This window comes from Polynucleobacter wuianus (assembly GCF_001659725.1).
Taxonomy (GTDB): domain Bacteria; phylum Pseudomonadota; class Gammaproteobacteria; order Burkholderiales; family Burkholderiaceae; genus Polynucleobacter; species Polynucleobacter wuianus.
In genome coordinates, this window is sequence record NZ_CP015922.1 from 508,358 (window position 1) to 565,678 (window position 57,321).

Sequence of the window (57,321 nt, forward strand, 5' to 3'; positions counted from 1 at the left end):
ATCTTCATTGGGCTCTGGTAAGGCATCCCATAGATCTCCATCAAAAAGCTCTACTTGAGAATTAAGGCCATGACGATCAATGTTACGTGCGGCAACGGAGAGGGCTGGCAGGCTAATGTCACAGGCGCTAACGTGAATGTCTGGACATGAGAGGGCTAACAAGATCGCTAGAGACCCATTGCCTGTACATAAATCTAGGACATTGCCATCGGCAGGTAACCAGGACTCTAAGGATCCATCCACGATGAGTTCGGCAATCCAAGAACGTGGAACGATGCTTTGCTCGCTACAAAAAAACGGTACGCCCATCAACCAAGCTTCACCCAAAATATAGGCCAGTGGTTTGCGGGTAGAAATTCTTTGATCTGCTACAGCGTATGCTTTCTGCTGCTGTTCACTTGAGAATTCTTGTTCTAGATGATCTAGCGCTTCAGATGGGCTCAGGTCGAGTTGCTTGCTCACAATCCATAGGGCTTCACTTTGGGCATCAATGGCGCCATGCCCATAATGTAAATTTGCTGCTTCTAGTTTTTGTGCAATTTGTTCAATGCACTGATTGACTGTCATCGCTTGCGAAGGCTCAGGGTCCATGATGGATAAATTGTGATTTAGAGGGGGAGGTAAATAGGCAGACGCTTAAGCAATGAGTTGCTCAAGGGTTTTGCGATAAATATTTTTGAGTGGCTCAACATCATCAACAATGACGCACTCATTGATTTTGTGGCTGGTTGCATTTAAAGGGCCAAATTCCACCACCTCTTTGCAGATTTTGGCAATAAAGCGTCCATCGCTAGTACCACCAGTAGTTGAAAGCTCTGTATCAACTTGAGTTTCGGCTTTAATCGCAGCGCGTAAAGCACCGGCTAAATCACCATCACCAGTAATAAAGGGGCTACCACCTAGCACCCAGTCAATCTCAAACTCTAGGCCAGCATTATTAAGAATAGTTTCAAGACGCTCACGCAATTGCTCTGGCATGCTTTCTGTGGAGAAACGGAAATTAAAGTCAATTACCAAATCGCCAGGGATAACATTATTCGCGCCGGTACCGGCATGAACATTTGAGATTTGAAAACTCGTTGGCTGAAAATATTGATTTCCTTTATCCCACTCGGTTTCGACCAAAGCAGTAATTGCAGGCGCAGAGAGATGAATTGGATTTTTGCCAAGGTGAGGGTAGGCAATATGCGCTTGAATACCTTTGATTTTCACTTTGCCAGATAAAGAACCGCGACGACCATTTTTAATCATGTCACCCAATTGATCGACGGAAGTAGGTTCACCAATCACGCAGTAATCCAAGCGTTGGCCCTGTTTTTGCAAGCGCTCGCACATGATGACGGTGCCATCATTAGCTGGACCTTCTTCATCGCTAGTAATCAAGAAGGCAATACTTCCTTGGTGATCTGGATGGGCTGTTACAAATTCTTCGGTAGCAACTACAAAGCCTGCTAAAGAAGTTTTCATATCAGCAGCGCCACGTCCGTAAAGCATACCGTCCCGAATCGTTGGCTTGAATGGATCGCTAGTCCATTTTTCAAGGGGGCCAGTTGGCACGACATCAGTATGACCAGCAAACATCAAGACTTTGCCTTGATCGCCAGCTTTACCTTTTTTAATCGCCCACAAGTTTGTTACTTGAAAATTGTCGGGACCACTTACAACACTTTCAGTATGAAAACCAATTGCTTGTAAGCGTTTAGCTATTAAATCTTGGCAGCCACCATCAGCCGGTGTTACGGAATAGCAAGCAATGAGAGCTTCGGTTAGCTCGAGGGTGGCGCTCATAGATTTTTAGTCGCGAAGAAGTTCGTTGATGGCAGTCTTAGCTCTAGTTTGAGCATCGACCTTTTTCACAATGATGGCGGCATACAAGCTGTATTTGCCACAAGCGGAAGGTAGGGAGCCAGGAACAACCACAGAGCCTGCTGGCACGCGACCGTAGTGAACTTCACCAGTTTCACGATCGTAGATCTTGGTGCTTTGACCAATATAGACGCCCATGGATAAAACGGCGTTTTCTTCGATAACTACACCTTCAACCACTTCAGAGCGGGCGCCGATAAAGCAGTTATCTTCAATAATGACTGGGCCGGCTTGAATTGGTTCTAAAACGCCACCAATACCAACCCCGCCAGAAAGGTGCACGTTTTTACCAATCTGAGCGCATGAACCAACAGTTGCCCAGGTATCAACCATAGTGCCTTCACCTACATAAGCGCCAATATTGACGTAAGAAGGCATCAAAACAGCGTTTTTACCGATAAAGGAGCCACGGCGGGCTACAGCAGGTGGAACAACACGGAAACCGCCAGCAGCAAAGTCAGCAGCGGTATAGCCTTCAAACTTGCTAGGAACCTTGTCATAGAACTGGGTATAGCCTCCAGCACTCATTGGAATATTGTCTTCAAGGCGGAAAGAGAGCAAGACGGCTTTCTTAACCCATTGATTTACTTCCCACTTGCCTACAGAGCGACGCTCCGCAACCCGAATGGTGCCGGCATTGAGGCCTTCCAAGACTGCATTTACGGCACTCCGGACGTCCCCAGGGGCGCTGTTTGGTGAGAGGTCTGCGCGGTTTTCCCAGGCTTGTTCAATGATGCTTTGTGGTGATTGGCTCATGCTTTTCAGTTAACTATCAGATTGTTAAGGGATTTTGTCCCTGAAGGTGAATTTATCATTATATCGATGGGGCAAAAACGCGTCCAAGTAGCCCTAAGCTTGCTATCATCTTCCCACTTTAGATGTAAATATTTACCCTTTTATTTGAACCTCTTTTTTCCCTGCAAAGTACGCCGTGCAACTGAAATCCATCAAACTTTCCGGCTTCAAGTCTTTCGTTGACCCAACCCATTTTGAAATGCCTGGCCAATTAATTGGTGTTGTAGGCCCTAACGGTTGCGGAAAATCGAACATTATTGATGCCGTACGCTGGGTTTTGGGTGAATCTCGCGCTAGTGAATTGCGTGGCGAGTCTATGCAAGACGTTATTTTTAATGGATCAGGTCTACGTAAACCGTCTGGTCGTGCCAGTGTTGAACTCATTTTTGATAATGCTGAAGGACGTGCTCAAGGTCAATGGAGCGCTTTTACAGAATTAGGCATTAAACGTGTTTTGACGCGTGACGGTAATTCTAGTTATTACGTCAACAATCAAGTAGTGCGTCGTAAAGATATTCAGGATATTTTCTTGGGCACCGGTATGGGCCCAAGAGGTTACGCGATCATTGGTCAAGGAACCATCAATCGTATCTTAGAAGCAAAACCAGAAGAATTGCGTGTGTTCTTAGAGGAAGCCGCTGGTGTTTCTAAATACAAAGAGCGCCGTAAAGAAACTGCCTCTCGTCTAGAAGACACTGTAGAAAATTTAACGCGCGTTGAAGATATCTTGCGTGAGCTTGATCAACAACTCACTCGTTTAGAAAAACAAGCAACTGTTGCTGAGCGTCATGCAGAGCTTTCTACGCAAATGAAATCACAACAACAGTTGTTGTGGTTTGTGCGTCAGACGGAGGCTGGTAAAGAGCAAGAGCGCCATGCTAATGGTATTCGTGATACCCAAGTGAATCTTGAAGAGCAGACAGCTAAGCTACGCCATGCCGAGGCTGAGCTCGAAACGATGCGTACTCAGCAGTACGCATTACAAGATAAAGTTTCTGAAGCTCAAGGCGAGTTGTATCAAACAAATTCTGACGTCAGTCAGGTCGAATCACAGATTCATTATGTGCAAGAAGCACGTCAGCGTTTACAGCAGCAAACCCAAGATTTGCAAGCGCAGTTACAGCGCTGGACCGTGCAGGAAACGGATGCTGCTCAAGCGCAACGTACTGCAGAGCACGAATTAAATGAGGCTTCTGAAAAAGAGCAAACTTTATTGGCCGAATTAAATGGCTTGCAAGAGCAAATGCCAAGTCGCGAAGAGGGCTATCAAACTGCATCTCGTGATTTGAATAATGCACGCGATGCTTTAGCTACTATTGAACAGCGTCTTGCCAGCTTGGGTGAGCGCATTCGTGCAATTTCAGCGCAATCAGATGAGCTCAAAGGTCGTGAAGCGCGTTTAACTGGTGAGCTCGATGGTATGCGCAGACCGGATGCAGAAGCTTTGCAAATGGCAATTGATCGTCATGCCATGGCGCAGCGTAAAGTTGATGAATCAAAGCAGCGTGCTGGTGAAACGCAACAACGTGTACCCGCTGCTGATGAAGCCCGCAATGCTGCTCAACAAAAGATTCAGACGGCCAATCAGGATTTGGCGCAAACCGAGGCTAAATTAACGGCTTTAACTGCTTTGCAGGCGAGCGTGCAAGCTCAGGGCAAGATTGGTCCATGGCTTGAAAGCAAAGGGCTTAAAGAAAGTAAGCGCCTTTGGCAAGAGCTCAAGGTGGAGAGTGGCTGGGAAGCTGCTTTGGAATCTGTATTGCGTGAGCGCCTAGCTGCGGTCACAGCAAAGAGTGTGCAAGAAACTTTGGCATTAGCCAATGATGCGCCTCCAAGTCGTTTGGCGATTTTGTTAACCGAAGAGATTAGCCCTGCACATACATCTGCTCCAGCAGATTTCACGCCATTATTAAGTCGGGTGCAAAGCGCTGGTGCGCCAAGACTGACTTCCGTGTTGCAAGAGTGGCTAGACAATATCTATATTGCCTCAAGTCTTGAAGACGCTTTACATCGTCGCGAGAAGTTGCCAGCTGGTGGGGCATTTGTTACGCAGCAAGGCCACTTAGTAAGTCGTGTGGGCGTTCAGTTATATGCAGCAGACTCTGAGCAAGCAGGTATGTTGGCGCGCGCTCAAGAGATGGAGAGTCTTGAAAAGCAATTGCGTGCGCAAAAACTGATGCAAAGCGAATTGCAGGGTGAACTAGATCAGTGCGTTGCTAACTATCAAGCAGCGCATCAAGCTGCAGAGCAGGCACGAATTGCAGCTGAGCAAGCCGTTCAAGAGGCGCATGGTTTTGAAGTAGAAAGAATGCAGTTAACCCAAGCTGAAGAGCAATATAGTCAACGTGCCGCACAAATCCAGGGTGAGTTGAGTGAATTGCGTCAGCAGGGCGAGCAATTAAGTCAAACTCAAGAACAATCAGCTACAGAGTTGACTGAGTCTGAAAAAGCTAAGCAAGGCCTTCAAGAGGCGCTGGCAACTGCTCAAGAAAAACTCGAGATTTCTACGCAAGAGCGTGATCGTTTACGCGAGTCATTGCGTACCGCAGAAATGGCTGCACAAGAAGCTGCATTTGCAACCCGTTCATTGCAACAGCGTATTGCTGATTTACAACGCGATCAAAGTACTGCGCGTACTCAGATCATGGAGATTCAGGATAAGCATGATCTTGCCACGCAGGAGCTTGAATCCTTAAGCGATGAAGAGGCGCAAGACAAGTTGCAAGGTTTGTTACTTGCACGTAGCGCACGTGAAGCTACTTTAGCAAATGCCCGTACTGAACAAGATGCTTTATTACATCAATTGCGTGAGGCGGATGAAGCTCGCATGCAAGTTGAGCGTAGCTTGCAGCCAATGCGCGACAAGGTGGTTGATTTGCAATTGCGCGAACAAGCAGCCCGTTTGAATTTTGAACAATTCGCTACCTTGTTGTCTGATGCAGAGGCTGACTTGACCGCTCTAGAGGCAAGCTTTAGCCCTGATTTAAAAGTAGGCGCACTTCAAACCGAAGTAAATCGCTTAAATACTGAGATTCAATCGCTTGGCCCTGTAAATATGGCGGCCCTTGATGAGTTATCCAGTTCGCGTGAACGCAAGCAGTTCTTGGATGCCCAATCAGCTGATTTGAATGAGGCAATGCAAACCTTGACAGATGCGATTGCGAAAATTGATGCAGAGACTCGCGATTTATTGCAAGGCACATTTGATCAGGTAAATGGCCACTTCGGAAAATTGTTCCCAGAATTGTTTGGTGGTGGTCATGCTGAGTTGGTGATGACTGGTGAAGAGATTTTGGATGCAGGCGTTCAGGTAATGGCTCAGCCTCCAGGCAAGAAAAATAGTAGCATCTATCTACTCTCCGGCGGTGAGAAAGCTTTAACGGCAATTGCCCTTGTGTTCTCGCTCTTCCTCCTCAATCCGGCGCCGTTCTGCTTGCTCGATGAGGTGGACGCTCCGTTAGATGATGCAAATACCTTGCGCTATGCTCAGCTAGTCGCCAAAATGTCAGATAAGACACAGTTTTTGTTCATCTCACATAACAAGATCACTATGGAAATTGCCCATCAACTGATTGGTGTCACGATGCAAGAGCAGGGCGTATCGCGCATTGTTGCGGTGGATATCTCTTCTGCAGTTTCGATGGTGGAGGCTGCTTAAGTGTACGTAGAACAAATCATGACGATGTTGGGTTTGTCTGATTTGCAGTTTGCTTTGGCCGCCATCGGGCTACTGATTTTGATATCAGTAGCTATTTTCAATTTCAAATATTCCCGCGCACGTCGTAAGGCAAGAGAGCAATCCGTATACTCTCTTGATGAGCGTTTTGCTCGCGAGCCTAGCTTTGGTCAGGGATTTGCAGATACAGATTCTGGGGAGCGGTCTGAACCGAGTTTTGCTAGCCCTTTAGCCACAACGATTACCCCTCCTGAGAAATTTGCAATTGATCCAAGAATTGATTGCGTCATTACATTACGTTTTGATGAGGCTATTAGTGGCGCTGAAATTCTGGAGGAAATTAATGCCTGGGCAGATACACAGGCGCAATCTAATGCTCGTTGGATGTGCGAGGGCCTGAATGCCAATATTGATGTAGCCGAAGACTGGGAAGAATTGCATCCCGATTCTAGCTATTCTGATCTCCAGTTAGCCATTCAGTTGGCTAGTCGCAAAGGCCCTATTGGCGTGATCGAGCTCTCTGATTTTTGCTCTCGTGCCCAAGCCTTAGCTGATACGCTGGGTTCTCAAATCGATATGCCAAGTGTTAATACGATGTTGGAAAGTGCTAAAGAGCTGGATGCTATGGCTGCTGAGAGTGATATTCAGCTCAGTATCAATGTGCTTTTTGATGAAGCTTGCCCTTGGGGTAATTTTGATGCGCTGATGCGTCAACGGGGTTTCAAATTATCACGCAATGGTAGGCAGTATGAGTTTTACAGCAATGGCACCATGATCTTCAATACCGTAGAGATGGATCCTAATGCACCAGTGGCACAGTTGACCTTGCTATTGGAGGTGCCCCTAGTTACAGATGAAGAGCGCGCATTTGAAAGAATGTTGGGCGAAGGTGTTGAGATTGCACAAGCGGCTCATGGTCGTTTGGTTGATGACAACGGAATCAACCTCAGCGAAGCTGCAGTTATCAGCATTCGTCAACATCTTGACGGCCTCTACGCCAATCTTGAGAAATCCGGCATTCCTGCTGGATCTTCTACAGCAAGTAGACTCTTTAGCTAGGAAATCACCTTGTCGTCCAATAGTCCGACAAATTTAGCGGAGCGCTACGCATTCCTGCAGGTAGAACTTGCTCGCCTAGAGCATGCCTACTATGTGCTCGACAACCCTTTGCTACCGGATATTGAATATGACCGTCTCTATCGTGAGTTATTGGATATTGAAGCAGTCCATCCAGAGTGGGTTACACCTGAGTCTCTATCTCAGCGTGTAGGCGGCACCGCTTTAAAGGAGTTTGATTCGGTCACCCATGAAGTGCCTATGCTTTCGCTCAATAATGCATTTGAAGAATCTGAACTCATTGCCTTTGATCGTCGTTGTCGTGAAGGCTTGCATGCAGACCAAGTTGATTATGCAGGTGAATTGAAGTTTGATGGTTTAGCAATCTCACTTCGTTATGAAAATGGCTCCTTAGTAAGGGCTGCTACTCGTGGTGATGGAGCCAGCGGTGAAGATGTCACCGCAAATATTAAAACCATTCGCGCCATTCCACTAAAATTGACAGGAAAAAATATCCCCAAAGTATTAGAGGTTCGTGGCGAGGTCTTCATGTATCTTAAGGACTTCGAAAAAATGAATCGCCAGGCAGCCGAGCTTGGTGAAAAAGAATTTGCTAACCCGCGTAATGCTGCAGCAGGCAGTCTACGTCAATTAGACTCTAAGATCACTGCAAAAAGACCCTTGTCTTTCTTTGCATATGGCTTGGGTGCTCTAGAGCCACAGTCATGGCTACCCAAAACCCATGAAGAGTTGCTCAACACCTACGCAGAGTTAGGTCTGCCGGTTTGTTCGGAGCGCAGAGTGCTTCAATCTGTAAAAGAGATATTGGCTTTCTACGAAGAGGTTGGTACTAAGCGTGATTCATTGCCCTATGACATTGATGGTGTTGTCTATAAAGTGAACTCCTTTGCAGAGCAAGCAAAGCTTGGTTTTGTATCTAGGGCACCACGCTTTGCACTGGCTCATAAGTATCCAGCTCAAGAAGCGCTCACGACAGTTTTGGGTATTGATGTGCAGGTTGGGCGCACGGGTGCTATTACGCCTGTAGCTAGACTAGCTCCAGTTGAGGTCGGGGGTGTGACGGTCACTAATGCCACGCTTCATAACGAAGACGAAGTTAAGCGCAAGGATGTTCGTATTGGCGATACTGTGTCGGTTCGCAGAGCCGGGGATGTGATTCCTGAAGTGGTCTCAGTGATCAAAGATTGCAGGCCCACTGATGCCAAAGAGTTTCAAATGCCTACACGCTGCCCGGTATGTGATTCACATATTGAGCGTTTGGCCGATGAAGCAGTGGCACGTTGTAGCGGTGGGTTATTTTGTGGTGCACAGCGCAAACAGGCACTTATTCACTTTGCTCATAGGAGAGCATTAGATATTGAAGGCTTGGGCGAGAAGATTGTGGATCAATTGGTGGATCAAAATCTCGTTAGAACGCCAGCCGATCTTTATCGCTTGGGTTTTACTGCTCTAGCAAACCTAGAGCGTATGGGTGAGAAGTCTGCAGACAATCTCGTTCAGGCCATCAACCAATCCAGAAACACTACGCTAGCTCGATTTATCTTTGCCTTGGGTATTCGTCATGTGGGTGAGACAACTGCAAAAGATTTAGCCAATCACTATCGATCCATGCACGCCTTGATGGATGCTGACATGGAAGATCTTCTAAGTGTTAAAGATGTTGGGCCAGTAGTTGCCGACTCCATTACCAGTTTTATGCAAGAAGCTCACAATCGTGAAGTGATCGAGCAACTCCTAGCTTCCGGAATGCAACTCTCCGTGGAGGAGAAAGTCATTAGTGCGGCCTTGGCTGGTAAGACCTTTGTATTGACGGGAACATTTCCTACGATGACAAGGGATGAGGCTAAAGATCTTCTTGAGAAGGCAGGGGCAAAAGTTGCAGGATCTGTTTCCAAGAAAACAGACTACGTAGTTGCAGGTACCGATGCTGGCAGCAAGCTCACTAAAGCCGAAGAGTTGGGTGTACCAGTTATTGATGAATCGGCGATGCTGGCTTTATTAAGGTAGTCCATTTCCTACTGCAATATCAGGTAGTCATTTATCTCCACCTTGGATAAGCTCAAGGGTTTGAAAGGGGGAAAATGAGCAAAAAATTTGCAGAAAAGAGTCAGCGTGATCTTGCCGATATAGATGGTGAAGTTCTTCAAGGCCATACTTCTGAGGAATTCAAAATTGCGATTATTGGCTGTGGTGCTGCTGGGGTGGCAACCCTATTAGCTTTTCTCGAGTATCTGCCTACAAAATTTAATCAAAAAATAACAATTACTATTTTTGAAAAAGGCCCTGCTTTTGGTCCTGGGTTTGCTTATCAGTGTGACAACAATGAGTTGTTAATGAATATGGTGAGCTCAACTACGTCAATATTTCCAAATCAAAAGGGTGATTTTTGGAATTGGATGCTGGAAAAAGGCTGCCACATTGGGGGCCAACAGATTCTATCTAAGTCGGGTGTAGCACCCGATAGGTATATATCCCGTCAATTTTTTGGCGCATATCTAAAAAGTCAATTTGAGCATGGAATCTCAAGTCTTGAAAAATTAGGAGTAGAGATTGAGTTAATCAATTTAGAGGTTACTAATGCTTGTGTCCTTGGAGACAACTCTTTCAATGTTACTTTTGGTAAGGGGTTCTTACGTCATTTTAATTGTGTAATTTTGTGTGTCGGAAATACTGCACCAAAAGATATTTTCAATTTAGGCGAAAAAAGCCAATACATAAATAATCCATATCCTGTAAATAGATACCTTCAACTAATTAAGAGCAATGATTGCGTTGGCATTATCGGTGGCCAACTTACTGCAGCAGATATTGCAGTTGTCTTAGCCAATCAAGGTCATAAAGGTCCAATCAATTTTTTTACTAGAGACTTATATTTTCCGTTAACAAGATGTCCAATAGGGAAATACGATCTTCAATATCTGACCCATATCAATCTTGAGATATTAAAAAGCAAAAACAGGAATGGGATTTCTCTGCGTCAAATAATGCGGTTGGCAAGGAAAGAGTTCTTAGCAGCTGGAATTACATGGAATAAATTTTTTAAGCCCTCAACCAAGCAATATAGCTCATGGGTTCGGTCTTTATTAGAGGATGATGAAGATTTTTCATGTTGGCAAAATTTGGCAATAGCAACAGACGATGTTATTGGAGACTATTGGAATGCCTTATCGGACATAGAGAAGCATCTATTTATGAATAAGTTTCATCGTTTGTGGTCAGCAAAGAGAGTTCCGCTACCAGTTCATACTGTATTTAAGCTTTATTCCTTATTTAGCTTGGGTATTCTTAGGCATTATCCGCATTTAAAGGGGATTGATGCATCTGTTAAAAATCAATTTAGCGTAACCTTGGGTAATTCGAAACACCCAACCTTAACCAATAAGGTGTACTGCGATTGGATAATCAATGCATCTGGACCTTCTCGAGAAATCAGCAGGGTCGATTCGGTATTAATAAAAAATTTACTCGAATCTGGGTTGATTCTTAGAAATCCACATGGTGGAATTATGTTGGACTATGAAAGCTCTCGTATAAAAAACAATATCAATAGAGAGCTTAATAATTTTTACGCAATTGGCCACCTTACCTCTGGAACTTATTACTTCGTTAGTTCTTTGGATATGGTATCGCTAAGGGCAAGAGGTGTTGTGAGGCATTTGACGGAGTCTCTCAGCTATGACTCTAACCCCCAAAGATGTATTTCTGATTTTTTATATAGGGGCGAATATGCATCCTAAGAATAAGTTATTAATCCCCATGTTAATAATGCTGGTTATTTTGCCAATGATTGCAACGGATATTTATCTTCCGGTACTTCCCGCCATGGGGGAGCATCTTGGGGCTGCTGGATCAAGTCTGGCTGATAGCCTAGCTTCTTATATGCTCGGCTACTCCCTAAGTTTGTTCTTAGCGGGGGTGCTTGCGGATATCTATGGACGTCGAATCATCTCTATTATCGGGATATCAATTTTTTCTATTGCAAGTGTTGGATGCTTTTTTGCTTCCTCAATCGAGCAGTTGGTGGTATGGCGTTTCTTTCAGGCATTTGGGGGTGGAAGCGGAACACTCATTGCAAGAATTATCGTAAGGGATGTATACGATGAGCAGTCCCAAGTTAAGGTTTTAAGTTATTTGGCTACTGGATTAGTGATTTCGCCTATTTTCGGGCCAATCATTGGCGCCTTTATTTCAAATTACTATGGCTGGCGATCAATTTTTTTCATATTAACCTTCATATCCCTTTTCATATTAATTACCCTATGTCAATTCATGGGGGAGACTCTTGCAAGCAATAGGCGGAAAAAGGGCCTTCAGCTTGACTGGGTGCTTTCGCGATGGCTTGCTTTATGGGGACATCGTGAATTTGCATTTAATACTCTAGTAATTAGTTTTGCTTGGGCTATTTATTTCTCTTTCATTTCTAGCTCTCCGTTATTGATTCAGAATCTCCATAAGGTAGACCCAATTGAGTATGGGTATCTATTTGCAATAACAATTAGTGGGTTTATTTTTGGAACAATATTTATTCGACGCAAAATTGCGACCTGTAATTTAAAATCCCTAATTGCCATCTCTGGTGCTATTGCTCTGATATCTACTTCGATTCTTTATATTTTGGTATTGGCAGAAGTGGGAGCTCTGCCGGTGAAATTGTTCTTTGTATTTTGTACATTGTTTGGCATTGGTATCATTTTCCCCGCAACACAGGCTGGAGTTACTAGACCTTTTCAGGATGACATTGGTTTAATTTCTGGGATTTTCTACTCTACTGAGATGTTCTTTGGTGCCGTTTGTGGGTATATGCTTTCGATGATTGGGGTTGCTGGATGGGAGATTACATCATTAATCATGTTAATCGCAGCAGCTTGTATTGTTTCTCTCTCAGGTCTTGATAGGCTTTATGGCGCCAACCGTACAAATGGTATCCTAAAAATCCGTCTGAAATAGATCCATATATATGCTGACTTTAGGTTTGAATGTGGAAAATATTCTTCGAGCTGAAAACCCGTTTTCAAGAATGAATCCTGAGGGTCATATCACCGCTAGCGGTTTAGTTATCCAGCATAACAAGGTGTTATTAATATTTCATCCGTACATCAAGCAATGGTTTCAGCCTGGCGGTCATATTGATGAAGGTGAGTCTCCATGTGAGGCAGCTATTCGCGAAGTCTATGAAGAGACAGGCTTGGTTTGTGCTTTGGATTCCGATGATCTGGGGCTAATCGATATTGATGTGCATGAAATCCCCGCTAATCCTCAAAAAGGTGAAGGATCTCATTTGCATATCGATCTGCTATATAGGCTTAAGTTATTGCGAAAGGAGGATCCCTCTGAAGAGATTGCTTTTGGTTGGTTTTCTTTTGATCAAATTGAGAGTGCTCGCATACAGCGGGCACTGACTCGGTTAAATCAAGCCCCTAGAGCCTCGAGCAACTCAGTCTCTAGCTGAATCTGTAGCTTTGGGTTTTTACCCAAGTTAGCAGCATCCAATAGCAGTATGTCCTCTACTCGCTCACCCAGAGTATTAATTCTTGCAGTGTGAATCGACACTTGATGCTTGGCTAGCACTCTTGAGATTGTGTAGAGTAGTCCCGTGCGATCACTCGCTGAAAGTGCGAGTGTGTAATATCTTCCGCGCTCATCTGGAACCATATGAACACGTGGTTGAATCGGGAAAGTGCGTGATTGTCTAGAGAGGCGACCCATGCTTGGGTTTGGAAGGGGATCTGCATTGGTTAAGGCTTGAGTCAATTCAAACTCTACGAGTTGAATGATGTCGCGATAACTACCACCTTCATCTACTAAATTACTTCCAGAAATCTGAAATGTATCTAGAGCATAACCATGGCGCGTAGTATGAATACGGGCATCCCAAATCGAGAAGCCATGTTTTTCGAAGTAGGCACAAATTCTAGCAAAAAGATCTTCTTGATCTTTAACATAGACTGCAATTTGCAAACCTTCGCCAATCGGGGATAGCCTTGCTCTCACAATGGGCTGATCAGTATTCACCTTGTTATAGAGATGACGTGTTAACCATGCGATGTCAGATGAATCTTGTCTGAGAAAGAATGCAACATCTAACTGTTTCCACAAATCTTCATAAGACTCGTCATTAATACCGTACAGGCGTAATTTAGCTCTGGATTCTTCTTGGTGTTGGGCTAATTCTGATGAGGCGTCCGTTTTAGCTCCACCCAGAACTCTTAGAGTTGCACGATATAGATCTTCGAGTAACTTGCCTTTCCAGGCATTCCAGACTTTAGGGCTGGTACCGCGGACATCAGCAACGGTAAGCAAGTACAAGGCAGTAAGGTGCCGCTCATCGCCCATCTTTTTGGCAAAAGCACGAACCACATCTGGGTCAGTGATGTCTTGCTTTTGGGCAACCTGACTCATATTGAGATGTTCAGCAACTAACCATTCCAATAGCTCAGTATCTTTTTTATCTAGACCATGCTCTTTGGCAAACTTACGCATATCTGCTTTACCAAGCTGAGAGTGGTCGCCGCCACGTCCTTTGGCAATGTCATGAAAAAGTGCGGCAATCACTAGTAACCATGGCTTTTCAAAATGGGCAATCAAGCTACTGCAGAAAGGAAATTCATGGGTATGCTCAACCACCATAAAGCGGCGTACATTACGTAGCACCATCAAGATGTGCTGATCAACCGTATAGACATGAAACAGGTCGTGCTGCATCTGGCCGACAATTTTTCTGAATGCTGGCAAGTATCGACCAAGTACACTGCTACGGTTCATGAGCTGGAACGCGCGGCTTACACCTTCAGGTTGCTTGAGAATTTCAATAAAAAGTGCGCGATTAATGGGGTTAGCGCGCCACTTGGCATCCATCTTCTGGCGTGCGTTATAGAGCGCCCTGAAAATAGTTGCCGATAGACTCTTCACGTTAGCTGTTTGAGCAAATACCAGGAAAGTGCGCAAAATTTGCTCGGGATGCTTTTGAAAGAGTTGTGGATCAGTAATATCCAGTACGCCCTGTCTTTCAATAAAGTATTCGTTTCCATCACCTGGAATAGGGTGAGTAGTTTTTGACTCTTGAGGAAATAGCAGTGCTTCAATATTTTGTAGCAGCACATCATTCAATTGAGTCACTGCTTTCGCTGCCCAATAGTAGCGACGCATAATTGCTTCACTCGCTTGGCGTGAAGAATCCGTTTCAATGCCCATCGCTTTAGCAAGTGGCGCCTGCAGGTCAAAAGCAATGACATCTTGGCGACGACCAGCTAATAAATGCAAATTAGCACGCAGCGTTTCCAGGAAGCGCTGGTTCCGATTGAGTTCAGTAAGCTCTCGTTGCGTTACAAGACCAGCCTCATTTAAATCCTTAAAGGTATCGCCAAGTAATGCCGCCTTACTGACCCAGGAGATTACCTGTAGATCACGCAATCCACCAGGACTCTCTTTACAATTAGGCTCAAGAGAGTATGGAGTATCTTGGTATTTGTAATGGCGCTGAATTTGTTCAGCCTGCTTAGCCTGAAAGAAGCTTTTAGGATCCATTGCGGATTCAAAGGCGGAGGCAAATTCTCTAAAGAGTTGTTTTTTTCCGCAGATCAAGCGCGCTTCAAGCAGAGAGGTACGCACTGTGATGTCCTGTTCGGATTCCGATATGCATTCCGAAACAGTCCTAACTGAAGATCCAATCTCAAGGCCAGTATCCCAGCAGCTGGCAACAAATTGCTCAACTTTTTTGGATAAGGATTGAACCAACTTTTCATCCGCTGGCAAAAGAACCAAAATATCGATATCAGAGTACGGAAATAAAGTGCCCCTGCCATAACCCCCTACAGCAACTAGAGTAGCTTCATTATTGAGGCCGCAGTCAATCCAAAGTTGGGCAAGTAGTTGATCGGTCAGCTTGCTCAGTTGCTTCGTCAGTTTGCCTACAGCTTGAGTTTTTTTAAACTCAGCGTAAGCAAGTACACGAGCTGCGCGAAGACCAGCTGCGTCAATAATTTTGTTCGCTGTTTGTGACTGACCCATGCGATTAAACGTTTGCTGCTGCGGGCCGAAAGTTGAGGTCTTTAACGCAGTTTGGTGGCGGATTGCTTCCTTCAGACCAGGTAAGCACCTCAACACCAGTTTGGGTGACTAGCAGGGTGTGTTCCCATTGTGCAGAGAGACTGCGGTCTTTTGTTTTGACTGTCCATTGATCGGGCATGGTGCGGATATCTCTTTTACCAGCATTGATCATCGGCTCAATAGTGAATGTCATGCCTGCTTGCAATTTTTCACCAGTGCCAGGGCGACCGTAGTGAAGGATTTGTGGGTCTTGATGAAACACTTTTCCAATGCCATGACCGCAGTATTCCCGAACAACTGAGTAACCTGCTTTTTCTGCATGCGTTTGAATCACGTGACCTATGTCGCCAAGCGATGCACCAGGTTTCACCTGCGCAATACCAAGCCACATACATTCAAAGGTAATTTGCGTGAGGCGTTTGGCCATTACTGAAACTTCGCCCACCATAAACATGCGACTGGTATCGCCGTAATAACCGTCGGGAGTGATAACGGTAATGTCGAGATTGACAACATCTCCACTCTTGAGAACTTTTTCTCCGGGAATGCCATGGCAAATCACATCATTCACTGAGGTGCAGATTGATGCAGGAAAAGGTGGATAACCAGGTGGTTGATAGTTCAGTGGCGCCGGAATGGTTTTTTGAACCTCACGCATGTATTCGTGGCAAATACGATCCAGTTCGCCCGTAGTAATGCCAGCCTTCACATGAGGGGCCACATGATCCAAAACTTCGCTAGCCAAGCGGCCAGCCTCACGCATCCCTCGGATGTCTTTTTCTGCGGTAAATACACTATTCATGCCTGGATTATCAACGACTTGGAGGGTTTTGGTTGATCTGATTTGCTTAAAAAATAGGCAATTACCTCAATTTTGAGTACCCTAAGTTAGATTTCAGAGTATTGCAATCCTCATTAGACCAAAGGTGTGCCAGCTAGAGCCTTGATATCTAAGCTATAATTAACTCTCGGGTCTATTTTGGACTTGAAATCGCGAGTTGAGCCTTCCAGGGTGGCGTTTTTTAGCGCAGCTAGGGCTCAACTTTAGAACCAACCCTTAGGAGAAGTTATGTCAGTAACTATGCGTCAAATGCTGGAAGCCGGTTGCCATTTTGGTCACCAAACGCGCTTCTGGTCCCCAAAGATGGCCCCATTTATTTTTGGTCATCGTAATAAGATCCACATCATCAACTTGGAAAAAACATTGCCAATGTTTCAGGACGCCCTGAAATTTGCAAAACAAGTTGCTGCTAATCGTGGCACGATTTTGTTTGTTGGTACCAAGCGTCAATCACGCGAGATCATTGCTGAAGAAGCAACTCGTGCTGGTATGCCTTACATCGACAGCCGTTGGTTGGGTGGCACACTCACCAACTTCAAAACCGTTAAAGGTTCATTGAAGCGCTTGAAAGACATGGAAGTTGCTAAAGAAGCTGGCGACTGGGAAAAGCTTTCTAAGAAAGAAGCTTTGACTAACGATCGTGATCTCGATAAGTTGCAAAAAGCGCTTGGCGGTATCAAAGACTTGAACGGTGTTCCTGATGCGATTTTCGTAGTGGACGTCGGTTATCACAAGATTGCTATTACTGAAGCCAACAAGCTTGGTATTCCAGTGATTGCGGTTGTTGATACCAACCATTCACCAGAAGGTGTTGATTACATCATTCCTGGTAATGATGACTCAAGCAAAGCTGTAACCCTCTATGCACGTGGCATTGCAGATGTAATCCTCGAGGGTAAGGCTAACTCTGTTCAAGAAATCTTGACAGCAGTTAAAGAGTGTGAAGAAGAGTTTGTTGAAGAAGGGAAGGCTGAATAATGGCCGCTATTACCGCTGCAATGGTTGGCGATTTACGCGCCAAAACTGATGCTCCGATGATGGAGTGCAAAAAGGCTTTGACTGAGGCTGATGGTGATATGGCTCGTGCAGAAGAAATTTTGCGCGTTAAGCTTGGTAGCAAAGCTGGTAAAGCAGCTTCACGTGTAACTGCCGAAGGTATTGTTGCCGTTTCTATCAATGGCTCTACTGGTGCATTGCTTGAAGTGAACTGCGAAACTGACTTTGTTTCTAAGAACGATGATTTCTTGGCCTTTGCTAATGACTGCGTGAAATTGGTTGCTGAAAAGAGTCCAGCTGACGTTGCTGCATTGTTAGCGTTGCCATTGAATGGTCAAACCGTTGATGAAGTTCGTAGCGCATTGATCGGTAAGATCGGCGAGAACATCATGCCACGTCGCTTCAAGCGTTTTTCTGGTAACAACAAGTTGGTTTCTTACCTTCACGGTACCCGTATTGGCGTAGTGGTTGAGTTTGAAGGTGATGACACTGCCGCTAAAGATGTTGCTATGCACGTTGCTGCAATGAAGCCAGTTGCTTTGTCTATGGCTGACGTTCCTGCTGAATCCATTGCGATTGAGCGTAGCGTTGCTGTTCAAAAGGCAGCTGAATCTGGCAAACCACCAGAAATCGTTGAGAAGATGGTTGAGGGTTCTATTCAGAAGTACCTCAAAGAGGTTTCTTTGTTGAACCAAACTTTCGTGAAAAACGACAAGCAAACTGTTGAACAAATGCTGAAGGCTGCTAATACAAACGTGAAAGGTTTCACTATGTTTGTTGTAGGCGAGGGCATTGAGAAGCGTCAAGACGACTTTGCAGCTGAAGTTGCTGCTCAGGTGGCTGCTGCTTCTAAAGCCACTGTTTAATTAGCCATTCGGGGCTTACCCCAGCTAATTTGTAATACTCAAAAGGGCATAGAAACCTTAGTTTCTAAGCCCTTTTGTTTGATCTTTCCCAAGCCCTTTATAATTTGGTGGAGATATTAAAAAGTGCTTAAAGATCAATAAGCTAAGTATGAAAAGTACTCAGCAAATTACGGAAAATAAAAACATGCCAGGCTACAAACGCGTCCTCCTTAAATTATCTGGTGAAGCCCTAATGGGGGATGATGCTTTTGGCATCAATCCGGTCACCATTGATTCCATGGTTTCTGAAATTGCTCAAGTGGTTAATAGCGGTGTTGAACTCGCAATTGTTATTGGCGGCGGAAATATTTTCCGCGGTGTTGCGGGTGGGGCAGCGGGCATGGATCGAGCTACAGCCGACTACATGGGTATGTTGGCTACCATGATGAATTCTCTCGCTCTGCAAGATGCATTGCGTCAAAAAGGGGTTGAGGCGCGCGTTCAATCTGCATTAAGAATGGATCAAGTGGTTGAACCTTACATTCGTCCACGCGCGATTCGCGCGATGAGTGAAGGCAAGGTAGTCATCTTTGCTGCTGGTACCGGTAACCCCTTTTTTACTACCGACACTGCTGCTGCCTTGCGTGGCGCCGAGATGGGTGTCGAGGTCATGCTCAAGGCAACTAAGGTTGACGGTATCTATAGCGCTGATCCAGTTAAGGATCCTAGTGCTACTTTATATAAGACCATTACATTTGATGAGTGCCTCATCAAAAATCTACAAGTCATGGATGCTACTGCATTTGCACTGTGTCGTGACCGCAAATTACCAATCAAAGTATTTTCAATACTCAAGCCGGGCGCATTAATGCGGGTAGTGCAAGGTGAGCCTGAAGGTACTTTGGTACACGTTTAAAGGGAGGCCTGATGTCCGCAGCAGAAATTAAAACTAATACCAATCAAAAGATGGAAAAGTCTCTCGAGGCTTTGAAATCTAATTTGGCGAAGATTCGTTCCGGTCGAGCTAATCCAGGAATTTTGGAGCATATTCAAGTTGAGTATTACGGCAATCCAACACCACTCAGTCAAGTGGCTAGCTTGGGTTTAGCGGATGCTCGCACAATTAATGTGCAACCATTTGAGAAGACTATGGTTGCAGTGGTGGAGAAGGCGATTCGAGATTCGGATTTGGGTTTAAATCCAGCTTCACAAGGCACCGTCATCCGCGTACCAATGCCTGCATTAACTGAAGAGCGTCGCCGCGAACTCACGAAAGTTGTAAAGAGCGAAGGTGAAGATACGAAAATTGCTGTGCGTAACTTGCGTCGTGACGCAAACGAACATCTTAAGCGCTTAACTAAGGAGAAAGAAATTTCTGAGGACGAAGAGCGTCGTGCTACCGATGAGATTCAGAAGATGACCGATAAAGCGGTAATTGATATCGACAAGATCATTGCTGAAAAAGAAAGAGAGATCATGACCGTTTAAGGTCTGGTCACATTTGATTTTTTATGACCCAACACCTTAGCTCCACTCAGGCAATTCCAGAGGTAAGTGCTATACCGCGCCATGTAGCGATCATTATGGATGGTAATGGGCGTTGGGCAAGTAAGCGCATGATGCCTAGGGTGGCTGGCCACTCTGAAGGCTTAAGTGCAGTCCGTAAGATTGTTCAAGAGTGCCGTCGCATTGGCGTTGAGTATCTGACAGTGTTCGCCTTTAGTTCTGAAAACTGGCGTCGCCCCCCAGAAGAGGTTGGCTTTCTGATGAAGTTGTTTCTTAAGTCCCTCAAGGGTGAGGTATCACGTCTTGCTGAAAATGATATTTGCTTGCGCTTGATTGGTGATTTGAGTCGTTTTGATAGTGCTATTCAGGAAATGGTGCAGTTCTCTGAAGAAAAGACTGCTGGTTGCAAAGCTTTGACTTTCACCATTGCAGCAAATTATGGCGGACGCTGGGATATTCTGCAGGCCATGCGTCGTTGCTTAACTGCTAATCCGAACTTAAAGTCTGAAGACGTGAGTGAGGATTTATTGCAGCCCCATCTTTCGATGGCTTACGCCCCAGAGCCAGATCTATTTATCCGCACCGGTGGTGAGCAACGTATTAGCAACTTTTTGCTATGGCAATTAGCTTATACAGAGTTGTACTTTACGGATGTTTTGTGGCCAGACTTTGATCAGGCTGAGTTACATAAAGCGTTTGATTGGTTTAGTCAGCGCGAGCGTCGCTTTGGGCGCACCAGTGCTCAGCTTGCTTCGCAAGTGATGAGCGATGCAGTGTAATTTCTTGAACTACTCCATATGTTAAAAACTCGAGTAATTACTGCCCTTGTTTTACTGGCAGTTCTCTTGCCTATTTTATTTTTATTGCCAGCGGCTTATATCGGAGCATTCTTCTTGGTAGCTTTGCTAGCTGCTGCTTGGGAATGGAGTCGTCTATTGGCACCCGGGGCAGCCCGTGCTGCATATCTTTACGCACTCTTTTGTTTGGTAATCATTTTATTATTGGGCATGCAAAATGTCAGTTGGCAATTTTCCCTATTGCTCTTGGCGGTGATCTTTTGGTTTTTTATTGCCCCCTTTATTCTTGCCAAGGGCATGAATCTTTCTATACAAAAGTTGCGTCCTTTTTATGTTGTACTCGGTTTGATATTGCTACCAGCGACTTGGTTTGCACTGGTTTTCTTACGCGAGTTAGGCTTAGTCTTCTTGTTAAGTTCAATGGCTTTGGTATGGGTTGCAGATATTGGCGCATATTTTGTTGGTAAGGCTTTTGGTAGGCGCAAATTGGCTGTACAAATTAGTCCAGGCAAGTCAGTTGAAGGCGCTGTTGGTGGCCTTGTTCTTTCTTACATATATGCCTTAGCGTGCGTCTTTTTCTTACCATTCGATTCCACTCTGTTTGGAGCTTGGGCTATTCGCTTTGGTTGGATTCCAATGTTTTTGATGGTGACAGTCTTAACTGCCTTTAGTGTTTTTGGGGATCTTTTTGAGTCGCAGTTAAAACGCTTGGCTGGAGTCAAAGATAGTAGTCATTTGTTGCCAGGACATGGCGGGGTATTGGATCGCGTGGATGCATTAATACCCACGATGCCGATTGCAGCTTTACTTGCAGGCCTAATCTAATGGTGAGGCAAGTTGCAATCCTGGGCTCAACGGGCTCAATTGGTATTAATACGCTGGATGTAATTCGTGCGCATCCAGATCGCTTTAGAGTGGTGGCAATAACCGCTGGCAAACAAGTTGAGCGTTTGGCTGAGCAGTGTATCGAATTTAAGCCTGCGATTGCCGTTGTATCTGACGCAAGTGATGCAACTCGCTTACAGAAAATATTGGGCGAGAAAAATATCCAGACGCAAGTTTTGTATGGTCCTGAAGCCTTAGTAGCCGCAGTCACAGATTCTGGTTGCGATACGGTTATGGCGGCAATTGTCGGCGCCGCAGGTTTGGTTCCCGCTCTAGCCGCAGCAAAAGCTGGCAAAAGAGTGCTACTAGCCAATAAAGAAGCGCTGGTGATGTCGGGCAACTTATTTATGCAGGCTATAAAAGCCGGTGGCGGTGAACTGCTTCCAATAGATAGCGAGCACAATGCCATTTTCCAGTGTCTGCCAAACGAATTTACCAAAGCACCTCATGCAAATCTTGGTGTTGAAGAATTATGGCTAACTGCATCTGGCGGACCTTTTAGAAATACACCGCTTCAGGAGCTGGCAAACATTACTCCGGATCAAGCATGCGCTCATCCGAACTGGGTAATGGGTAGAAAAATCTCAGTAGATTCAGCGACGATGATGAACAAGGGGCTCGAGGTAATAGAGGCCTATTGGTTATTTGGTTTGCCGCTTGAAAAAATTAAAGTGTTGATTCATCCGCAAAGCGTAGTGCACTCAATGGTGCGCTATCGTGATGGTTCAGTATTGGCACAATTAGGTCAGCCCGATATGCGTACTCCGATTGCTTATGGTTTAGCATGGCCAGAGCGAATTGATGCAGGTGTGGCACCTTTGAATTTAACTCAACTTGCAAACCTCAATTTTTCAGAACCAGAGTTGGCGCGTTTTCCCTGTCTTTCCTTGGCTTTTGCGGCTGCAAAGGCGGGCGGCACAGCTCCAACGGTATTAAATGCTGCCAATGAAGTTGCGGTGTCAGCATTTTTGGATGAAGGCCTTCCATATCTGAAGATTCCTGTGGTTGTTGAGAAGACCTTGAATGCTATTTCACCTGTAGATACTGAATCCTTAGAGACGGTTTTAAGTGTCGATACTCAAGCCAGGAAAACGGCATATGAGTTTATTCAGTCGCTGTAAAAGAAGATTTATTAATCGAGGTTTTATTTGCAAGCATTAATTACTCTCGGCGCTTTTTTATTAACCCTCGGCGTGTTAGTAAGCTTTCATGAGTTTGGCCACTTCTTGGCTGCTCGCTTATGTGGAGTTCGAGTACTTCGATTCTCTGTTGGTTTCGGCAAGCCCCTTTTTACTTATCGCACTAAAAATAAAACAGAATGGATGTTGTCCTCAATTCCTTTAGGCGGCTACGTTAAATTATTAGATGGTCGAGATCGCTCTCAGCAAATTGCTATAGAAGACCAGTCTCAATCGTTCGATCAAAAGCCTCTTTGGCGGCGCTCTTTGATTGTGGCGGCAGGGCCATTGGCCAATTTTTTCTTGGCCGTAACGCTATTTACTATGATCTACATATCAGGGGTGCCGCAACTTCCTGCTGTTTTGCAAAGTCCCCCCGAAAGTTCGGTGGCGGCTAAATTGGGCGTGACTGATGGGGATAGGGTGATCGGGTGGCAGGATCTTGGTCCCAGGGTTGTGCCCATTTCTGGGGAATTTACCCCGGTTCCCAGTTGGAATGCATTACGTTGGCAACTAATGGATGCTCTAACAGGGGGGTCTGGGTTTGCTCTGGAGTTGCGGGATCCTAGTGGCGCCAATGTGGTCAAAGCATTTGGCATTGGGGATTTGCCGAAAATTACCCCTGATAACGACCCCTTGAGAAGTCTGGGTCTCTTGCCTCGTGCCACCCCTTTGGATGAGTGGGATGAGCTCAAGTTGAATCCTATTGAAGCTTGGGGCTTTTCCTGCCAAAGGGTCTGGCTAATTAGTAAGGTATCCCTCAGGCTGATGATGGGAATGCTAAGTGGAAAAACCTCTATAAAGCAGCTGGGAGGCCCGCTGAGTATTGCTGATATGGCCGGCAAGTCAGCCCGGGTGGGCTGGCAACCCTTTTTAGCGTTTTTAGCATTAATTAGTATCAGTATTGGGTTGCTTAATTTACTCCCTTTTCCCATGCTTGATGGGGGTCAGCTCCTGTATGATGCATGGGAGTTGGTTGCTAGAAAGCGTATTTCGATTTCGATGCAGGAACAGTTCCAAAAAGTGGGTTTTTTGTTACTGATTTCGTTATCGCTACTAGCTTTGTTTAACGATTTACAACGCTATTTGTCGCCTTGAATTTTCTTACTTCATCTCCTACCAAATTTGTACGATTTTTAGCTAGACTGCTATTTGCTATGGCTATCAGCTTAAGTCTCAATGCATATGCTGCTGATGCATTTGTTGTGAAAGACATTCGTGTTGAAGGATTGCAGCGTGTTGAACCAGGCACGGTATTTAGTTACCTACCCGTTCAAGTGGGTGACAAATTCACCGAAGAAAAAGGTGCAGAGGCAATCAAGGCTCTTTACAGCACTGGCTTTTTTAGGGATGTACAAATTCAGGCTCAGGGTGATGTGCTAATTGTCATTGTTGAAGAGCGCCCAACTATTTCCAGAATTGAATTTACTGGGATGAAGGAATTTGATCCTGAAATAGTTCGTAAATCCTTGAAGACTGTTGGCGTGGCTGAAGCCCGTTTTTACGATAAAGCCTTAATCGATAAGGCTGAACAGGAATTAAAGCGCCAATATATTGGTAAGGGGATGTTTGCGGCAGAGGTAGTTGCAACAGTTACCCCGGTTGAACGTAACCAAGTTGCTGTGTATTTCAATATTGACGAAGGTCCAACTGCAAAGATTCAGGAAATTAACTTTATTGGTAATGAGGCATTTAGCGAGGGTACCCTCAAGAGCGAGATGCAACTAAAAACTGGCGGCTGGTTATCTTGGTATAGCAAAGACAATCTCTATTCAAAACAAAAGCTGACCGCTGATTTGGAAACGATTCGCTCCTATTATTTGAATCGTGGTTATTTGGAGTTTGTGATTGAATCTACTCAGGTTTCCATTACCCCCGATAAAAAGGGGATATACCTGACAATTAGCATTCGTGAAGGCAAAAAATTCACTGTAAAAGATGTTCGTCTTGCCGGTGAACTCTTAGGTAAAGAAGCTGAGTTTAAGCAGTTAATCGTTCTGAAACCAGGTGATACATTCTCATCTGCCCGCTTAACGGAGAGTACTAAAGCCATAGCTGAGGTCTTGGGTTCATATGGCTACGCATTTGCAACCATTAATCCACAGCCCGATATTCGCCGTGAGTTGGCAGAGGTTGACCTTACATTGGTTATTGATCCGGGTCGTCGAATATATGTTCGCAAAGTAGAGATTTCTGGAAATGCAAAAACGCGTGATATGGTGATTCGTCGTGAGATGCGTCAATTCGAGAGCTCATGGTTTGATAGTGACAAGATTGATTTATCTAAAAAGCGTTTGGGAAGATTGGGATACTTCACCGAAACAGATATCACTACTGAGGACGTACCTGGATCTCCAGATCAAGTCGATGTCAATGTGAAGGTTACCGAAAAGCCAACTGGAGCAATAACTATTGGCGCGGGCTTTTCTTCAACAGAGAAGCTAATTCTGTCTGCTGGTATCAACCAAGATAATGCCTTTGGAACTGGAACTTCTGTTGGTTTAAATGCCTCTGTAGGCAAGATTAATCAAAATCTAACACTATCGAATTATGACCCTTACTTTACAGAGGATGGCATTAGTCGCTACACCGATTTGTACTATCGCTCATCCAAGCCTTTGTATTACGTAGGCGACCCTGATTATCAGATTAAATCTGTTGGTTCGAATATCAAGTTTGGTGTTCCTTACACAGAAGTGGATCGTGTATTTTTTGGAACAGGCATTGAAGCCTTTCAGATTCAAACAACGGTTAATACGCCAATACCGTATTTAAATTATGCGCAAAGCTACGGAATCGCTGCGCCTGGGTACCCTGCAACTTTGACCACCTATAACGTACCCTTGACCGTAGGCTGGTCGCGCGATGGTCGTGATAGTGCGCTCATTCCCTCGGATGGTTCATTGCAGCAGCTTTCTGCTGAGGTTGGAACTCCTGTCGGCAATATGACCTTCTATCGACTGTATGGTCAGTACCAGAAGTACCATTCATTCTCTAAGGGTAACATCCTGTCATTTAATGGTGAGGTCGGTTATGGTGAGGCCTACGGTAGCAATCCATTCCCAATTACTAAAAACTACTATGTCGGTGGTATTGGCTCAGTTCGTGGATATGCTCCAGGTTCATTGGGGCCGCAGTACTACAACACTGTGATTGGCGCCTATCAGCCAACGGGTGGTCAGTCTAAGATCGTGACTAACGTTGAGTATACCGTTCCTGTGCCTGGATCAGGCGTGGACAAAACTCTTCGTGTATTTACCTTCGTCGACGGCGGTAATGCGTTTGGGCAAAATATCAATTTAGTCCTCAAGTACTCATACGGTTTGGGTTTATCATGGATATCACCGCTGGGGCCTTTGAAGTTTAGCTACGGTATCCCGATTAAGTCTCAACCAACGGATAATATTCAGCGTTTGCAGTTCCAGGTGGGTACGGCGTTTTAATTGTTCAAGGAAAGTGTTATGAAGCATCAATTTTCAAATTTAATTAAAGTTAGTCTGGTTGCCACAATATTTTATTTCGCAACCTTGCAAGCGTTTGCACAAGATGCTGGTACTCGTGTAGCGGTAGTGAATTCTGAAAAAGTGTTTAATGAGTCTAATTTGGCAAAAGCCATGCAAACCCGTTTGCAAAATGAGTTCACAAAGCGCCAAAATGAGTTACGTGACAGCGCTCAAAAAATTCAGGCGGCTGCTGAAAAGCTTGATAAAGATGGCGCCATAATGAATGAGGCAGAGCGTGTGCGTCGTCAGCGTGAATTAGCGGATCAAGATCGCGAGTTGCAACGCAAGCAACGTGAATTTACTGAGGATTTGAACCAACGTACATTTGAAGAGCGTGCAAAAATTGCTGAGAAAGCAAACTTGGTTTTGCGTCAAATTGCTGAACAAAGAAAATTAGATGTCATTGTTCAAGAAGCGGCTTTTGTTAATCCAAAGTCTGACATCACCGATGATGTCATCAAGGCTTTAAATAGCCAGAAGTAAGTTTTATGCCGACCGCCATTGAGCTGGCCGAACAGTTTCAAGCAAGCTTGATGGGGGAGGCCTCCTGCGCTTTTATTGGGTTAGCCCCACTAGAGTCTGCGCAACAAGATCAAATCTCCTTCCTCTCCAATCCTTTATATCGCCAACAGGCTTCTCAGAGTCAGGCTGGGGCCTTAATTGTTAGCAAGGCGGATTTCGATTTCTTGCAAGAAATCAAGGGACCTAATTCAGATAAGCGCGTTTATTTTGTCTCAAAAAATCCCTATGCAACATTTGCAAGGATGGCACAGTTTTTTGCAAAACAAAGTACGCCTTTATACGCCGCTGGAATCCATCCAAGCGCTGTGATAGACCCAACAGTAGTTATTCCAGGATCTTGCCACATTGGACCGTTTGTACAAATTGAAGCAGGCGTAAAACTCGGTGAGCGTGTTTGTATTTTGGGTAGTACCACGATTGCTAGAAATAGTGCGATTGCTAACGATACCTTAATTTATCCATCTGTATCGATTTATCAGGGCACTCAAGTTGGCGAACGATGTATTGTCCATAGTGGCGCTGTCATTGGTGCTGATGGCTTTGGGTTTGCCCCTGACTTCTCCTCAACAGGCGGAGAGTGGGTCAAAATCCCGCAAACAGGTAATGTTGTCATTGGTAATGACGTAGAAATTGGCGCATCTACGACGATTGATCGCGGCGCAATGAGTGATACCGTTATTGGTAATGGAACCAAAATTGATAATCAAGCTCAGATTGCTCATAATGTGGTTATTGGTAATTGCTGCGTTATTGCAGGCTGCGCTGCAATTTCCGGAAGCACAAAAATCGGTAATTTCTGCATTATTGGCGGAGCGGCAAATTTTGCTGGCCATCTGACCATTGCTGATCGAACAACAGTTTCTGGAAATACCTCGATTATTCGTTCGATTATCGAGCCAGGACAGCATTTCACAGGGGTTTATCCATCCATGCTCCATAGCGCTTGGGAGAAAAATGCTGCGATTCTGCGTGGCCTAGATAAAATACGCCAACGCTTGCGTTTATTGGATAAAAATAAGAATTCAGGGTCCTGAGGCCAATTCGCTATTCAATTTATATTAACTTTTAAGTAGGTAATTATGAGCACTCCAATTGCGATCGATATCAATAAGATTCTCCAGTTGTTGCCACACCGCTATCCATTTTTGTTGGTAGATCGCGTACTAGAGATTACTCCTCGTGAAACAATTACTGCACTTAAAAATGTGACTATGAATGAGCCTTTTTTTCAAGGGCACTTCCCAGATTTTCCAGTAATGCCCGGTGTACTGATTATTGAAGCATTGGCGCAAACTGCTGCACTACTCACTTTTTCTGAAGAGCGTGCTGAAGATGCTATTTATTACTTTGCAGGTATTGATGGAGCACGCTTTAAAAAGCCAGTATTGCCTGGTGATCAGTTGATCATGACTGCGAAGTTAGAGCGTGGACGTGCTGGTATCTATAAGTTTGCCGTACAAGCAACGGTTGATGGAGAGATTGTTGCTGAAGCAAATATCACTTGTGCGGTTCGTACGAAAGGCGCGTAATGACTCGGATTCATGCATCTGCTGCAGTAGATAGCAAAGCTGAGCTCGCTAGCGATGTGGAGGTTGGCCCCTATTCGGTGATTGGCCCTAATGTCAAAATTGGCGCCGGCACCAAAGTAGGATCGCATACTGTAATTGAGGGTTACACCACGATTGGTGCAGGGAACAATTTTGCTCACTTCGCTGCAATTGGCGGCCCTCCTCAGGATATGAAATACCGCGGCGAGCCAACCCAGCTCATTATTGGCGACCGCAATACGATTCGCGAGTTCACAACGATACACACAGGTACATCTCAAGACGAGGGCGTTACTCGCATTGGTAATGACAACTGGATCATGGCCTATGTTCATATAGCGCATGACTGTCAAGTTGGTAACCATACGATTTTCTCAAGCAATGCTCAAATTGCTGGTCATGTTCAGGTAGATGATTGGGCGATTATGGGTGGCATGTCTGGTGTGCATCAATTTGTGCGCATTGGGCAGCATGCCATGCTGGGTGGTGCATCGGCCTTGGTGCAAGACATTCCTCCATTTGTGATTGCTGCTGGCGATAAAGCTTCCCCTCATGGCATTAACGTTGAGGGATTAAAGCGTCGCGGTTTTTCAAGTGAAACAATCTCGGCTTTGCGTCAGGCTTACAAAGTCCTCTATAAGGATGGTTTAAGTTTTGAAGAGGCAAAAGTAGAGATTCAGAAAATGGTTGTGGCAAATGCTGCTGACCAGGCGACTGCTGAAAAACTTGCTCAGTTCCATGATTTTATTGCCGCCTCCACACGCGGCATTATTCGGTAACGATAGGAATACTTTGCCAAAGTTAGCTTGTGTAGCTGGCGAACCTTCTGGTGACTTACTCGCTGCGCCAGTTCTCAGTGCATTAAATCAAATTCCAGATATGGCTGGCCTTGATGTCTATGGCATTGGCGGTCCTCGCATGCAGGCAGAGGGCATGCACTCACATTGGCCTATGGAAACCTTAAGTGTGCGTGGTTACGTTGAAGCCATTAAACAGTTGCCTGCTATCTTGAGATTGCGTAAAGAGCTGATTGCCAAGCTATTGGGCGAGGGTCGCCCAGATGTTTTTTTAGGAATAGATGCTCCGGACTTCAATCTAGGGGTTGAGCTTCAATTGCGCAAGGCAGGTATTCCTACTTTGCATTTCGTTTCACCATCGATTTGGGCTTGGAGAGCAGGGCGAATCAAAAAGATTGTGCAAGCAGTCGACCGTATGCTCTGTATCTTTCCCTTTGAAACAGAAATTTATGATCGAGCGGGTGTAGCTTCCACCTATGTTGGCCATCCGCTTGCTAGTGAAATTCCACTTGAACCAAATCCACAACTTGCCCGCGAAAAGATTGCTAGGACATTGCAGCTTCCCGCCAATGAACTTGATGGCCTAGTGATTGCCGTATTGCCCGGTAGCCGAGGCTCTGAAATTGAGTTGATTGCTCCCGTCTTTTTTGAAACGATGAATTTGCTTACTCATAAATTAAAGGGGCAGAAGCTACATTTCTTAATTCCAGTAGCAACGCCAAGATTGCGAGAGCCGCTTGAACAGTTATTGTTAAACACAAAAAAGAGTAATCCTGATATTCAGATACATTTGTTAGATGGCATGGCAGATGAAGTGCTTGAGGCATCTGATGTTGTGCTGATTGCTAGCGGTACAGCAACGCTGCAAGCGGCTTTGTGGAAAAAGCCAATGGTGATTTCGTATAAGGTGCCCTGGCTGACAGCACAAATTATGAAGCGTCAGGGATATTTACCTTATGTAGGTTTGCCAAATATCCTCTGTGGCGAGTTCGTAGTTCCAGAGCTCTTGCAAGATGATGCTACTGCAGAAAAATTATCCGCAGCCATTCTAGACTGGCTCAATAATCCAGAAAAAGTTGCAAAGCTTAAAGAACGTTTTTCTCAAATGCATGAAACTTTACGGCGCCCAACAGGTTTATTGGTGGCTCAAGCAGTTGCACAAACGATCACAAATACCCACAAACAGCGAGCAAGCTCATGAGCTTGGTTTGGATCTGTGGGGTAGATGAAGCAGGCCGTGGCCCCTTGGTTGGTGCAGTAGTTGCTGGTGCGGTGGTACTCGATCCGCATATTCCCATTGAGGGTTTAAAAGACTCCAAAAAGTTGACGTCAGCAAAGCGTGAGTTCTTGTATGAACAAATTATGGATAAAGCAAAAGCGTGGGGCGTAGGCGAAGCTAGTCCTGCTGAGATTGATGAGATCAATATATTGCAAGCTACGATGTTAGCCATGCGGCGCGCTATTGAGGATTTAACAACGCGATTAGGCGGTTGGCCAGATAAAGCTTTGATTGATGGTAATCGTTGTCCAGAGTTACCGATTGCTGCGGAAGCAATTATTAAAGGTGATACGAAGGAGCCCGCAATTTCTGCTGCTTCTATCTTGGCTAAGGTAACGCGAGATCGCCAAATGCAAATCCTGCATGAGCGCCATCCAGAATATGGTTTTGCGCAACACATGGGCTATCCAACCGAGGCGCACTTTGCAGCACTTCAGCAATTTGGTGCTTGCTCTGAACATCGCAAAAGTTTTTCGCCTGTGCGCAAAGTGCTTGAAGCAATTGCTCGGTAAATTGATATGAACTTTGATCTCATCACCTCAAAAGAAAATCCTTTATTTAAGGAGATTCGACTCTTACAGGCTACAGGTGCCAAGGGCCAAAAGGCAAGATTGACAGGTGGTCATGCCTTGCTCGAAGGTATCCACCTCATACAAACTTGGGTAGGTGATCCCGCACTCAAGACAATACTGACCTCAGAAGTGGGGCTTAAGAATGACGAGATTGTTGAAGCAGTTTATGCTCATATTGAGATCTGCCCTGATGCCAAGGTGTATCAATTGGATAGCGCTTTATGGGATTTACTAAGTAATTTAGTGAGTGCACCACATATTGCGGGTCTATTAGACCTCCCCCAATCTTGCCTTACTCCACCACAATCGATTTCAACCCTAGAGGGTGATGTCATCATCCTAGATCGCGTGCAAGATGCTGGCAATGTGGGCTCTATCTTGCGTACAGCAGCGGCGGCGGGCTTTACGAAAGTGCTAGCCTTAACTGGCTGCGCTCATTTATGGTCTAGCAAGGTCTTGCGTGCAGGTATGGGTGCGCATCGTCTTTTGGATCTTTATGAAGGATGGTCTACTCAGCAAGTATTGAGTGCTGTAACCGCGCCAATGTTGGCTGCTACAGCGGATGCTGAATGTGACCTCTATCAATTAAAGAATGACTTATTACATCCAGTAGCCTGGGTGATGGGTAGCGAAGGTCAGGGCGTTTCTGAAAAGATCTTGGCGCAAGCTAAGGGTATATCGATTCCGATTGATCCACGCGTAGAGTCTTTGAATGTATCTACTGCCGCAGCAATTTGTCTATTTGAGACAGCGCGTGTAAGACGTAGTAAGGTCCACCAAGATGGCTAACCTAAGATCGTTTTATCTGACTTAATAGCCTGCAAAACAGTTGTAGCAATTTCTTCAATTGATTTGCTAGTGGTCAACACCCAAGGGATGGATTGCTTCTTCATCATCGCGGTTGCCTCATTGATTTCATAGCGACAGTTCTCAAGCTTGGCATAGTTGCTCCCGGGGCGACGTTCATTGCGAATCTCTGAGAGACGTTCAGCATCAATCATGAGGCCAAAGATCTTTTGACGGTAAGGTGCTAAATCTTTAGGGAGTTGACCGCGCTCAAAGTCTTCGGGTATTAAGGGGTAGTTGGCTGCCTTCAAGCCATATTGCATGGCTAGGTAAAGGCTTGTAGGGGTCTTTCCAACCCGAGATATACCCACCAAAATCACATCTGCCTCAGCCAAGTTTTGGTTCGACTGCCCATCATCATGGGCCAGGGAATAGTTAATTGCTTCAATCCGGTTTTTATAGGCTTCAGTATCTGCATTATGGTGAAGGCGGTTCATGGCATGAGTGGATTTCATGCCAAGGGCGGCCTCTAGCGGGGCTACGAAAGTTTGGAACATATCCAAAATTAAGCCATTCGCCTTTGCGACGATAGAGTTGAGTTCAGAATTCACCAAAGTAGTGAACACGATAGGTTGGGCCCCATATTTATTGGCCGCCTGGTTGATGCTGCTGACGGCATCGTGGGCTTTATCAACACTATCTACAAAAGGGACCCGTATGTGCTTAAAAGTGGCCTCAAATTGGGCCAAAATCGACTGGCTAAAGTTCTCAGCGGTAATGCCTGTGCCGTCTGAGACGATAAAAACAATACGGGTTTCTGTAGACATCAATTTGGCCTAAAAGTGGGGGTCAGCACTACAATAGAATCATATTAAAGTAAGTCGCATTTTAGGCGATAGCTAGAACAGTTTCCTTATCCTTAGAGAGTATTTTATGTCCAACCAACAGCAACAAAATAGCAGTGTGGCAGATGCCTATGTATTGCCTTTTGAGCAACTTCGCATGACCGATGTTGAGTCAGTCGGCGGTAAAAATGCTTCATTAGGTGAAATGATTTCTCAGTTAGCCTCAACTGGGGTTCGTGTACCAACTGGTTTTGCCACTACTGCGCTGGCATTTCGTGACTTCTTAAAACATAACAATCTGACTGAGCGCATTCAACAGCGCTTGGAAGGCCTCAATATTGATGATGTGCGCGCATTAGCGCAAGCAGGTGCTGAGATTCGTCAATGGATCGAAACAGCCCCATTTCAGCCAAAGCTTGATGAAGAAATTCGCAAGGCGTTTGCGACCTTGGATGATTCTGGCAAAGGATCCTTTGCTGTGCGTTCATCTGCTACTGCAGAAGATCTCCCGGACGCTTCTTTTGCTGGCCAGCAAGAGACTTTCTTGAACGTTGAAGGTATTGAAGATGTTCTCAAGAAGATCCGTGAAGTATTTGCTTCTCTATATAACGATCGCGCTATCTCCTACCGCGTTCATAAAGGTTTTGCCCATGCTGAAGTAGCTCTATCTGCTGGTATCCAGCGTATGGTGCGCTCTGACCTCGGCGCTGCTGGCGTGATGTTTACCTTGGACACTGAGTCTGGTTTTGAAGATGTTGTATTCATTACCTCAAGTTATGGCTTGGGTGAGACTGTTGTTCAGGGTGCGGTTAACCCAGATGAGTTTTATGTATTCAAGACTACTTTGGCACAAGGTAAAAAAGCCATCATTCGCCGTGCGCTAGGTTCCAAGTTAATTCAGATGCAATTTGCACCCAAAGGTTCTGCTGAGAAAGTGCAAACCGTTGATGTCACCCCCGAGAAGCGCAATCGCTTTTCATTGGAAGATGCAGACATTACTGAGTTGGCTAAATATGCGGTCATTATTGAGAAGCACTATGGCCGTCCAATGGATATTGAGTGGGGTAAGGATGGTCAAGATGGTCGCATCTATATTCTCCAGGCCCGTCCTGAGACTGTAAAGAGTCAAGCTGCTGGCCAAGTCGAGATGCGTTACAAGTTAAAGGGTAGCTCTAAGGTATTAGCAAAAGGCCGTGCAATCGGTCAAAAAATTGGAGCGGGCCCTGTTCGCATCATTCGTGATCCAAGTGAGATGGATCGTGTTCAGCCGGGCGATGTATTGGTTGCCGACATGACTGACCCGAACTGGGAGCCAGTGATGAAACGTGCTTCTGCAATTGTGACGAACCGTGGTGGCCGCACTTGTCACGCAGCAATTATTGCTCGCGAGTTAGGAGTTCCTGCAGTCGTTGGTTGCGGTGATGCTACTGAGCAACTTCAAGATGGCATGGTGGTTACAGTCTCTTGTGCAGAAGGTGATGAAGGTCATATCTATGATGGCTTAATCGAAACAGAAGTGACTGAAGTTTCTCGCGGTGTACTGCCAGAAATTCCAGTGAAGATCACTATGAACATTGGTAATCCTCAATTGGCATTTGATTTCTGTCAGATTCCGAATGCTGGTGTTGGCCTAGCTCGACTCGAGTTCATCATCAATAACTATATTGGTGTACATCCACGCGCTGTTCTCGAGTATCCAAATATTGATCCTGATCTTAAGCGCGCAGTAGAGAGCGTTGCTCGTGGCTACGCTAGCCCACGTCAGTTCTATGAAGATAAGTTGGTTGAGGGTGTTTCCACAATTGCTGCGGCCTTCTATCCAAAGCCAGTGATTGTGCGTTTATCCGACTTCAAATCTAATGAATATAAGAAGCTCATTGGCGGTTCACGTTATGAGCCAGATGAAGAAAATCCAATGCTGGGATTCCGTGGCGCATCTCGTTACGTTTCTGAAGAGTTTGGTGAGGCATTTGCTCTAGAGTGCTCAGCAATGAAGCGTGTTCGTGAAGATATGGGCTTAGATAACGTAGAGATTATGGTTCCGTTTGTTCGTACCATTCCTCAAGCTCAGCGCGTGATTGCGATGATGGAGAAGTTTGGTCTCAAGCGTGGCGTAAATGGCTTACGTCTCATCATGATGTGCGAAATCCCATCAAACGCAATTCTTGCGGATCAATTCCTTGAATACTTTGATGGCTTCTCTATTGGTTCAAACGATATGACTCAGCTCACGCTAGGTCTTGACCGTGATTCTGGCATGGAATTGTTGGCAATTGACTTTGATGAGCGTGATCCTGCAGTTGAATTCATGATTGCTCGTTCAATTGATGCCTGTCGTAAACAAAATAAGTACGTAGGTATTTGTGGCCAAGGGCCATCAGATCACCCAGATTTTGCACGCTGGTTGGTAGAGAAAGGTATTACTTCTATCTCTCTAAACCCAGATAGCGTAGTAGAGACTTGGGAAATGTTGGGTAAGAGTTTGAAAGCTTAATAAGCAATCAATATCTATCGAAGTGGTGCATTAAAAAGCCTAGATTGGATCTAGGCTTTTTTCTTGTTAACAACCTTCGTAGTAGACGGACTTCGTTTGGTATTCGCGCGTTTAGTTGGCCTTTTGGTGGCGACTTTTTTGGTCGATTTAGTTGCTTTAGCTTTTGGCGGCTGATGATGAATCGGAATTGGCCCCATTTTTTTGGCAGGCGCTGAAATAGCGCTAGATTTATGTGCGCCACTCCAACTAGGTTCACTAATGGAGTTAAATGCTGCACGAAGCTTTTCGCCCCACAACTGATGAATCATTTTGTAGTAAGGATTTGAATCGTCCATAGTGACGAGTTTGTCTGCTTTTAAGGAGTTCTTTTCATAAACCAAAAGATCTAGTGGTAGACCCACTGAGATATTGCTGTTTAGCGTCGAATCCATGGAGATCAATGCACACTTGGTAGCAAGATTTAATGGGGTGGTGAAGCTCAAGACACGATCTAAAATTGGTTTTCCATATTTAGATTCTCCAATTTGAAAATAGCAAGTCTCGGGAGTCGCCTCAATAAAGTTTCCGGCAGAGTAGATGTTGAATAAGCGCGGTCTTTCACCTTTGACTTGGCCACCAAAGATCAAGTTGCAATTGAAATCAATCCCCGCTTTCTCAAGCGCTTCATGGTCACGCTCATACACTTGCTTAATTGCATCTCCAATTACGACAGCAGCATCATGCGCGTTGCTAACAGTCCATAGATTCTTGCCATTCAGTAGTTGGCCCTGAAGCAAGATCTCTTTAACGGCTTGGGTAATGGCAAGATTGCCAGCGCTCATGAGTGTGAAAAAACGATCCCCATCCTTTTGAAACAAGGTCATTTTTCTAAAAGTGCCGATTTGGTCTACGCCAGCATTGGTACGGGTATCAGATAGAAAAACAAGACCATCTTTTAAGCACAGCCCAACGCAATACGTCATACCCTTAACCTTTTAAATAATTTTTAAGGATTATCGCTGAAATCGGTATCAGGGTAATCGTTGAATGGAGATGGACGCGCTAAGTTCTTCACCACCACCACCTGAGCGAACGCCTTTTACAGGGGCGGCGGAGTAATAGTCTCGCCCAATTGCTAGACGTATGTGCCGCGCATCTGTTACACAGGCATGGGTGATGTCAATACTGGTCCATATGCCTTTATCAATATCGCTACAAAAATCAACCCATGCATGACTAGCAAGATTAGGGGATTCTTCAGCAAAGAAATAACCACTGACATATCGCGCAGGAATATTGGATGCACGACATAATCCCAGCATGATATGGGCGTGATCTTGGCAAACCCCTAATTTCATGGCGAAGGATTGGACTGCGGTAGTGGCAAAGTTTGTTTTCCCTGGTGAGTAGGCAATTAATCCTTGAATTGCCTCAGCCAATTTAAGCACTTGATCCACTGAATTTTTCTTTGGAAGACTATATGAGAAATACTCCAACATTTCATCTGTCGGCTCAGTCAGGTTAGTTTGCTGCAAAAGGTAGTAAGGAGAAACTGCCTTTGCATCATCCGAGAACTGAGATACATCTTGCGTGTGGACCTCTCCCTCAGCTTCAATCATCATCGAGGTATATGGACTCTCTTGCACAAAGACGCTGCAAATGTTGCCGAAGGTGTCTATCGAATTAGATGCCTTAATCGGAGTATTAATTTTCCACTTATCAATTTGCTGTCCAGCTGTTGCGGGTGGCGTTAAGCGTAACTCTTGGATGGAGTAGCGTACTGGTGTTTCGTACCTATACTCAGTGCGATGACGAATTTTTAGGTGCATATATTCTTTATGAAGTCTTAGGCCACTGCCAGTGGAATGAGATAAGCATTACTAAACTCATCTGCAATGTGATTAATGCGCTCTAAGAAGGCTTCAATAAACTCTTCTAGCCCTTGTTCAAAAACCTCGTCAATATCAGAATAATCTAGGCTTGCCTTGAGCTTGCCTAGTAAGCGTTCAATTTCTTTGGACTGTTGATTCTTGACTTCAGAAATAAGTGGGATCAATTCATTCACGCAGCAGACTAGTGAACGAGGCATCTGTTTATTAAAGATCAAGAGTTGGGCGACCTGTTTGGGCGTTACTTGATCGGAGTAAATTTGGCGGTAGATTTCAAAAGCAGAAACGGAACGCAACAGTGCTGCCCAGTGATAAAAATCAAAAAACTCGCCATCAGTACCATCCTCAGCAGTTTTGTTAGAGCTCAATACCTTCAGTGCGGCTTGATCTTCATATTTCGTTTCTAGAATGCGGGCTGTATTATCAGCACGCTCCAGAAGTGTTCCTACATTAATGAAGTAGAAAGCCTCGTTTTTCAGCATGGTTCCATGCATCACACCCCTAAAGAGGTGGCAACGGTGTTTTACCCACTCGAGTAATCTGCTTGGATCGGCCTGATGTCTTGCCTCAAGAATGCGTTGCAGTTCAAGCCAAGTGGTGTTTTGGGTTTCCCATACCTCAGAAGTAATCTTGCCTCGGATCACGCGGGCGTTTTCACGGGCGGCATAAAGACAGGAGACAATGCTTGATGGATTGCTGGTTTCATAGATCATGAAATCCAAGACATTCTCCCGATTGACAACGTCATATTTGCTCATGAAGGCATCTTCCAATTTGGAGATGGTGAGTAATTTCTTCCAACTTTGTTCTAAAAACTCAGTAGGTTGCGGCAATAGAGAGGTTTGATGATTCACGTCCAACATGCGAGCAGTGTTTTCTGCACGTTCTGTGTAACGAGCCATCCAATAAAGACAATCAGCGGTACGACTTAACATTTTCTCTAGTTTCCCTTACTCTTCTCTCACTCTTCCAATACCCAGGTATCTTTAGTGCCGCCACCTTGGGAGGAGTTCACTACTAAAGAGCCTTCCTTGAGGGCAACCCTGGTTAAACCGCCTGGAACCATCTTGATGGTTTTTCCAGAGAGAACAAATGGACGCAAATCAATATGTCTTGGAGCCACGCCTGACTCAACAAAGGTTGGGCATGTCGAGAGCGCCAAAGTGGGCTGAGCGATGTATTTATCAGGATTGGCAATTAAATGCGTTCTAAATTCTTCAATCTCTGCTTTGGTTGATGCTGGACCAACTAACATGCCGTAACCACCAGCACCATGGGTCAACTTCACCACTAACTTTTCTAAGTTGGCCAAGGTGTATGCCAAATCATCTGGCTTGCGGCATTGAAATGTGGGTACGTTATTCAGAATCGGTTTCTCACCGAGATAGAACTCAATCATCTCTGGCACGTAAGGGTAGATAGATTTGTCATCGGCAATACCCGTACCAATAGCGTTTGCCAAAGTCACATTACCGGCGCGATGTGCTGATAACAATCCTGCAACTCCTAATGTAGAGTCAGAGCGAAATGCCAATGGATCCAAGAAGTCATCATCAACGCGGCGATAGATCACATCAACTCGCTCAGGACCTTGCGTGGTACGCATAAAGACTTGCTCATTCTTCACAAATAAGTCTTTGCCTTCCACCAATTCAACACCCATTTGTTGGGCAAGGTAGCTATGCTCAAAATAAGCAGAGTTATACATGCCTGGTGTCAGCACAACCACATTTGGTTTCTTAACATCATCTGGTTTAACTGACTTCAAACACTCCAGCAAAAGATCTGGATAGTGTTCAACGGGAGCGATACGATATTTTTGAAAGAGATCGGGGAAGAGGCGCATCATCATCTTGCGGTCTTCAACCATGTAAGACACACCAGAAGGTACGCGTAAATTGTCCTCTAGAACGTAGAACTCACCTTCACCTGCGCGCACAATATCAATACCAGCAATCTGCGCATAGATGTCGCGCGGCACACTAACGTTACGCATCTCTGGACGATATTGCGCATTGTTATAAATTTGTTCGGCAGGAACAATACCCGCCTTGATAATTTCTTCATCGTGATAAACATCATAGATAAATCGATTCAGGGCCTTAACGCGTTGACGCAAACCTGCTTCAAGTTGTTCCCATTCCTTAGCGGTAAAAATGCGTGGCACTTGATCGAAAGGAATGGTCCTCTCTGAGCCTAAATCATCGCCATAGACGGCGAAGGTAATGCCTACTCGTCTAAAGATAAGGTCGGCTTCAGCGCGTTTCAGGCCCATGAGGGTATCGCTCTGTTGCTTTAACCAGTTGTGAAAAATTTGGTAGTGGGGACGCGCTTTGCCTGCGGCGTCGAGCATTTCGTCAAAAGGCAATTTCATAGTTAGAAACTAATGCCTTTAAGAAAACTCGTTATAGCAATTTGAAGCAGCTTGGTGCTATATTGCACTATATAAGTGCATAAATGCTCAGATACTAGCTCTGAGGCCAGTCTAAGCCAGTTTTAAGCGTTTAAATCGCCTCTAGCGATACGTCCTTTTTGAACTTCCCACTCGCGCTCTTTAGTTGCAGCACGCTTGTCATGCTGTTTTTTCCCTCTGGCTAGGCCGATTTCGCACTTGACGTTACCTTTTGAGAAATGCAGGTTAAGCGGTACTAGGGTATAGCCCTTTTGCTCAACCTTGCCAATCAGTTTACGAATCTCAATGGCATTAAGAAGTAGTTTTCTGGTTCGGGTGCTATCTGGGACGATATGAGTGGAGGCTGATAGCAGGGGGGTGATGTGACAGCCAATGAGGAAAAGCTCCGCCTTGCGAATAACGACATACGCCTCCTTGATGTGCACGCGACCAGCGCGGATGGCCTTAACTTCCCAGCCCTCCAGCACTAGCCCTGCCTCAAGGCGCTCCTCGATAAAATAATCGAAGAAGGCTTTTTTGTTATCGACGATACTCATATTTATTTAGCTTCCAAGATCGATTATGGCAGACGTCTACAAGACCGTTTTAATTGGCCAATCAGCCGACCGAATGTATGGCCTGGTGACCGATGTAGCGCGTTATCCTGAGTTTTTGCCTTGGTGTGGCGGGGTGGAAATTTTTGAGCAGACTGAGACTGTATTGGATGCCAAAATAACTATCAGCTTTAAGGGTATCAATCAGTTCTTTCATACTCGTAATGTGAACCATCGCCCGGAGACTATTGACATGGTTTTTGTCGACGGCCCATTTAAGCACTTCTCAGGCCAGTGGAATTTCATACCTCTGCGTGAAGATGCATGCAAGGTTGAGTTCAAGCTACATTGGGAATTTAAGAGTGTGATTCTTGACAAGATCATTGGTCCCGTCTTTGGGCACATTGCCGGAACATTTGTTGACTGTTTTGTAAAGCGCGCAGAAGAGCTCTATGGCTAGTCGCACTATTAATATCTGGATTTGTGATGCGAGGCAGGGCAGTCCGACTTTGAGCCCTTTTGAACTCACTATCGGACCTGATGAGTTGCCTACCGTTGGTTTGGCTCTTCTTCGGGCGGGCTTGGCAACAAGCAAGGATGATCCTGCTTTGACCAGGAAAGGCTGTTTTGGAGTGTTTGGCAAGCGTAAGGAGTGGAATAGCCCAATCTACGCCGGAGATCGCTTAGAGCTTTACTCCCCACTATTAATCGACCCCAAAGCAGTACGGCGTAAGAAAGCCAACCAGAACCAGGACGCCAAATTCCAGGCTGCCGCAGCCAAAAAGAAGGCTAGGAGGCTATAATCTGTTTTTGCGACTAGGGGTTTTGCATGCGACTCATTCAAAAAGCACTCACTTTTGACGATGTGCTCCTCGTACCGGCCTATTCTTCGGTGCTCCCTCGAGATGCCAACTTGGCAAGTAAATTAACTCGAGATATTTCACTTAATACACCGTTGGTATCTGCAGCGATGGATACCGTAACTGAAGGTCGTTTGGCAATTGCCATGGCTAGTGAAGGTGGTATCGGCATTGTTCATAAAAACTTAAAGCCTGCAGAACAAGCTCGGGAGGTGGCTAAAGTCAAGCGTTATGAATCTGGTGTTTTGCGCGATCCAATCACAATCGGTCCAGATGTCACCTTGCGTCAAGTCATTCAACTTTCTCGAGAGCATGGCTTCTCAGGATTTCCAGTTCTGACGGGCAAAGAAGTTGTCGGCATTATCACGAACCGCGATTTACGTTTTGAAGAAGACTTGGATGCACCCGTTAAAACCAAAATGACTCCACGTGAGCGTTTAGTAACAGTAAAAGAAGGTTGCTCATTAGATGAGGCGAAACGCTTGATGAGTCAGCATCGTCTTGAACGCGTTCTAGTTGTCAATGATAAATTTGAATTGCGTGGTCTCATTACTGTTAAAGATATTTTGAAAGCCACTGAGCATCCAAATGCTTGTAAAGATGGCGAAGGTAAGCTACGCGTTGGTGCGGCGGTCGGCGTAGGCCCTGATAACGATGAGCGTATTGAGTTGTTGGTGCGTGCTGGTGTTGATGTGATTGTGGTCGATACCGCTCACGGACACAGCCAAGGTGTATTAGATCGCGTCAAATGGGTTAAGAAAAACTATCCACAGGTACAAGTAATTGGTGGCAATATCGCTACCGGTGATGCTGCCAAAGCATTGGCTGATCATGGTGCTGATGGTGTGAAGGTTGGTATTGGCCCAGGTTCCATTTGTACTACTCGTATTGTTGCCGGTGTGGGTGTTCCACAAATTACTGCGATTGTGAATGTTGCCACTGCCTTAAAAGGTACAGGCATTCCATTGATAGCTGACGGCGGTGTACGTTATTCCGGTGACGTTGCTAAAGCATTAGCTGCTGGCGCAAGTTCTGTGATGATGGGTGGTATGTTCGCTGGTACAGAAGAGGCTCCAGGCGAAGTCTTCTTATATCAAGGACGCTCATATAAGAGTTATCGCGGTATGGGTTCTTTGGGCGCGATGGCTGATGGTTCTGCCGATCGTTATTTCCAGAGCGACATCGTTGCGAATGCTGAGAAGCTCGTGCCAGAAGGTATTGAAGGACAAGTTCCTTACAAAGGCAGTGTATTAGCAATCTTGCATCAACTCACTGGTGGCATTCGCTCCTCTATGGGTTATCTCGGTTGCAAGACCATTGCCGAACTTCATGAAAAAGCCAATTTTGTGGAAATTACATCAGCAGGCGTGCGCGAGTCACACGTTCATGATGTGAAGATCACTAAGGAAGCACCGAATTACCACATTGATTAACAACTAAAAAGCTGAAATTAAGGCTTACCTTTTCGTGCACGACAAAATACTGATTCTCGACTTTGGTTCGCAAGTAACTCAATTAATTGCCCGTCGTGTACGTGATGCACGAGTATATTCAGAGATTCACCCTTACGATTGCGATCCAGAATTCATTCGCAAATTTATTCAAGAGCAGGGTGGCAAGGGAATCATTCTTTCTGGTGGTCCTAGTTCAGTAACAGAAGATGGTAGCCCTCGCGCTCCACAAATCGTTTTTGAGTTAGGCGTGCCTGTACTGGGTATTTGCTACGGCATGCAAACTATGGCAAATCAACTGGGTGGCGCAGTAGCATCTGCCGAGTCATTAGGTAAGGCACGTGAGTTTGGTTACTCTGAAGTACGTGCCCATGGTCACACTCATTTACTTAAAGGTATTCAAGACTTCTCTACTAGTGAAGGCCACGGAATCCTGAAGGTCTGGATGAGTCATGGCGATTCAGTAACTAGCATGCCGCCATCATTTAAGCTGATGGCTTCTACGGAGTCTTGCCCAATAGCAGGTATGGCAGATGAAGAGCGTCGCTTTTATGCATTCCAATTTCATCCAGAAGTAACCCACACCATTCAGGGCGAAGCAATTCTTGAGCGTTTCGTACATGAGATTTGCAAATGCAAGCCAGATTGGGTGATGGGCGATTACATTGCTGAAGCAGTTGAAAATATACGTAAGCAAGTTGGTAATGAAGAGGTCATTTTGGGTTTGTCCGGTGGTGTTGACTCTAGCGTAGCTGCTGCATTGATTCATCGCGCGATCGGCGATCAATTGACTTGCGTGTTCGTAGATCATGGCTTGCTTCGTTTAAATGAAGGCGACATGGTGATGGAAATGTTCGCACGCAATTTAGGTGTGAAGGTTATCCGTATTGATGCTAAAGAAAAATTCATGGGTGAGTTAGCTGGTGTCCCTGATCCTGAGGCAAAGCGCAAGATCATCGGTAAAGAATTTGTAGAAATCTTCCAGACTGAATCTGGCAAGATCAAGAACGCCAAGTGGTTGGCGCAGGGAACGATTTATCCAGACGTGATTGAATCCGCCGGTAAAGGCAAGAAGGGTGCCCACACCATTAAGAGTCATCATAATGTTGGCGGCCTTCCTGAAGATATGCACCTCAAGTTGCTTGAGCCCTTGCGTGAATTATTCAAAGATGAAGTGCGCGAGCTCGGCGTTGCATTAGGCTTGCCACGTGAGATGGTTTATCGCCACCCATTCCCAGGGCCAGGCTTAGGTGTTCGTATCTTGGGTGAGGTTAAAGCTGAATTTGCTAGCCTCTTACAACGTGCTGACGCGATCTTTATTGAAGAGCTTCGCAATACGATAGATCAGGCTAGTCAAAAATCTTGGTATGACCTGACTAGCCAAGCATTCGCCGTGTTTTTGCCAGTCAAATCCGTTGGTGTCATGGGTGATGGTAGAACATATGAGTATGTCGTGGCGCTCAGAGCAGTACAGACACAGGATTTCATGACGGCTCATTGGGCACATTTACCGCATGAGTTACTTGGTAAAGTTTCTAATCGCATCATCAATGAAGTGCGCGGTATTAATCGTGTTGTATACGATATCAGTGGAAAACCTCCGGCAACGATCGAGTGGGAGTGAGAATTTTAACGTAAGTAATTGATTTATATAGTTATTTTACTTACACAAAAGTTTCACAAAAACAATTAAGTCATTGTTTTTCTTAGCTTATTAATTTACAGTTACACGTAAAGCTACACAACACCGTAGCTATTCATAACCGTAGTTACTCTAAGCAAGTAATGCCAAGTAAAAAAATAAAATTTAACGAAAATGAAATAGCAATATTTGATGATGCTGTAATTTATAAGCGTGGAGATTATTGGCAGTTTCGAATTTGGCTTACTAAAGAGCGTAAATACGCACGATTTAGCTTAAAGACAAGAAATAGAAGCACAGCAGAAGATAAAGCCAAGTTGCACTATCACGAACTTATGGCTTTGCAGATGCAAGGTAAGTCTTATTTCTCAATTACTACTAAAGATGGTGTTGCTATGTATTTAGAGCAACGACAAAAGGACGTGGAAGCAGGATTAATTGTTAAAGGTAGATATTCAACAATTAACACGCACTTAGAGCACTGGCTTGAATTTATTGGGCGTGATACAAAACTTAAGGAATTAGAGCGTACAGATTGCGAGAATTACTATGCAGAACGCACTAAGACTAAGAAAGGCTTAAAGATAAGTCAAACTACAGTTTTGAATGAGCAAAGCACAATTAATGCAATGCTGTCTTGGCTGTATAAGAGGAAAGAAACTTATATCGAAGCTTTTGACTTTAAGCCATTGCCTAAGCTAGATAGAGGAAAAGAAGAGAATAGAAGAGCGTTATTTACAGATAACGAATTTAAGGCTATTAGTTTGACTTTGGATGCTTATATTAAGGAAGCAGAAAAAGACTTAACGAATAGCACTAACTTAATACAAGCAATAACTGGTTATTACTTGGGTTTTTCGTCAATTACAGGATTACGGCGTGGAGAGCAATTGCAACTACGCTGGGCTGATGTTGTAGATATGGAGCATAAAGAAGCTCGAATAAAGAGATTTGACTTGCTTAAGATAACAGTACGAGGTGAAACAAGCAAGGTTGGGAAAACAAGAAAGTTTGTTATTAAAGATTTTGGTTACTTGGAAGGAATTTTTAGAATTAGAAAAGCTAAGCTAACGCAAAAAATGACTGAGCAACAAGCCAAACAACATATTGCAACTGAGCTAATTTTTAGTACAAACGGTACTACAGCAATAACACCGCGTGCTATCGGATATCACTTTAATAAAATACTTGAGTTGGCAGAAATTAAGAATATTGAAACACGTGACTTAGTGCCATACAGCTTTAGACATTACTTTATTACGCAACGTGTTAATAGCAACTTGCCGCCAGCCGCAGTTGCAGAGATTTGTGGAACCAGTATTACGCAAATTGAAAAAACTTACTACCACACGACAGAAGACAAGATGGTTAGTAATGCATTGGCAGATTACGAATACATTAATGGAATGCTTGTGCCTAAATAGTTAATTGCCAAGCTGTACATCCTTAATCTTTTGCTGTGCCTTAGCAATCTTCTGCCTATCACGTTCAGCTTGTAGTGCTTTCGTACTAGCATCTTTTTGTCTCTTAAGTCCATCAATCCGTGCTTGCTGTGGAGTAGGTGGCTTAATTGCTGTAATTTCAAGTATCTTCATAGTACTAAAGTTGTGTAGGTTGATGTGGCACATTACTACTTCCGAATATTGCTTGAAATAACTTATATGCTTGTGCTTGATTTTGTGCATACAAGATAGTTTCAACCCACATACCACTTGCATTCACAATTGCTTTATATCGTCTCATAACAGTATTTATTGTTTTCTTACATTACGTGCCCCAAACACATATCAGCGATGGGGCACGTAACTAACACTATTTCTTAAATGCTTTACGTGTTGCATCACTAGCTTCACTAATAGCATCATCAAATTCACCAGCAATCACAGCTTCCTTAAGTTTGTGCAAAGTGCCAATTAACTCAGTTCCATTAGTAATTTCAATAGCATTAGCACCTTTCTTATTAAGTTTTAATGTCTTAGCACCATATTTAATTGCCAAGTTAATCTTGCCAGTTTCAGTACTCAACCAAAACCATTCCTTAACTCGCTTAATAGTCTCAACAGTTGTACGTTCGCCAGTTGCCTTGTTAACAACGGTTTTAAGACGTTTTGGTGTGAATGGAACTTGATTACGTTTAGCTTCACACATATCTAACTGCTCTTGTACCTTAGCAAGCATCTTTGTTCTGCGTTGCAATACTGGTGAAATTGCACTTGGTTTAGCTGTAGTGATTAGGTTTAAGTTTGTAACTATGCTCATTTGTAAGTTCTCCGATAAGTTAATGGGCAAAGCTAATATATGGCTGATTTTTAGCAATTCCTACCGAAATCTGCCAGCATTTCTCACCTTAAATGTTGTGATTTATGGTTTTTAAATAGGTTGATACGCATATAGATAAATAACTATATGTCTAATCACCAAGCTCTAAAGCAAGCTTACGTAGCAACAATTAACCAATTAAGCCCACGCTTTACACACGCTGTAACGGTGACGTTTAAAACACGTGCTTACGTGCTACCAAAAAGCTATGCCAAATGCACCCAAAACCCCAATAACGTATTCGTCACTGCCCAAAAGTACCAACCAGAAAGCTATAAATGGACGGATAAGAAGGTTTTGGGTGATTGGAAATGGTTAAACGAAGAAGTGGCAGAAAGCACTTTAGATTATTTTTACGCTAAGTTGGCATTTATGGCTTACGGAAAGGATACAAAACGCACATCAACAAAGGCATATTCACAGCCCACAATGCTTACAAGCATAGAAGGCTTAATTAGCGACAAACGCATACACGCACACTTAGCAATCGGTAACTTACCCGAAAACATTGATATTCGAAACACAATAGAACGAGCTTGGTGGGCTTGTGACTTTGCACATCACAGCATTGTCATCAAACCACTAAGCAACACTTATGGCTGGCTTGACTACATTACAAAAGAAGCAAACGTTGGCAACGTAGAGGCTTTGCGAATACAAAGCATTAAACAACCCCAAATCTACTTAAGCGACATTGGCGTAGAAAACAGCTTGTAATTAAGCAGGTTTGGACAATTTGGTAACGAGCAAGCATTACTGTTATTTAATGCTTAATGCGAAGCTTTACCTAAAATTTACTAACAACAAAACATAACAGCTCAAATCAACGATGTAAGCACTTAAAACAAGAAGCTGAATGCAAGCGTAGCTGAGAACTTTACAAACGCTACTGTGACGCTTTAAACAAGTCTGTTAATAAATGTGGGAATTAGACAACACGACCACTAAATACAACAATGTTTAGTTTTATACAAAAATAAGGATTATTTTTGAAAATGGCGTAACCACTTGATTATTGGAAAGAAAATACTTAATGCAAAGAAATCAAAAAGAGGTAGGAAAAAATAACAAAAGAAAACAATATATAGCTATTGCAAAATTATATTTAGGTGTGAAAACAATGGCTAAGCAAGCAAAAACATTAAATCAACAAGAGTTGCGTAGAGTTTTAGATTACGTTGCAACAAGAAAGCACGCATTACGAAATAGGGCGCTTATAACCATCAGTATGTATTCAGGTATGCGTTGCGGAGAAATTAGTAATTTGCTGTATTCGGACGTAATTGATGCAGAAGGTAAGGTGCGTAACGAAATTAGATTGCGTGCAGAAGATACTAAGACTAAAGAAGCACGTACAGTATTTGTTAGTGAGAAATTGCAGAAGGAATTACAGCAATACGCTAAAGTCTACAAACCTAAAGACGTTAATGTTAAGTTCATCTATTCACAAAAAGAAGATAGTGATGGTTTCACGCCAAATACTCTCTGCCAGTTGTATTTCAATATTTACAAAGGTGCTGGATTACAAAATTGCTCAAGTCACTCAGGCAGACGTACATTTGCTACAGAGATTGCTAACAAAGGCGTAAGCATACGTGTATTGCAGAAGTTATTGGGGCATAAGAACATACAAACTACTTCAATTTACGTGGATGCTAATGACGATATGTTACGCAAGGCAGTTAATTTAGCGTAAGTTAGCTCTTTAGTCGAAGCGTTAAGTGTGTATTTTTCATATCACTTAATACTTTAACTAAATCGTTCTCTTTCATTGTGTAATAACGCTTCCAATCATCTGCTAAGTATGTTGTCCAATCATCATCAAAACTATTTTCATCTAAATATACGGAATAATTACCGTCATTGCTAAAGTCAACTAATAAGCGTGTAAATGGGAAATTTTCAATCATTAAATAATCGTGCCTAAAGTCAAGTAACAACTGAAAGCCATCCATATTGATATTCATACCAAATACATCAAAACCTTCATTACGTAATAAGTCACTAATTAAGTTATGCGATTGAGCATCAGGTGAAAAATGTAACGAGGTATTTTCATCAACATATTCACAAAAACGTTGCTTAATAATTTCTGCAAAATAAACTTCTACATCCCTCTTAAGTTCAGCATACTTTTCATATTCCATTATTTTACTTTCTTAACTCTGCTTCTTGAGCGTTTACGTAACTTACGTGATACGTATTCAATCCACATATCTTCGCTTGTTTGTCTTAAATCCTTAAACATAGAAACTACTAGAGCATTTGTCTTTTGTCCGCCGTGTCCTGGCAATCTTAAGCCCATATGCTTAATTACAGCACGTAGCCAAGCGTCAACATTCTGATGCTCACCTGCAATTGACATATTTGAGTGCTGATAACTGTAGCTGTACATTGGATCAACTTTAGGCATTGTTTCAAAGTAAAGTTGCGTTTCATATTGCTCTTTAAGTTCAGCAATTTTCATCTGTAATTCATACTTTTGCTCTTCAATTGTCTTGCTTGGCTTACGTGGCATAGGTTACTTTACTTTTGGTTTGCGTTTTTTAACCTCAGTCTGTGTAATTGCAAAATTCTTAATCCCTGCCGCTTTACCAATAGCCGTCAATATTGCAATATCGCTAATATCTTTAGTCCCTGCTTTAATCGCATTAATAGCAGAAACAATATTCTGTCCTTTAATAAGTGCCTCTAACTCTGTTGCATAAGCCTTTTGCTCTAATGCCTTGTATGCCTCTTTTGCCTTTTCTAACTTCGCCTTATAGTCATCTGCCGTCATTACCTTGCGTGTACGTGTCCCTGTAGCCATATTCAATTCTCCAAGTGGTTATGTTTAACAGAATAGTAATAAAACCTATTGTCATTAGCTTTATATCCCTATATTCTGCATAAAGTCATTAGTGTTTATCCTTAGTCCAATACGGTTAATATGTAATTTATGGCAGATATAACAATTAATGAAGTACGCAGACGCTTACAGCTATTTGCGAAAGAACACGAGAACGACAGGGAAGAGAAACAATACGCACAGCAATTTATGCGTGATTTCTACGCTTGCTTTGGATTAAGCAAGAGTTCTGCGTCAATGTTCGAAAAGAAGGTTATTAAGTTTGGCAATGCACGGGGTTATATAGATAGCTTTATACCTGGCGTGTTATTGGTTGAGCAAAAGACAACTGGCGAGGATTTGTATAAAGCATATGAGCAGGCAACTGACTATGCAATGGCAATTACTAATGAGTTTGAAAAGCCGCAGTACATATTAATTAGCGATTTTCAAACATTTCACCTATATAACCTACACAGCTTAGATAAAGAGCCACTTATATGTAGCTTAAGTGAGATTAGCAAACGAGCTGATTGGTTTATGTTTTTGGTTGATAAGCGAGTTATTGCTTACAGCGAGGAATTACCAATTAACCGTAAAGCTGTAGAGCAGATTGCCAAGTTACACGATGCTTTACTTAAAGCTAACTACACAGGTAGGGATTTAGAGAGCTTCTTAACTAGATTGCTATTTTGCTTGTTTGCAGACGATACAGGGATATTTGGTGAGGATGGACAGTTTAAGAAGCTGGTAGCTAAGACTAAGGAAGATGGTAGCGACTTAGGAATGGCTATTGCTATGCTGTTTCAAGTGCTTAATACAGCACACGACAAACGGCAAACAAACTTAGATGAAGCACTTAAGGCTTTTGAGTACGTTAATGGTGGACTGTTTGCAGAGCAAATATCTATCCCTAGCTTTGACTTTGACTTAAGAACAATATTAGTTAAGTGTTCAGAATTAGATTGGAGTGGAATTTCGCCAGCTATTTTTGGAGCAATGTTTCAAAGTGTATTAGAGGCTGGTGCTACTGACACAGCACATCGCAAAGAGAGTAGACGAGAGTTAGGCGCACACTATACAAGCGAACGCAACATACTTAAAGTAATACAGCCATTATTTTTAGATGAGTTGCATAAGGAATTCGAGCAAGCAATTACTAAGCCTAAATTACAGGCACTTTACGATAAGTTGCATACACTTAAGTTCTTTGATCCAGCTTGTGGTTGTGGCAACTTCTTAGTTATTGCATACAGAGAATTAAGACGTATTGAGAATGACGTTATTGCTAAGCTGTACTTTAAAGGTGAACAAGGTGGCTTATTAGACGTTAAAGAGTATTGCAAAGTAAGCATTGAACAGTTTTATGGAATTGAGATTGATGAAGCGGCTGTACATATTGCACGTGTAGCAATGTACATAACAGATCATCAACTTAACTTAGAAAGCGGTAATAGGTTTGGTGAAACTCGTGCAACTGTTCCTTTAGTTGCTACGCCGCATATACATTGCGGTAATGCATTACGCACGGATTGGAACAGCATAGTTAAAGCAGAAGATTGCAATTACGTGTTTGGCAATCCCCCGTTTATCGGTGCAGCATTAAAAAATACAGAACAACAAAGTGAGATGGATAGTGTTTTTTATAATATTGATGGTGCTGGTAAATTAGATTATGTTTGTGCTTGGTATGTTAAGGCTACTTATTACACTGATATAAACAGTGATATTAAGTGTGCATTTGTATCTACAAATAGCATTGCACAAGGCGAGCAACCTGCTATTTTGTGGAAAGTATTATTTAAACACGGCATTTCAATTAATTTTGCACATAGAACATTTAGGTGGAGTAACGAAGGTAGAGGAGTTGCAGCTGTTCATTGCGTAATTATCGGCTTTAGTAAACATAGTGGTGGAGCTAAGAAATTATTTACATATGAAAATTTAAAGGCAGATCCTGTTCTTGTAATAGCAAATCAAATTAACCCATATCTTGTTGATGCCGCTAATGTATTGATTGAAAATAGATCTAATGTCCTTTGTCCAAACCTGCCGGACTTAATTAGAGGTAGCATCCCTTACGATGATGGGAACTTATTGTTATCTGAAGATGAAAAGAACGCAATATTAAGTGCTGATAGTAGCTTAGAAAAATACATTAAGAAATATGGTGGAGCTAAGGAAATGTTAAGCAATGAATGGCGATATTGCTTTTGGCTTAAGGATGCAACACCAACAGAAATTGTTAGCAATAAAGTAATAAAAAATAGAGTTGAAGCTGTAAGGGATTTTCGTGAAAAGAGTAAGACAAGTTCTGTGCATTCTAAAAAGGACATTCCTGCTTTATTTGGCGATATTCGGCAACCTAGTGCGGATTATTTGCTTATTCCGCGGCATTCATCCGAAAACAGAAAATTTATTCCAATTGCTTACGTTAGTAAGGAAGTAATTTGTGCTGATAGTGCATATGCTTTACCGAATGCTTCTCTCTATCATTTCGGTATATTAAGTAGTTCCTTGCACAATGCTTGGATGAGGACTGTTTGCGGTAGATTGAAGAGTGACTATAGATATTCTGGTGGTATTGTTTATAACAATTTCGTTTGGGTTAGTAATTTAGATGAGGTATTACGAGCAAATATAGAGAAATGTTCACAGCAAGTGTTGGACATTAGGGCTAATTTAAAGGACACAACTGTAGGTGATGCTTACAAGGTGATAGCAATGCCTACTGAGCTTGTTAAGGCACACAAAGACTTAGATAAAGCTGTTGATGAAGCATATGGCTACAAAGGTGGCGATGATGATGCAAGTAGAGTTGCATTCTTGTTTAAGCGTTACGAAGAGTTAACCAGCTTGTTACCAGCTACTGTAGTTAAGAAGAAGCGTGCTAAGAAGCAAGATGATGGTGGTTTACTAATTTAAGGATTGCTATGCTTGGCTGGGAAATACACATAATTAACAACAATACTAAAGTTGAGTATGGCGACTGGTTAGGCAGACTTGGTGCAACTAAGTGGATTGATAGATTGGTTGATGCTGGCAAGGCTGAGAAAATCTATCAAGTTGCTTCTTCCTATTACTTAATTAAAGCAAAAGATTTAATACCCGAAATTGCTTTAATTGAAGCTAATGCTAAGAATGGCGTAATAAAGGACGGCTGGATTAGTGACTTTGTTATGGATAGCAACGCTTTAAATGAATGTGCTTTAGATGATGTAATCGTAGTGCAAACATATGACGCAAGTTGAGGTTAACTATGGAATTGCAAGAACACCTAAATACGTTGTCTACGTTAGAGCTACAGGATGCTATTAAATACAGCAAACTTAATGATGAAGCTGTAGTAATTGCAAAAAGTATATTGTTAAGCCGTAATGCCACTATTCCCGATGTAATACCTGCTGAAGTGCTTGAGGAAAATGCAAATCAAGTCATAAAGCAATCCAATAAGCTGTTCTTGTCTATTGCAATCACAGTTGTTATTTGGTTGGCATATGAATACGCTACTGGACTATTTGATGGAAATGATACAAAGCGTATTACTGATAGCATACGTAATTTAGGCTTATTTGTTATGGCTGAAGCAGGGTTATTTACATTAGCTAAGAAGAAGAAATAGGTATATGGGCTTACGCTTACAAAAACGCATTACATTATTTAAAGGCTTAACGCTTAACTTAAGCAAGACTGGTGCAAGCGTAAGCATTGGTACACGTGGAGCAAGACTTAATATACGTGGCGATAAAGTTACTGGTAGCGTAGGTTTGCCAGGCACAGGCTTAAGTTATAGGCAACGCTTAGATAACTTAATCAATACAGAACAAGCACAACAAATAGAGCAAATACAGGATTTACACACCCCAAGCGATAGCGTTAGCGAGCAACAAGATAAAGAATTAACTTGGAAGCTACTTGCATTGCTGTTTTTTATTGGTTTTGCTGTTGTAACGGCACTTTACATAAGCAAGTAAGCGATCGTATTTGGTGCATAAAGACTTTAAAATACAGTTATGACACAAGAAATGCTAACTGTAGGCTTTGACGATAGCGAAGATAAGCTGGTGTTTAAGCTTGATATGAACTACATAAACACGGATGACGCTGTTAGGTTGAAGGTAATGACTAGACTTAAAGCAATGATTGACGCTGAGTTGGATTACTTAACAAGCGAGAGAGTCATACTTAAGTAATACCTGTTAATGAGACTATTAACCCTCTTTTTTTGTCGCAAGTCGTGTAACCGCAATTTGCTTAAGTTGTTGTTATCATTGTGTTTTACGACAGTTGCGTAAGATACGTTTACATAAATGCTCTTACACAAAAGTTACACACTGGGATATTGGAGAACGTAAGTGCTTGATTATAAACATAAAAATACTTACGTTGTTATTGAGTGGGAATAAATCTTACTCCACTTGTAAATGATTGAGTTACGCCAAGCCGCCCTTGAAATTCTGGCGATTACAGATGCGCAAATCAAGGTAGGTCGAGTCTCTCAATTATTCGACGAGTATCAAGCGCAGCGGATCACCCTTAATTCCCTTGAAGTATTGAGTGAGCGAAATCTCGATCTGCCTGGCCGACCAATTAAACCAGAGTTAATTCCTCCCTTGCAGGTCCCCAAAAGAAGAATGGATACGGTAGAGGGTAGAGTTTCTTTATTACATTCACTAGTACATATTGAATTTAATGCGATCAATCTAGCTTTGGATGCAATTTGGCGTTTTTCGGACATGCCTCAGCAGTACTACGAAGATTGGCTCAAGGTGGCCAAAGAGGAGTCATATCACTTCACCATAATGAATGAATACATCCAGTTGTTTGGTTTTACCTACGGCGATTTTCCTGCGCACAATAGTTTGTGGGAGATGGTCGAGAGAACTAAAGATGCAGTCATTGCCAGGATGGCCTTGGTTCCCAGAACGATGGAGGCTAGAGGTCTCGATGCGGTGCCAATGATTCGAGATCGCTTTAAACAAATTAAAGAGGCGCGCGCAGTAGAAATTCTGGAAATCATTCTTCGAGACGAAGTGGGGCACGTAGCAATTGGCAATCATTGGTTTAATTTCTTATGTGTAAAAGAGAGTTTGTCGCCTATCTCAGCTTATAGGGATTTAGCAAAGAAATACTGTGCGCCAAAATTAAGAGGCCCCTTCAATATGGAAGCGCGAAGACGGGCTGGGTTTAGTGAAGATGAGCTCAGTCTGCTTGGGGTATAGTTTCTTTAATAATGATTAGGAAGGCACATGAATCTATCTAGACGAACATTCATTGTATCGGCTGCATTGGCACCGGTTGCCTGTGGTGTACCCCTTGGATATGAGCGCGGGACACCAGTTGCTCAGCCAAATCCAATTCCTAAGGTTCGCCCTCCACAAGTGGGTCAGGAATGGACATACGTCAAGCGCAATGTATTTGATGGAAAAACTATAGGACTAGTCACTGAACGTGTGGCAACTGTTGGATCTACCATAGTGATCCAAAGATCGATTGATGGCAATCAACTGCCCAGTGAAATTCAGGGGCCTTGGGGTATGGTGCAGACTGATCCACAATGGCCTAAGCTGGTCAGCTTTAACCCAGCCATTCCTTTATGGCCACAAGAGTTGACCGCTACTTGGAATAAGCAATTCAATACTAAATACAGTATTGGCGGCTATCCAGATGGCAAACTTGGTTGGCAAGAGTACATGGGTGTCTATGGATGGGAGCAGATCTCAGTTCCTGCCGGTACCTTCTTAACCTTGCGCTATCAGAGTTTAATTAACTATGAGAGTGAAGACGACAATAAGGTCAATTGCATTCGCAAAGAAACGGTTTGGTTTGCCCCAAGTATTGGCCGTTGGGTTGCTCGTGAATCTTCCGGCTCATACATGATCCAAGGTCAATTAGGTGCGCCTAACTTAGAAGACAGCCTGCAATGGCAACTGACTTCATACAAGTAAGACACTTGCTAAGATTATTTTTATTAACCTTGCCAGTTTTTTTGGTGGGGTGTATTTCTTCGCAGCCGTTTCCTCAGGGAATCAATGTTGGTCAGCCCATACCTCAGCCGGTAGTCCGCGCACCCAAGGCAGGACAAGAATGGGTCTATCAAGTTCGCAATGTATTTAATCAAGAAGTTGTAGACACGGTAACCGAGAGAGTGGTCTCGGTAGGCGCTGAGATTCGGATTTCAAGGTCAGGAGTTAAGGCTGGCCCATTGCCAGATGAAATTCAATCACCTTGGGGTTATCTAGTGCAAGACCCGCACTGGAGTACTCCGCAAAAATTTCAGCCAGCCATTCCGGCTTGGCCAGTAACACTGCAGCTTGGCTTTGACAAGTTTTACAAAACAAGTTATCAGGTGCCGGGATATCCAGATAAAAACTACTACTGGGGCCTAGATATGACTGCAATCGCTTGGGAGCAAATTCAAGTTCCAGCGGGTAAATTTCTAGCCCTGCGTTATCACAATGAAGCCCCTTATTTCCAAAGTGATGACCTCTTCAGGGTGCAAAATATCCGCGATGAAGATGTTTGGTTTTCTCCAGAAATAGGCCGCTGGGTAATTCGTAGAAGCAGTGGCCAGTACATAACGCTTGGAGTTTCTTGGTTTAACCCCTACTGGGAAGATTTTTACCAATGGGAGTTAGTCTCCTGGAAGTAAGCAAAGCGCTTAAAATAGGCGAATTGCTATGTATACCGTTAAAGAACTTTTCCCAACCCTGCAAGGTGAAGGCGCTCATGCTGGACGCGCCGCTGTATTTTGTCGCTTTGCGGGCTGCAATCTCTGGAGTGGTCGCGAAGAAGACCGAGCTTCAGCAGTGTGCCAATTTTGCGACACAGACTTTGTAGGTAGCGATGGTCTAGGGGGCGGAAAGTTTGAGACTCCAAAGGATTTAGCGGATGCGATTGAGGCTGCATGGAAAAGTACTTCTGCAGGACCACAGCAACGTTATGTCGTGTTCACTGGCGGTGAGCCTCTCTTGCAACTAGACGAAGAGCTAATTTCTGCGCTCCACCAAAAAGGCTTTGAGGTTGCGATTGAAACCAATGGCACCATCAAAGTTCCTAAAGGAGTGGACTGGGTTTGTGTAAGCCCAAAGGCTGGTTCAGATTTGATCGTACTACAAGCGAATGAATTGAAATTAGTTGTGCCGCAAGCTGGACATGATTCGTTAGAAAAATTAATGGCTCGTTTCGAGAAGATGGACTATCGCAATCGCTTCTTGCAACCAATGGATGGGCCTATGCTCAAAAACAATACAGAGCTAGCAGTAGGCTTATGCCAAAAACGCCCTTTATGGAGATTGAGTGTTCAATCGCATAAACTGATCGGAATTCGATAAAAGGGCACAGCCCAATTCTATTAAGCACCAAATGACTAGTACACAACCCACCATCTCCATTACCCGCCGCCTAGAGTTCGACTCAGGCCATCGCATTCCAAATCATGACGGTCAATGCAAGCACTTGCATGGCCATCGCTATGCTATTGAAGTGACCTTGACTGGTGAAGTGGCTGACCATCCTGGTAAAGCTGATGATGGAATGGTCTTAGATTTTGGTGATATCAAAAAATTGACTAACCAATACATAGTCGAGCAATGGGATCACGCATTTTTAGTGGCTAAAGAGGATAAGGGTCTTGTAAATTTCTTAGCTACTTTGCCAAATCACAAAACAGTCATCATGGAGCATGTTCCTACTGTGGAGAATTTGGCTAACGTTGCCTTTGCAATCATGCAGCCAGTATTTGCTAAAGCGTTTGGTGGTCGCCTTCAACTCTCAGCGATCCGTCTTTATGAAACTCCAAATTGCTGGGCTGACGTACATCCTGCCTAAATGAATCAAGCTGAACTTGATCATCAATTTATGCAGCAAGCGATTGAGCAAGCTCAATTAGCAGCTATTGCAGGTGAGGTTCCTGTTGGAGCAGTTTTAGTGCGCGATGGTCAGGTGATTGCAAAAGCATTTAATAAACCCATTGGTAATCACGATCCCAGCGCTCATGCGGAGATGCTGGCTCTCAGAGAGGCAGCCAATACAGAAGAAAATTATCGCCTTCCAGGTAGCACTCTTTATGTAACCCTAGAGCCATGTGCCATGTGCTCGGGTGCAATTCTCCACGCCAGGGTAGACCGAGTTGTATTTGGTGCCCCTGATCCTAAAACAGGTGCCGCTGGAAGTGTTTTGGATGTATTCTCTTCAAAACAAATTAATCATCAAACCAGTGTTGAGGGTGGCGTTATGAGTGAAGAGTGCGGTCAGTTGCTTCGTAGCTTCTTTAAGGAGCGCCGTTGAAATCTATCCATCTCATTGCACCGTCTGGTGCTTGCTTAGACGAGAAAAGTCCCTTGGCTGGTATTGCTTGGCTTAAAGATCAGGGGATTGCGATTCATAATCCTGATTGCGTGCATCGTGTTCACGAGCGTTTTGCAGGAAGTGATGTCCAGCGATTAAATGAGCTGAATCAATTAGCTACATTAGATCCGCAGCAAACTGCTATGGCAATGCGTGGAGGCTATGGCATTCATCGCCTACTACCTAATATTGAATGGAACGCGATT

The 57,321-nt window shown here is 43.8% G+C and carries 59 protein-coding genes (2 of these 59 only partly in view); 42 read left to right on the plus strand and 17 right to left on the minus strand.

Annotated elements, in window-relative coordinates; translation table 11 throughout:
* The 3 genes in view from prmB to dapD are tightly spaced (at most 45 nt apart) and all read right to left on the minus strand, a layout consistent with a single transcriptional unit that may run on beyond the window.
* A protein-coding gene (gene prmB, locus A8O14_RS02750; protein ID WP_068948109.1) for a 50S ribosomal protein L3 N(5)-glutamine methyltransferase crosses the window boundary here: on the minus strand, positions 1–591 show its 5' portion. 306 nt of this gene lie to the left of the window's left edge; the window shows 591 of its 897 coding nt (coding positions 1–591); it begins with the start codon at positions 589–591; its stop codon lies off the left edge, out of view.
* Positions 592–636: 45 nt separating this feature from the next.
* On the minus strand, positions 637–1,788 hold the full coding sequence (gene dapE / locus A8O14_RS02755) for a succinyl-diaminopimelate desuccinylase (protein ID WP_068948110.1): 1,152 nt from the start codon (positions 1,786–1,788) through the stop codon (positions 637–639).
* Between the two features lie 6 nt (positions 1,789–1,794).
* Entirely contained in the window at positions 1,795–2,622 is an 828-nt protein-coding gene (gene dapD / locus A8O14_RS02760; protein ID WP_068948111.1) for a 2,3,4,5-tetrahydropyridine-2,6-dicarboxylate N-succinyltransferase, read from the minus strand.
* A 175-nt stretch (positions 2,623–2,797) separates the two neighbouring features.
* Between dapD and smc the strand changes: the two genes are divergently transcribed.
* The 6 genes from smc to A8O14_RS02790 all read left to right on the plus strand — a co-directional run bounded on the left by smc (position 2,798) and on the right by A8O14_RS02790 (position 12,863).
* A complete protein-coding gene (smc, locus tag A8O14_RS02765; RefSeq protein WP_068948112.1) occupies positions 2,798–6,319 on the plus strand; it encodes a chromosome segregation protein SMC in 3,522 nt (1,173 codons plus the stop codon).
* Positions 6,320–7,396 carry a cell division protein ZipA C-terminal FtsZ-binding domain-containing protein gene (locus A8O14_RS02770; protein ID WP_228385101.1) on the plus strand — a complete coding sequence of 359 codons (1,077 nt, stop codon included), beginning with the start codon at positions 6,320–6,322 and terminating at the stop codon, positions 7,394–7,396.
* Positions 7,397–7,405: 9 nt separating this feature from the next.
* Complete coding sequence (gene ligA, locus A8O14_RS02775; protein WP_068948114.1) at positions 7,406–9,421, plus strand: NAD-dependent DNA ligase LigA; 2,016 nt, start codon at positions 7,406–7,408, stop codon at positions 9,419–9,421.
* A 74-nt stretch (positions 9,422–9,495) separates the two neighbouring features.
* Complete coding sequence (locus A8O14_RS02780; RefSeq protein ID WP_068948115.1) at positions 9,496–11,151, plus strand: FAD/NAD(P)-binding protein; 1,656 nt, start codon at positions 9,496–9,498, stop codon at positions 11,149–11,151.
* Positions 11,141–12,361: a multidrug effflux MFS transporter gene (locus A8O14_RS02785; protein ID WP_068948116.1), complete on the plus strand. Its 1,221-nt coding sequence runs from the start codon at positions 11,141–11,143 to the stop codon at positions 12,359–12,361. Before A8O14_RS02780 ends, A8O14_RS02785 begins: the two co-directional genes overlap by 11 nt.
* 10 nt (positions 12,362–12,371) lie before the next feature.
* A complete protein-coding gene (locus A8O14_RS02790; protein WP_068948117.1) occupies positions 12,372–12,863 on the plus strand; it encodes an NUDIX hydrolase in 492 nt (163 codons plus the stop codon).
* Here A8O14_RS02790 and A8O14_RS02795 read toward each other — a convergent pair.
* Positions 12,824–15,421, minus strand: a complete 2,598-nt coding sequence (locus tag A8O14_RS02795) for a [protein-PII] uridylyltransferase (RefSeq protein ID WP_068948118.1) — start codon at positions 15,419–15,421, stop codon at positions 12,824–12,826. The genes A8O14_RS02790 and A8O14_RS02795 overlap by 40 nt on opposite strands.
* Before the next feature lie 4 nt (positions 15,422–15,425).
* Positions 15,426–16,262 (minus strand): type I methionyl aminopeptidase, encoded by an 837-nt coding sequence (gene map / locus A8O14_RS02800; protein ID WP_068948119.1) that lies wholly within the window; start codon positions 16,260–16,262, stop codon positions 15,426–15,428.
* 267 nt (positions 16,263–16,529) lie between these two features.
* Between map and rpsB the strand changes: the two genes are divergently transcribed.
* From rpsB to A8O14_RS02880, 16 genes are all read left to right on the plus strand, one after another.
* A complete protein-coding gene (rpsB, locus tag A8O14_RS02805; protein ID WP_068948120.1) occupies positions 16,530–17,279 on the plus strand; it encodes a 30S ribosomal protein S2 in 750 nt (249 codons plus the stop codon).
* Positions 17,279–18,163, plus strand: coding sequence for a translation elongation factor Ts (gene tsf / locus A8O14_RS02810; protein WP_068948121.1), 885 nt, complete (start codon positions 17,279–17,281; stop codon positions 18,161–18,163). The genes rpsB and tsf overlap by 1 nt, the downstream gene beginning before the upstream one ends.
* A 184-nt stretch (positions 18,164–18,347) precedes the next feature.
* Positions 18,348–19,058 carry a UMP kinase gene (gene pyrH, locus A8O14_RS02815; RefSeq protein WP_068949682.1) on the plus strand — a complete coding sequence of 237 codons (711 nt, stop codon included), beginning with the start codon at positions 18,348–18,350 and terminating at the stop codon, positions 19,056–19,058.
* An 11-nt stretch (positions 19,059–19,069) separates the two neighbouring features.
* Positions 19,070–19,630 (plus strand): ribosome recycling factor, encoded by a 561-nt coding sequence (gene frr, locus A8O14_RS02820; protein ID WP_068948122.1) that lies wholly within the window; start codon positions 19,070–19,072, stop codon positions 19,628–19,630.
* Between the two features lie 23 nt (positions 19,631–19,653).
* Positions 19,654–20,427: a polyprenyl diphosphate synthase gene (gene uppS / locus A8O14_RS02825; protein ID WP_068948123.1), complete on the plus strand. Its 774-nt coding sequence runs from the start codon at positions 19,654–19,656 to the stop codon at positions 20,425–20,427.
* 18 nt (positions 20,428–20,445) lie between these two features.
* On the plus strand, positions 20,446–21,270 hold the full coding sequence (locus A8O14_RS02830; protein WP_068948124.1) for a phosphatidate cytidylyltransferase: 825 nt from the start codon (positions 20,446–20,448) through the stop codon (positions 21,268–21,270).
* 2 nt (positions 21,271–21,272) lie between these two features.
* Positions 21,273–22,451, plus strand: a complete 1,179-nt coding sequence (ispC, locus tag A8O14_RS02835) for a 1-deoxy-D-xylulose-5-phosphate reductoisomerase (protein WP_216217811.1) — start codon at positions 21,273–21,275, stop codon at positions 22,449–22,451.
* A gap of 27 nt (positions 22,452–22,478) precedes the next feature.
* On the plus strand, positions 22,479–23,606 hold the full coding sequence (locus A8O14_RS02840) for a M50 family metallopeptidase (RefSeq protein ID WP_068948126.1): 1,128 nt from the start codon (positions 22,479–22,481) through the stop codon (positions 23,604–23,606).
* A gap of 59 nt (positions 23,607–23,665) precedes the next feature.
* Positions 23,666–25,951, plus strand: a complete 2,286-nt coding sequence (gene bamA, locus A8O14_RS02845) for an outer membrane protein assembly factor BamA (RefSeq protein WP_068948127.1) — start codon at positions 23,666–23,668, stop codon at positions 25,949–25,951.
* An 18-nt stretch (positions 25,952–25,969) separates the two neighbouring features.
* On the plus strand, positions 25,970–26,494 hold the full coding sequence (locus tag A8O14_RS02850) for an OmpH family outer membrane protein (RefSeq protein WP_068948128.1): 525 nt from the start codon (positions 25,970–25,972) through the stop codon (positions 26,492–26,494).
* A 5-nt stretch (positions 26,495–26,499) separates the two neighbouring features.
* On the plus strand, positions 26,500–27,567 hold the full coding sequence (gene lpxD / locus A8O14_RS02855) for a UDP-3-O-(3-hydroxymyristoyl)glucosamine N-acyltransferase (RefSeq protein WP_068948129.1): 1,068 nt from the start codon (positions 26,500–26,502) through the stop codon (positions 27,565–27,567).
* Positions 27,568–27,612: 45 nt separating this feature from the next.
* A complete protein-coding gene (gene fabZ, locus A8O14_RS02860) occupies positions 27,613–28,062 on the plus strand; it encodes a 3-hydroxyacyl-ACP dehydratase FabZ (protein ID WP_068948130.1) in 450 nt (149 codons plus the stop codon).
* Positions 28,062–28,859 carry an acyl-ACP--UDP-N-acetylglucosamine O-acyltransferase gene (gene lpxA, locus A8O14_RS02865; RefSeq protein WP_068948131.1) on the plus strand — a complete coding sequence of 266 codons (798 nt, stop codon included), beginning with the start codon at positions 28,062–28,064 and terminating at the stop codon, positions 28,857–28,859. Before fabZ ends, lpxA begins: the two co-directional genes overlap by 1 nt.
* Positions 28,819–30,078, plus strand: coding sequence for a lipid-A-disaccharide synthase (gene lpxB / locus A8O14_RS02870; RefSeq protein ID WP_068948132.1), 1,260 nt, complete (start codon positions 28,819–28,821; stop codon positions 30,076–30,078). The genes lpxA and lpxB overlap by 41 nt, the downstream gene beginning before the upstream one ends.
* A complete protein-coding gene (gene rnhB, locus A8O14_RS02875) occupies positions 30,075–30,668 on the plus strand; it encodes a ribonuclease HII (RefSeq protein WP_068948133.1) in 594 nt (197 codons plus the stop codon). Before lpxB ends, rnhB begins: the two co-directional genes overlap by 4 nt.
* A gap of 6 nt (positions 30,669–30,674) precedes the next feature.
* On the plus strand, positions 30,675–31,517 hold the full coding sequence (locus tag A8O14_RS02880; protein WP_068948134.1) for a TrmH family RNA methyltransferase: 843 nt from the start codon (positions 30,675–30,677) through the stop codon (positions 31,515–31,517).
* Here A8O14_RS02880 and ppsR read toward each other — a convergent pair.
* Positions 31,514–32,341, minus strand: coding sequence for a posphoenolpyruvate synthetase regulatory kinase/phosphorylase PpsR (gene ppsR, locus A8O14_RS02885; protein ID WP_068948135.1), 828 nt, complete (start codon positions 32,339–32,341; stop codon positions 31,514–31,516). The genes A8O14_RS02880 and ppsR overlap by 4 nt on opposite strands.
* 106 nt (positions 32,342–32,447) lie before the next feature.
* On the opposite strand from ppsR, the gene ppsA reads away from it, so the two are divergent.
* Positions 32,448–34,853 (plus strand): phosphoenolpyruvate synthase, encoded by a 2,406-nt coding sequence (ppsA, locus tag A8O14_RS02890; protein WP_068948136.1) that lies wholly within the window; start codon positions 32,448–32,450, stop codon positions 34,851–34,853.
* 50 nt (positions 34,854–34,903) lie between these two features.
* Here the strand turns inward: ppsA and A8O14_RS02895 are convergent, their stop codons facing one another.
* From A8O14_RS02895 to smpB, 5 genes are all read right to left on the minus strand, one after another.
* Positions 34,904–35,815, minus strand: a complete 912-nt coding sequence (locus A8O14_RS02895; protein ID WP_068948137.1) for a proteasome-type protease — start codon at positions 35,813–35,815, stop codon at positions 34,904–34,906.
* Between the two features lie 48 nt (positions 35,816–35,863).
* On the minus strand, positions 35,864–36,661 hold the full coding sequence (locus A8O14_RS02900) for a transglutaminase family protein (protein WP_068948138.1): 798 nt from the start codon (positions 36,659–36,661) through the stop codon (positions 35,864–35,866).
* Positions 36,662–36,678: 17 nt separating this feature from the next.
* On the minus strand, positions 36,679–37,656 hold the full coding sequence (locus A8O14_RS02905; protein ID WP_068948139.1) for an alpha-E domain-containing protein: 978 nt from the start codon (positions 37,654–37,656) through the stop codon (positions 36,679–36,681).
* Positions 37,657–37,682: 26 nt separating this feature from the next.
* Complete coding sequence (locus A8O14_RS02910; protein ID WP_068948140.1) at positions 37,683–39,095, minus strand: circularly permuted type 2 ATP-grasp protein; 1,413 nt, start codon at positions 39,093–39,095, stop codon at positions 37,683–37,685.
* Between the two features lie 122 nt (positions 39,096–39,217).
* Positions 39,218–39,670 carry an SsrA-binding protein SmpB gene (gene smpB / locus A8O14_RS02915; protein WP_068948141.1) on the minus strand — a complete coding sequence of 151 codons (453 nt, stop codon included), beginning with the start codon at positions 39,668–39,670 and terminating at the stop codon, positions 39,218–39,220.
* Positions 39,671–39,695: 25 nt separating this feature from the next.
* Between smpB and A8O14_RS02920 the strand changes: the two genes are divergently transcribed.
* From A8O14_RS02920 to A8O14_RS02940, 5 genes are all read left to right on the plus strand, one after another.
* Positions 39,696–40,127, plus strand: coding sequence for a type II toxin-antitoxin system RatA family toxin (locus tag A8O14_RS02920; RefSeq protein ID WP_068948142.1), 432 nt, complete (start codon positions 39,696–39,698; stop codon positions 40,125–40,127).
* Positions 40,120–40,470, plus strand: a complete 351-nt coding sequence (locus tag A8O14_RS02925) for an RnfH family protein (protein ID WP_068948143.1) — start codon at positions 40,120–40,122, stop codon at positions 40,468–40,470. The genes A8O14_RS02920 and A8O14_RS02925 overlap by 8 nt, the downstream gene beginning before the upstream one ends.
* Positions 40,471–40,496: 26 nt before the next feature.
* Positions 40,497–41,960 carry an IMP dehydrogenase gene (gene guaB / locus A8O14_RS02930; RefSeq protein ID WP_068948144.1) on the plus strand — a complete coding sequence of 488 codons (1,464 nt, stop codon included), beginning with the start codon at positions 40,497–40,499 and terminating at the stop codon, positions 41,958–41,960.
* Between the two features lie 34 nt (positions 41,961–41,994).
* Positions 41,995–43,602: a glutamine-hydrolyzing GMP synthase gene (gene guaA / locus A8O14_RS02935; RefSeq protein ID WP_068948145.1), complete on the plus strand. Its 1,608-nt coding sequence runs from the start codon at positions 41,995–41,997 to the stop codon at positions 43,600–43,602.
* A gap of 161 nt (positions 43,603–43,763) precedes the next feature.
* A complete protein-coding gene (locus A8O14_RS02940) occupies positions 43,764–45,044 on the plus strand; it encodes a tyrosine-type recombinase/integrase (protein ID WP_068948146.1) in 1,281 nt (426 codons plus the stop codon).
* Here the strand turns inward: A8O14_RS02940 and A8O14_RS11840 are convergent, their stop codons facing one another.
* From A8O14_RS11840 to A8O14_RS02950, 3 genes are all read right to left on the minus strand, one after another.
* Positions 45,045–45,215, minus strand: a complete 171-nt coding sequence (locus A8O14_RS11840; protein WP_191904667.1) for a hypothetical protein — start codon at positions 45,213–45,215, stop codon at positions 45,045–45,047. It abuts the gene before it with no gap.
* A 4-nt stretch (positions 45,216–45,219) separates the two neighbouring features.
* Positions 45,220–45,363 (minus strand): hypothetical protein, encoded by a 144-nt coding sequence (locus A8O14_RS11845; RefSeq protein WP_015421393.1) that lies wholly within the window; start codon positions 45,361–45,363, stop codon positions 45,220–45,222.
* A 69-nt stretch (positions 45,364–45,432) separates the two neighbouring features.
* On the minus strand, positions 45,433–45,879 hold the full coding sequence (locus A8O14_RS02950) for a DUF6641 family protein (RefSeq protein WP_068948148.1): 447 nt from the start codon (positions 45,877–45,879) through the stop codon (positions 45,433–45,435).
* A gap of 147 nt (positions 45,880–46,026) precedes the next feature.
* On the opposite strand from A8O14_RS02950, the gene A8O14_RS02955 reads away from it, so the two are divergent.
* Both A8O14_RS02955 and A8O14_RS02960 read left to right on the plus strand, forming a co-directional pair.
* A complete protein-coding gene (locus A8O14_RS02955) occupies positions 46,027–46,656 on the plus strand; it encodes a hypothetical protein (protein WP_068948149.1) in 630 nt (209 codons plus the stop codon).
* A 316-nt stretch (positions 46,657–46,972) separates the two neighbouring features.
* Positions 46,973–47,635: a tyrosine-type recombinase/integrase gene (locus tag A8O14_RS02960; RefSeq protein ID WP_228385102.1), complete on the plus strand. Its 663-nt coding sequence runs from the start codon at positions 46,973–46,975 to the stop codon at positions 47,633–47,635.
* A gap of 1 nt (position 47,636) precedes the next feature.
* On the opposite strand, the gene A8O14_RS02965 is transcribed toward A8O14_RS02960, so the two are convergent.
* The 3 genes from A8O14_RS02965 to A8O14_RS02975 are packed head-to-tail and all read right to left on the minus strand — an operon-like array spanning position 47,637 to position 48,748.
* Positions 47,637–48,086 (minus strand): hypothetical protein, encoded by a 450-nt coding sequence (locus A8O14_RS02965; protein ID WP_068948150.1) that lies wholly within the window; start codon positions 48,084–48,086, stop codon positions 47,637–47,639.
* Positions 48,086–48,457: a hypothetical protein gene (locus A8O14_RS02970; RefSeq protein WP_068948151.1), complete on the minus strand. Its 372-nt coding sequence runs from the start codon at positions 48,455–48,457 to the stop codon at positions 48,086–48,088. Before A8O14_RS02970 ends, A8O14_RS02965 begins: the two co-directional genes overlap by 1 nt.
* 3 nt (positions 48,458–48,460) lie before the next feature.
* Positions 48,461–48,748, minus strand: a complete 288-nt coding sequence (locus tag A8O14_RS02975; protein ID WP_068948152.1) for a hypothetical protein — start codon at positions 48,746–48,748, stop codon at positions 48,461–48,463.
* Between the two features lie 129 nt (positions 48,749–48,877).
* Here A8O14_RS02975 and A8O14_RS02980 point away from each other — a divergent pair, with 129 nt between their 5' ends.
* From A8O14_RS02980 to A8O14_RS03035, 12 genes are all read left to right on the plus strand, one after another.
* On the plus strand, positions 48,878–51,691 hold the full coding sequence (locus tag A8O14_RS02980) for a class I SAM-dependent DNA methyltransferase (protein WP_068948153.1): 2,814 nt from the start codon (positions 48,878–48,880) through the stop codon (positions 51,689–51,691).
* Between the two features lie 8 nt (positions 51,692–51,699).
* The gene (locus A8O14_RS02985; protein ID WP_068948154.1) at positions 51,700–52,017 is read left to right on the plus strand and encodes a hypothetical protein; all 318 of its coding nucleotides are present in this window, start codon (positions 51,700–51,702) and stop codon (positions 52,015–52,017) included.
* An 8-nt stretch (positions 52,018–52,025) separates the two neighbouring features.
* Entirely contained in the window at positions 52,026–52,388 is a 363-nt protein-coding gene (locus A8O14_RS02990) for a hypothetical protein (protein WP_068948155.1), read from the plus strand.
* A gap of 4 nt (positions 52,389–52,392) precedes the next feature.
* On the plus strand, positions 52,393–52,740 hold the full coding sequence (locus tag A8O14_RS02995; RefSeq protein WP_068948156.1) for a DUF4236 domain-containing protein: 348 nt from the start codon (positions 52,393–52,395) through the stop codon (positions 52,738–52,740).
* A gap of 39 nt (positions 52,741–52,779) precedes the next feature.
* The gene (locus tag A8O14_RS03000) at positions 52,780–52,959 is read left to right on the plus strand and encodes a hypothetical protein (RefSeq protein WP_068948157.1); all 180 of its coding nucleotides are present in this window, start codon (positions 52,780–52,782) and stop codon (positions 52,957–52,959) included.
* 231 nt (positions 52,960–53,190) lie between these two features.
* Complete coding sequence (locus A8O14_RS03005) at positions 53,191–53,988, plus strand: ferritin-like domain-containing protein (RefSeq protein ID WP_068948158.1); 798 nt, start codon at positions 53,191–53,193, stop codon at positions 53,986–53,988.
* A 27-nt stretch (positions 53,989–54,015) separates the two neighbouring features.
* Positions 54,016–54,714 (plus strand): hypothetical protein, encoded by a 699-nt coding sequence (locus A8O14_RS03010; protein WP_068948159.1) that lies wholly within the window; start codon positions 54,016–54,018, stop codon positions 54,712–54,714.
* Positions 54,690–55,418, plus strand: coding sequence for a hypothetical protein (locus A8O14_RS03015; RefSeq protein WP_068948160.1), 729 nt, complete (start codon positions 54,690–54,692; stop codon positions 55,416–55,418). Before A8O14_RS03010 ends, A8O14_RS03015 begins: the two co-directional genes overlap by 25 nt.
* 28 nt (positions 55,419–55,446) lie before the next feature.
* Positions 55,447–56,100, plus strand: coding sequence for a 7-carboxy-7-deazaguanine synthase (gene queE / locus A8O14_RS03020; RefSeq protein ID WP_068948161.1), 654 nt, complete (start codon positions 55,447–55,449; stop codon positions 56,098–56,100).
* 31 nt (positions 56,101–56,131) lie between these two features.
* A complete protein-coding gene (gene queD / locus A8O14_RS03025; RefSeq protein WP_068948162.1) occupies positions 56,132–56,596 on the plus strand; it encodes a 6-carboxytetrahydropterin synthase QueD in 465 nt (154 codons plus the stop codon).
* Positions 56,597–57,055, plus strand: a complete 459-nt coding sequence (gene tadA / locus A8O14_RS03030) for a tRNA adenosine(34) deaminase TadA (protein WP_068948163.1) — start codon at positions 56,597–56,599, stop codon at positions 57,053–57,055.
* Positions 57,052–57,321 carry the 5' portion of an LD-carboxypeptidase gene (locus A8O14_RS03035; RefSeq protein ID WP_068948164.1) on the plus strand. Its footprint extends 675 nt past the window's final position, so 270 of the gene's 945 nt are visible here — the first part of the coding sequence; its start codon is at positions 57,052–57,054; its stop codon lies off the right edge, out of view. Before tadA ends, A8O14_RS03035 begins: the two co-directional genes overlap by 4 nt.

Excerpts from the sequence above, each read along its gene's own strand:
- dapE (WP_068948110.1), bottom strand. The coding sequence starts at position 1,788 with ATGAGCGCCACCCTCGAGCTAACCGAAGCTCTCATTGCTTGCTATTCC.
- dapD (WP_068948111.1), bottom strand. The coding sequence starts at position 2,622 with ATGAGCCAATCACCACAAAGCATCATTGAACAAGCCTGGGAAAACCGC.
- A8O14_RS02780 (WP_068948115.1), top strand. The coding sequence starts at position 9,496 with ATGAGCAAAAAATTTGCAGAAAAGAGTCAGCGTGATCTTGCCGATATA.
- A8O14_RS02785 (WP_068948116.1), top strand. The coding sequence starts at position 11,141 with ATGCATCCTAAGAATAAGTTATTAATCCCCATGTTAATAATGCTGGTT.
- A8O14_RS02790 (WP_068948117.1), top strand. The coding sequence starts at position 12,372 with ATGCTGACTTTAGGTTTGAATGTGGAAAATATTCTTCGAGCTGAAAAC.
- A8O14_RS02795 (WP_068948118.1), bottom strand. The coding sequence starts at position 15,421 with ATGGGTCAGTCACAAACAGCGAACAAAATTATTGACGCAGCTGGTCTT.
- map (WP_068948119.1), bottom strand. The coding sequence starts at position 16,262 with ATGAATAGTGTATTTACCGCAGAAAAAGACATCCGAGGGATGCGTGAG.
- rpsB (WP_068948120.1), top strand. The coding sequence starts at position 16,530 with ATGTCAGTAACTATGCGTCAAATGCTGGAAGCCGGTTGCCATTTTGGT.
- tsf (WP_068948121.1), top strand. The coding sequence starts at position 17,279 with ATGGCCGCTATTACCGCTGCAATGGTTGGCGATTTACGCGCCAAAACT.
- pyrH (WP_068949682.1), top strand. The coding sequence starts at position 18,348 with ATGCCAGGCTACAAACGCGTCCTCCTTAAATTATCTGGTGAAGCCCTA.
- frr (WP_068948122.1), top strand. The coding sequence starts at position 19,070 with ATGTCCGCAGCAGAAATTAAAACTAATACCAATCAAAAGATGGAAAAG.
- uppS (WP_068948123.1), top strand. The coding sequence starts at position 19,654 with ATGACCCAACACCTTAGCTCCACTCAGGCAATTCCAGAGGTAAGTGCT.
- A8O14_RS02830 (WP_068948124.1), top strand. The coding sequence starts at position 20,446 with ATGTTAAAAACTCGAGTAATTACTGCCCTTGTTTTACTGGCAGTTCTC.
- bamA (WP_068948127.1), top strand. The coding sequence starts at position 23,666 with ATGGCTATCAGCTTAAGTCTCAATGCATATGCTGCTGATGCATTTGTT.
- A8O14_RS02850 (WP_068948128.1), top strand. The coding sequence starts at position 25,970 with ATGAAGCATCAATTTTCAAATTTAATTAAAGTTAGTCTGGTTGCCACA.
- lpxD (WP_068948129.1), top strand. The coding sequence starts at position 26,500 with ATGCCGACCGCCATTGAGCTGGCCGAACAGTTTCAAGCAAGCTTGATG.
- fabZ (WP_068948130.1), top strand. The coding sequence starts at position 27,613 with ATGAGCACTCCAATTGCGATCGATATCAATAAGATTCTCCAGTTGTTG.
- lpxA (WP_068948131.1), top strand. The coding sequence starts at position 28,062 with ATGACTCGGATTCATGCATCTGCTGCAGTAGATAGCAAAGCTGAGCTC.
- lpxB (WP_068948132.1), top strand. The coding sequence starts at position 28,819 with ATGATTTTATTGCCGCCTCCACACGCGGCATTATTCGGTAACGATAGG.
- rnhB (WP_068948133.1), top strand. The coding sequence starts at position 30,075 with ATGAGCTTGGTTTGGATCTGTGGGGTAGATGAAGCAGGCCGTGGCCCC.
- A8O14_RS02880 (WP_068948134.1), top strand. The coding sequence starts at position 30,675 with ATGAACTTTGATCTCATCACCTCAAAAGAAAATCCTTTATTTAAGGAG.
- ppsR (WP_068948135.1), bottom strand. The coding sequence starts at position 32,341 with ATGTCTACAGAAACCCGTATTGTTTTTATCGTCTCAGACGGCACAGGC.
- ppsA (WP_068948136.1), top strand. The coding sequence starts at position 32,448 with ATGTCCAACCAACAGCAACAAAATAGCAGTGTGGCAGATGCCTATGTA.
- A8O14_RS02895 (WP_068948137.1), bottom strand. The coding sequence starts at position 35,815 with ATGACGTATTGCGTTGGGCTGTGCTTAAAAGATGGTCTTGTTTTTCTA.
- A8O14_RS02900 (WP_068948138.1), bottom strand. The coding sequence starts at position 36,661 with ATGCACCTAAAAATTCGTCATCGCACTGAGTATAGGTACGAAACACCA.
- A8O14_RS02905 (WP_068948139.1), bottom strand. The coding sequence starts at position 37,656 with ATGTTAAGTCGTACCGCTGATTGTCTTTATTGGATGGCTCGTTACACA.
- A8O14_RS02910 (WP_068948140.1), bottom strand. The coding sequence starts at position 39,095 with ATGAAATTGCCTTTTGACGAAATGCTCGACGCCGCAGGCAAAGCGCGT.
- smpB (WP_068948141.1), bottom strand. The coding sequence starts at position 39,670 with ATGAGTATCGTCGATAACAAAAAAGCCTTCTTCGATTATTTTATCGAG.
- A8O14_RS02920 (WP_068948142.1), top strand. The coding sequence starts at position 39,696 with ATGGCAGACGTCTACAAGACCGTTTTAATTGGCCAATCAGCCGACCGA.
- A8O14_RS02925 (WP_068948143.1), top strand. The coding sequence starts at position 40,120 with ATGGCTAGTCGCACTATTAATATCTGGATTTGTGATGCGAGGCAGGGC.
- guaB (WP_068948144.1), top strand. The coding sequence starts at position 40,497 with ATGCGACTCATTCAAAAAGCACTCACTTTTGACGATGTGCTCCTCGTA.
- A8O14_RS02940 (WP_068948146.1), top strand. The coding sequence starts at position 43,764 with ATGCCAAGTAAAAAAATAAAATTTAACGAAAATGAAATAGCAATATTT.
- A8O14_RS11840 (WP_191904667.1), bottom strand. The coding sequence starts at position 45,215 with ATGAAGATACTTGAAATTACAGCAATTAAGCCACCTACTCCACAGCAA.
- A8O14_RS11845 (WP_015421393.1), bottom strand. The coding sequence starts at position 45,363 with ATGAGACGATATAAAGCAATTGTGAATGCAAGTGGTATGTGGGTTGAA.
- A8O14_RS02950 (WP_068948148.1), bottom strand. The coding sequence starts at position 45,879 with ATGAGCATAGTTACAAACTTAAACCTAATCACTACAGCTAAACCAAGT.
- A8O14_RS02955 (WP_068948149.1), top strand. The coding sequence starts at position 46,027 with ATGTCTAATCACCAAGCTCTAAAGCAAGCTTACGTAGCAACAATTAAC.
- A8O14_RS02960 (WP_228385102.1), top strand. The coding sequence starts at position 46,973 with ATGCAAAGAAATCAAAAAGAGGTAGGAAAAAATAACAAAAGAAAACAA.
- A8O14_RS02965 (WP_068948150.1), bottom strand. The coding sequence starts at position 48,086 with ATGGAATATGAAAAGTATGCTGAACTTAAGAGGGATGTAGAAGTTTAT.
- A8O14_RS02970 (WP_068948151.1), bottom strand. The coding sequence starts at position 48,457 with ATGCCACGTAAGCCAAGCAAGACAATTGAAGAGCAAAAGTATGAATTA.
- A8O14_RS02975 (WP_068948152.1), bottom strand. The coding sequence starts at position 48,748 with ATGGCTACAGGGACACGTACACGCAAGGTAATGACGGCAGATGACTAT.
- A8O14_RS02980 (WP_068948153.1), top strand. The coding sequence starts at position 48,878 with ATGGCAGATATAACAATTAATGAAGTACGCAGACGCTTACAGCTATTT.
- A8O14_RS02985 (WP_068948154.1), top strand. The coding sequence starts at position 51,700 with ATGCTTGGCTGGGAAATACACATAATTAACAACAATACTAAAGTTGAG.
- A8O14_RS02990 (WP_068948155.1), top strand. The coding sequence starts at position 52,026 with ATGGAATTGCAAGAACACCTAAATACGTTGTCTACGTTAGAGCTACAG.
- A8O14_RS02995 (WP_068948156.1), top strand. The coding sequence starts at position 52,393 with ATGGGCTTACGCTTACAAAAACGCATTACATTATTTAAAGGCTTAACG.
- A8O14_RS03000 (WP_068948157.1), top strand. The coding sequence starts at position 52,780 with ATGACACAAGAAATGCTAACTGTAGGCTTTGACGATAGCGAAGATAAG.
- A8O14_RS03005 (WP_068948158.1), top strand. The coding sequence starts at position 53,191 with ATGATTGAGTTACGCCAAGCCGCCCTTGAAATTCTGGCGATTACAGAT.
- A8O14_RS03010 (WP_068948159.1), top strand. The coding sequence starts at position 54,016 with ATGAATCTATCTAGACGAACATTCATTGTATCGGCTGCATTGGCACCG.
- A8O14_RS03015 (WP_068948160.1), top strand. The coding sequence starts at position 54,690 with ATGGCAACTGACTTCATACAAGTAAGACACTTGCTAAGATTATTTTTA.
- queE (WP_068948161.1), top strand. The coding sequence starts at position 55,447 with ATGTATACCGTTAAAGAACTTTTCCCAACCCTGCAAGGTGAAGGCGCT.
- queD (WP_068948162.1), top strand. The coding sequence starts at position 56,132 with ATGACTAGTACACAACCCACCATCTCCATTACCCGCCGCCTAGAGTTC.
- tadA (WP_068948163.1), top strand. The coding sequence starts at position 56,597 with ATGAATCAAGCTGAACTTGATCATCAATTTATGCAGCAAGCGATTGAG.